This is a genomic window from Pantoea sp. B566, from assembly GCF_024793925.1.
GTDB lineage: Bacteria > Pseudomonadota > Gammaproteobacteria > Enterobacterales > Enterobacteriaceae > Pantoea > Pantoea ananatis.
In genome coordinates, this window is the sequence record NZ_JANUQL010000003.1 from 2,298,269 (window position 1) to 2,355,939 (window position 57,671).

Consider the following 57,671-nt stretch of genomic DNA (forward strand, 5'->3'; position numbering starts at 1 on the left):
CGGGCATCAGGGTACGAAACCCCGCCTGGGCCAGGGCCACCGCAAAGTAGGCATAAACCTCTTTCGACGAGGTAAAGCCATGATAAAACACGACCGTTGGCAGCCGCTGCTGGCGCTGGCCTGCGGGTGCTGCATGCAAACATTCAATACCTGCCAGCCTTTCCGTGGTGAGTTCAATCATATTTTCTCCTGAAGCAGGGGCGGCCTTTAGCGCCTCGCCAACGACGATAACCTGGGTAATGGTTTACAACATTACAATAGTAATAATTTCTAAACTAAATATTTCCGCTGCGCTGCCGTTGTTAATGCATATTTGACAAGAAAACAAAGGTAATCTATGAAACGTTTCTCTCTTAGCAGAACGAGCCTTGGAGTGAAGCTATGCGTCATCACTTCCTTCAGCGTAGGCGTTTTGTTATTGGCGTTAACCCTTATCCAAAGCCAGAATGCTTCACGCCAGTTGGAAAGTCTTGCCGTCGATGACATGGTTAATCAGGTGCAGGGCATCACCGAGATGGCATCCATGTTTAATGCGACGCTGACGCAGGAAGTCGGCAACTATACTCAGCTCTTCGTCAGCTTTTTACCTAAACGCTTCAGCCGCGATGAAACCGCACGTGTTCAGGTCGGCGAATTTTCCACACCGACCCTGCGTGCCGGCCTTAAAACCCTTAACCTCGATCAGATCGCCGTCGATGATTTTACGGATCGCACCTCGGCTGTCGCGACGATTTTTGTCCGCGATGGTGATAATTTTATCCGTATTTCCACGTCCCTGAAGAAACAGGATGGCAGCCGGGCGATCGGTACCCAACTTGATCCTGCCAGCGCCGCCTGGAAAAGCGTCATGAAGGGGGAAACCTTCCGGGGCCTGGCCACCTTATTCGATCACCGTTACATCACGCAGTATCAACCGATTAAAGACGACAGCGGTGCCGTCATCGCGATTCTGTTTGTCGGCGTCCAGATCGATAAGCAGTACGGCCTGATGCGCGAAAAAGTGCTGGCTCGCCGCCTGGGCGACAGCGGGCATTTCTATGTGCTCAATGGCTCGCCGGGCGCGGCGCAGGGACAATATCTGTTTGATAAACAAAATGAAGGCAAGCGTCCAGACTGGCAGGATAGCGTCATGAAGCAGATGCTGGCGCAGCCCGAGGGTGTTCAGCAAGTCGAAATCGACGGTGAAACGAAGATGCTCGCCTGGCAACAGCTGCCCGGCTGGAACTGGATTGTGGTCGGTGAAGTTAATCGTGACAGCCTGCTGGCTCCGGTTATTCACAGCCGAAATCTGTTTCTTATCACCGGCCTGATTCTGGTGTTGCTGTTTGCCCCCTGCTTTGTCTGGTACAGCCGCCGCGCCATCACGCGACCGTTACAACAGGTTATTCACTTAGCTGAGCAGTATGCCGCCGGCAATTTGCTGGAGCATCTGGACACCACGCGTCATGACGAAGTGGGTCAGTTGATTAACGCCATTAACGGCATCGGCGAGGGGCTGGAGAAGATTGTTGCCCAGGTTCGCCGCGCCGCGCAGGAGATCAGTGACGGCACAGATACCATTGCAGCCAGCAGCCACAACATCAGTGAGCAGATTGGCCGCCAGGCCAGCAGCGTTGAAGAAACCTCTGCCAGCATGGAGCAGTTTGGTGCGACCGTTGAGCACACCGCCGATAGCCTGCGTCAGGCCATGTCGCTGGTCGCGGAGGCTAGCGGTATCGTGAGTAATGGCAACCAGACGGTGACGCGCTCGGTCAGCACGATGTCGGCCATTAACGTGTCTTCGCAGAGCATTGCCGAAATTACCCACGTTATCGAGTCCATCGCGTTCCAGACCAATATTTTGGCCCTGAATGCCGCTGTCGAAGCCGCGCGTGCAGGTGAGCACGGTCGTGGATTTGCCGTAGTGGCAGCCGAAGTGCGTGCGCTGGCACAGCGTTCGGCACAGGCGGCAAAAGAGATCGATACGCTGATCGCGACCTCGATACGTCACGTTGCGGAGGGACATACACTGTCGGAGCAAACCCGTGACGCGATGAGCGATATCGTGACGCACATTGAGCAGGTTCAGGCATTAATGGGTGAGATTAACGTTGCCGCACAACAGCAGACGGCGGGCATTGGTCAGGTCAATCTGGCGATGAACCAGATAAGCCAGGCTACCCATCAAAACAGTGAACTGGTTGCACAGGCAGAAAACACGGCCCAGAGTCTGAGCGACAAGGGGCATCATTTGACGCAGCTGGTCAGTGTTTTCTCGATCAAATCGTGAAGATAACGGGCGGGTAGCTTACACTTATCCACTTAACCTGACGGCGAGAAATCTGCTATGCGTTACGCTCTGTTACTGACGTTAAGTTTGTTGTTAAGTGGCTGCTCGCTGTTCCAGGTGACGCCAAAGGCCCCGCCCGCGCCAACAGGTCACGCGCAGTCTATTACCCGTGCCCAGAGTGGCGGTTTACCGAAGCTGGGCACCATCAGCGCCAGCGTAAGAGGCTCGCCTGACGACGCGCAGCGTGCCATTGCTGCGCGCGCGAATCAGGCCGGTGCCGTTTATTATCAGATTTTGATGGTCGACGAAACGGTTACCCCCGGGATCTGGTACACGACCGCCATCCTGTATGGCGCCTCACCTGCCGCTGGCGCGCGCCAGTAAGCGGTTGGTCAGTGGCCCCTCGATTTTGCGCGTGCCGCGCGGGTCGAGCCACTGACTGCACCATGCATCCGCCACTGACGGCTCGGCGTGCTTCAACAATTGTGCCGCCGTCGCCAGTTGCAGCAGCCTGTCGGTAAGTTCACGGGCCTGCGACTCATCCATTTTGCTCAGGTGCAGAGCCAGCTGTCGCCAGCTGCGATCGAAATGGCGATTACAGCCTTTAACGGCGTCAAACTCCTGCCTGAGCATGTCCAGCGTGCCGCTCTGGCGGCCCACCACTCTTAATACGTCAAGGCACATCACGTTGCCCGATCCTTCCCAGATACTGTTAACCGGAATATCACGATAGAGGCGAGGCAGTTCGCTGTCTTCGCAATAGCCCACGCCGCCCAGTATCTCCATGGCCTCAGCGATAAAGGGGGCGCCTGCTTTACAGATCACATATTTCGCCGCCGGGGTGAATAACCGGGCGAAGGCGGCTTCATGGACGTTGGCGGGAGAAGACCAGGCACGAGCCAGACGTAGCAGCAGTGCCGTTTGCCCTTCTAACTGCAAGGCCTGACGCGCCAGCACCTGACGCATGATCGGTTGATCCACCAGAGTTTTGCCCATGACCTGACGATGATGTGCGTGGTACAGCGCAACGGAAAACGCCCGGCGCATTTGGCCGTGGCTGCCCAGCGCGCAGTCAAGACGCGTCATGCCCGCCATTTTCAGGATCAGACGAACGCCTTCGCCCTCTTCGCCCAGCAGCCAGCCGGTCGCCTCCCTGAACTCCACCTCACTGCTGGCGTTGGATCGGTTACCGAGCTTGTCTTTTAACCGCTCAATGACGATGGCATTTCGTGAACCGTCCGGCAGCAGCCGTGGCAGAAAGAAGCAGCTGAGCCCCTGCTGCGTTTGCGCAAGAATCACATGCGCATCGCTTTGCGGCACAGAGAAAAACCATTTATGCCCGACGATACGATAGGCTTCACCGCTTCCGCGCCTGTCCAGGGGCTCTGCGCGCGTCGTGTTGGTCAGCACATCGCTGCCGCCCTGCTTTTCAGTCATGCCCATGCCAATCAGCAGACCGCGCTTCTGATCGCCCGGAACCGCATGCGTGTCGTAACGATCGCTGAGTAAGGGTTCGAGCCAGGACTCAAACCGGGCAGGCAAATAACGCTGTAGTAAAGGGATTGCCGCGTGGGTCATGGTCACCGGACAGAGCGTTCCGGCCTCAACCTGAGCATGCACGATAAAGCGTGCCGCACGGGCCACGCTGGCATTTGGCTGTACGTCAGGCTGCCAGCTGAGGTTATGCAGACGGCTGGCGCAAAGGCCCTGCATCAGTAGATGCCAGGCTGGATGAAAGCGGACGTCATCCAGCCTGACGCCGCGTGCGTCATAACGGTGGAGTTCAGGCGGACTGGCATTGGCGAGCCTGCCCAGCTCCAGCGATTCTGCACTGCCCAACTGCCTGCCGACTGACGCCAGCCACTCGCTGTCCCAGCCGCCGCCTTCGCGCTGCAGTGCGTCACACAGCGGAACATCAGACAGAAACAGATTGCTGTGACTGAGGGGAAAAGGTTGATTGAAAACGGTGTGAGTTGTCCAGGTCATAACGGCTCCTCGCGGATATCACTCACTCAGTATGTAAGGTGAGCCACCATTATGACCGGACAGAAAGACTAAATTGCGGCAGCGATCACGCGTTACGCTGACGAACCGCTTCAAACAGGCAGACGCCAGTGGCCACTGACACATTGAGGGACGAAACGCTGCCTGCCATAGGGATACTGATTAGCTCATCGCAGTGCTCACGCGTCAGGCGACGCATCCCTTCACCTTCAGCCCCCATGACAAGCGCCATCGGCCCGGTCATCTTGCTTTGGTATACAGTATGGTCGGCTTCGCCAGCGGTGCCGACGACCCAGATGTTATATTCCTGCAGCAGGCGCAAGGTGCGTGCCAGATTGGTTACCCTGATGAGGGGAACGTTTTCTGCCGCACCACTGGCAACCTTTTTCGCCGTCGCGTTCAGCGGTGCGGAGCGATCTTTGGGGACGATCACGGCATGGGCGCCTGCGGCATCGGCGCTACGTAAGCAGGCACCGAGGTTGTGGGGATCGGTAACGCCGTCGAGCACCAGCAGGAACGGCTTTTCCAGGCTCTGCAGCAGATCCGGCAGATCGCCTTCCTGATACTGGCGGCCCGGCTTCACACGCGCCACGATCCCCTGATGTACGCCGCCTTCCACCTGGCTGTCCAGCCATTTACGATCGGCCAGTTGAATCACGATCCCTTGAGCTTCTAACGCGGTCACCAGCGGTTGCAGGCGACGATCGTCGCGGCCTTTGAGAATAAAGACTTCCTGGAAACGCTGAGGATCGCGTTCCAGCAGCGCCTGCACGGCATGGATACCAAAAATAATTTCGCTCATCAATCTGCTCAGTGGTTGGAAATGAATGGATAACAGCCCCTGCATGCACGCAGGGGCTGGTGTGCGCATCAGGCCGGCTTCGCCTTCTTCGCGGCACGCTTAGCCTTGGTGGCGGCGGCGATTTTACGGGTTTTCTCGGAAACTTTTTTACTTTTTTTCTCAGTCTTTGCTGCAGCAGGCTGACTGCTGCTGTTGCGGAAGGCTGAATCCGGCTCGAAATTCGTTTTGCGACCGGCCTGACGGCGATGCTTCGTCGGTGCCTTAGCGTTCCGCTTCGCCTTATCCCGTTCCGTTTTGCCTTCGCCACGTACCTGGCGCTTGCTGGAAACCAGCGCAAAGTCGATTTTACGCTCGTCCATATGGACCGCTTCGACCCGGACTTCAACGGTATCGCCCAGGCGATAGGTACGACCGCCAGATTCGCCAATCAGTCGCTGCCCTACCGGATCGAAACGATAGTAGTCGTTGTCCAGCGTAGAGACATGAACCAGCCCGTCGATAAAGAGATCGCTCAGGCGCACAAAGAAACCGAATCCGGTCACGCTGGAGATCACGCCGTTAAAGACGTTGCCTACCTGATCCTGCATAAAGTCACACTTCAGCCAGTCTGCCACATCGCGAGTGGCCTCATCGGCACGGCGCTCTGTCATGGAGCAGTGCTGGCCCAGCTGCAGCATCTGTTGCATATCGTAATGGTAGCCGCCGGTAGCCGTGGTCAGGCCTTTTACTTCGCCCTGCTCTTTTGCCAGCAGATACTTGATGGCGCGATGCAGTAACAAATCCGGATAGCGGCGGATTGGCGAAGTGAAGTGCGCATAAGAGGCCAGCGCCAGGCCAAAGTGGCCCCGGTTTTCCGGATCGTACACCGCCTGTTTCATGGAACGCAGCAGCATGGTTTGCAGCATTTCCGCGTCGGGGCGATCGGCAACCTGATCCAGTAGCGCGGCGTAATCGATCGGCTGCGGTTTGTTACCGCCCGGTAAGCTCAGACCCAACTCATTCAATACCGTGCGGAAGCTTTTGATACTGTCATCGCTGGGACGATCGTGATCGCGGAACAGTGCCGGTTCCTGATGCTTCTCGACGAAACGCGCGGAGGCAATGTTTGCCAGAATCATGCACTCTTCAATCAGCTTGTGGGCATCATTACGTGAGGTGCGCTCGACACGTTCAATTCGACGTTCCGCGTTGAAGATAAATTTCGCTTCTTCGGTTTCAAATGAGATGCCGCCGCGCTCTTCACGGGCCGTTTCCAGCACCTGATACATGTTGTGCAGTTCCTGCAGGTCTTTCACCAGCGGCGCATATTGCTCACGCAGTTCCGGATTGCCCTGCAGAATATTCCAGACTTTGTTATAGGTCAGACGTGCATGGGAGTTCATCACGGCTTCATAATGCTTAAAGCCGGTGAGCTTACCTTTTGACGACACGGTCATTTCGCACACCATACACAGGCGATCGACCTGTGGATTCAGCGAACACAAGCCGTTCGACAGCACTTCCGGCAGCATCGGCACCACCTGCGAAGGGAAATAGACCGAGGTACCGCGCTGCTGCGCTTCGTTGTCCAGCGGTGTGCCGGGACGAACATAATAACTGACGTCCGCAATCGCGACCCACAGCCGCCAGCCGCCGCCGCGTTTTTTCTCGCAGTAAACCGCATCATCGAAGTCGCGCGCATCTTCACCATCAATAGTGACCAATGGCAGATCGCGAAGGTCAACACGGCCTTTTTTTGCCGACTCCGGGACCTCTTCATTCAGTTTGCCCACCTGAGCCTCAACCTCTGGCGGCCAGCTGTGCGGAATTTCATGCGTGCGCAGCGCCATATCGACCGCCAGGCTGGTGCCCATGTCATCGCCCAGAATCTCTGCGATTTTGCCGATCGCCTTCGAACGACGCGTCGGGCGCTGCAACAGTTCAACCACCACCACGGAGCCCATTCGGGCATTCATGGTTTCGTCAGGGCCAATCAGGATGTCGAAGCTCAGACGGCTGTCATCAGGCACCACAAATCCCACGCCCGCGTCCGTAAAGTAGCGGCCGACGATTTGATTGTTACGCGGTTCCTGTACCCGCACCACACGGGCTTCACGGCGGCCTTTGCGATCCGCACCCAGTGGCTGGGCCAGAATCACGTCGCCGTGCATGCAGAATTTCATCTGTTCCGCAGACAGGTAGAGATCGTCTTTTTGTCCTTCTGCGCGCAGAAAGCCATAGCCATCACGGTGGCCAATGACTTTTCCACGGAGCAGATCGAGACGTTCTGGCAAGGCATAACACTGGCGGCGGGTAAAAACTAACTGACCGTCACGCTCCATCGCACGTAAACGACGGCGCAAGGCTTCGAGGTGTTCTTCTTCCTGCAGGTTCATCTCTTGTGCCAGCTCTTCACGGCTGGCCGGTTTTTCTCGTTTTTCTAATAACGCCAGAATAAATTCACGGCTTGGAATAGGGTTTTCGTACTTTTCAGCTTCTCTGTCCAGAAAAGGATCTTTTGACATTACGGTTCCTCCGATGTCATTTAATATTCATTGCCACCGGCGGTTCGGACAATATAATTTCATATAAAGGTGTATTACCTTCTACTAAGTCTGCCAGCGTGTAGCCATCCAGCTCCTGTAAAAACAGCTGCACGGCGTCATGTAAGGCCTTTTTAAGGCGGCAGGCGGGCGCGATAGAGCAGTTCGAGCAATCCACTAACTGTAGTGGCTCCATTTTGCGTACCACTTCACCTATCACGATGTCCCTGGCGCTCATGCCCAGGCGGATACCACCATTTTTACCACGAATGGCGGAGACGAATCCTGCACGACTAAGCTGATTGATAATTTTGACCATATGATTACGCGATACGCCATAGGTATCGGTGACTTCAGTGATATTGGTCAGCCTGCCTTCCGGCAAGGTGGCCATGTAAATCAGCGCCCGCAGGCCGTAATCGGTAAAACTTGTTAGCTGCACAGTGACCTCAGTCAATCATCCGGTGGCACGTCTATGCTCGCCCGTCCTGCTCTTTATTTCAATGTTGAACTGGCTCTTTCGTATTGAGTTACGATGATAAACCAGACTGTTGACGACCGTGTATTTTTTTCAGCCAGTGAAGGGTTTGACAAGCGAAGGGGCGTTTAGTGGCATCAAATTACATAAAAACAAAGGCCGGACAATGTCCGGCCACAGGATGATTATGCGTTGAAGGGATCACGCAGAATCATCGTCTCGCTACGGTCTGGACCCGTTGAAATAATATCAATTGGCACACCGGTCACTTCTTCTACACGTTTAATGTAGTTACGCGCGGCCTGGGGCAGGCCTTCCAGCGTTTTCACGCCAAAGGTTGTCTCGCTCCAGCCCGGCAGGGTTTCGTAGATCGGCTCAATGCCTTCCCAGTTTTCCGCTGCCAGCGGCGTGGTGGTGACTTCGCTGCCATCAGGCATGCGGTAAGCCACACAAATTTTCACTTCTTTCAGACCATCCAGCACGTCCAGCTTGGTCATGCAGAAACCGGAGAGCGAGTTAATCTGCACGGCACGACGTACAGCGACCGCATCCAGCCAGCCAGTACGGCGGCGACGGCCTGTTGTGGCGCCAAACTCATTGCCCTGCTTGCACAGGAACTCACCGGTTTCGTCGAATAACTCGGTCGGGAACGGGCCTGCACCGACACGCGTTGAGTAAGCTTTAACGATACCCAGGACGTAATCCACAAAGCGTGGACCAATACCTGACCCCGTCGCCACGCCACCGGCCGTGGTATTTGAGGAGGTCACATAGGGGTAAGTACCGTGGTCAATATCCAGCAGCGTGCCCTGGGCACCTTCGAACATGATCAGATCGCCACGCTTACGCGCAACGTCTAACAGTTCAGAAACGTCAACAACCATGCTGGTGAGGATGTCGGCAACCGCCATCACATCGCTCAGCACTTTGTCGTAGTCAACGGCTTCTTCTTTGTAGTAATGCACCAGCTGGAAGTTATACAGGTCGATCACTTCTTTCAGCTTGGCTGCAAAGGTTTCTTTGTTAAACAGGTCGCTGACGCGCAGTGCACGGCGGGCTACTTTGTCTTCATAAGCAGGACCGATACCGCGACCTGTGGTACCAATGGCTTTTGCACCACGCGCTTTCTCGCGCGCCATATCCATTGCCACATGGTATTGCAGGATCAACGGGCAGGCTTCAGAAATCAGCAGACGTTCGCGTACCGGAATTCCACGCTCTTCCAGGCCTTTCATCTCTTTCATCAGAGCTTCAGGAGAAAGCACCACGCCATTACCAATGATGCTGGTAACGTTGTCACGCAGAATGCCAGAAGGGATTAAGTGGAGGACGGTTTTTTCACCGTTGATGACAAGTGTATGGCCCGCATTGTGGCCGCCTTGATAACGCACAACGTAATTAGCGCGCTCAGTCAGAAGGTCTACAATCTTACCTTTACCTTCGTCACCCCATTGGGTGCCCAGTACGACGACGTTCTTACCCATTTCTCAAAATCACCGATTGCTTAAAAAAGGATTCTACCATCTGATTTTTCGGTTTTCAGCACTTTTAGCATACGATTGCGCGCTTTTTTGCCTGAGTTTTGATCACTACAACATCCAGGGGTAAAATCGAGGCTGAGATACCATTCAGACGGCGAGGCTGAACGCATTAGAGTTCGCCATGCAGCCGCAACATACAGTAAATCACCATTCCTGCCACCACCAATCCCCCGCCAAATCGATGTAACAGGCGATCGGGCAATTGTGTCATGCTCAAAATCACACGTCGCCACAGACGTGGCATAAACATTGGCCCCAGGCCTTCCAGCACCAGAACCAACGCCAGTGCCATCCAGATATTCACGTTCATACTGCATCCAAAAAAAAGGCCGACAACATTGTCGGCCTGTTAGTTATATCAGTTCTTAACGCGTGGCGTTAGAAGGCGCCTTCATATAGCGGAAGAAGTCGCTATCCGGGCTCAGCACCATGACGTCCTGATTTTCATTGAAGCTGTTTTCATACGCGCGCAGGCTGCGGATAAAGGCATAGAAATCCGGATCCTGGCTGAATGCGTTGGCAAACAGTTTCGCCGCTTCTGCATCACCATCACCGCGGGTAATCAATGCCTCACGCTGTGCTTCTGCCAGCGTACGGGTGACCTGGTAATCGGCCTGGGCGCGCAGTTTTTCGGCCTCTTCCTGACCCTGCGAACGCTGACTACGTGCAACGGCTTCACGTTCTGCGCGCATACGGTTGAAGATCGCATCCGACACTTCCGTCGGCAGGTTGATCTGTTTGATGCGCACATCTACAACCTGAATCCCTAACGCCGCCATACTGTTTGGATTAGGCGCAGGTTCGCTGCTGTTGGTTTCACGCTCAACTCGCGCGGCTGCACTGGCGATAGCATCATCCGCAGCAGGCGTGGCAACTTCGTCGTCACCGCCCGCTGTACCGGTGTTCAATGCATCGCGCACGTCGGTGGTTAAACGGCCTCGTGAATCGGTCACGATGTCTTTAACGTCAAGACGTCCCATCTCTGAACGTAAACGGTCACTGAATTTACGTTTCAGCAGGACTTCAGCCTGAGAAACATCCCCGCCACCGGTCGCCAGGTAGTAACGACTGAAATCGCTGATGCGCCACTTGATGTAAGAGTCCACGATCAGGTCTTTCTTCTCTTTGGTTACAAAGCGATCGGCCTGGTTGTCCATGGTCTGGATACGTGCATCCAGCATCTTAACCGTTTCGATAAACGGAATTTTAAAATGAAGACCCGGCGCAAACACCTGCGGTTTGTTTTCGCTATCGCGTAACACTTTACCAAAGCGCAGAACGATACCGCGCTCGCCTTCCTGAACCACGAACAGCGACGCATAAAAGGCCACCAACGCGATAATGATTAGTACAATTACTGGCTTACGCATTGATTACTCTCTCCCTTCGCGCTGGGTATCGTTGCGCAGAGCATTGGCTCGACGCTGATCCATGATGCTGTCTGGACTGTATGACGACGTGTCATTGCGGCTGGCACTGCGATCGGAAAGCGAGGGCAATGTTGAGCTGCTTTTTTGTCCACTCTTCGCGGATGAAGACTCGCCGCCACGCATCAGTTGATCGAGAGGCAGGACCATCAGATTGTTACCGCGATCGTTCACCAGCACTTTACGTGTATGGCTCAGCACGCGTTCCATGGTCTCGATATACAGACGCTCTTTGGTGATTTCCGGCGCGGCTTTGTACTCAGGCAACAGCTTGGCAAAACGCGCGACTTCACCCTGTGCTTCCAGAACCGTACGCTCTTTATAGGCACGCGCTTCTTCCAGCACACGCTGTGCACGACCGTTAGCACGCGGCTGCACTTCGTTGGCATAGGCTTCGGCTTCACGTACGTACTGCTCACGGTTTTCACGTGCGGCAATCGCATCGTCAAACGCCGACTTCACTTCTTCTGGGGGACGTGCCGCCTGGAAGTTCACGTCGAGAACCGTAATGCCCATATTGTAAGGACGAATGGTTTCGTCGATTTCACGCTGGGTTTCGCTGCGCACGACCGTACGACCTTCGGTCAGAATACGATCCATGGTAGAGCGACCAATGACGCCACGCAGGGCGCTGTCGGTTGCCTGACGCAGGCTGTCGTCGGCGCTGGTCACCGCGAATAAATAGCGCTCAGGATCGGTAACGCGATACTGTACGTTCATTTCAACGCGCACGACGTTTTCATCAGAGGTCAGCATCACACCTGATGCCGCCAGTTCGCGAACGGCTTCGACGTTGACCGCACGCACCTGATCGATAAAGGTCGGTTTCCAGTTCAGGCCCGGCTCCACCAGGTGGCTGAACTTACCAAAGCGAGTGACTACGCCCCGCTCGGCTTCTTTTATCGTGTAAAATCCGCTCGCGGCCCAGATGACGACGGCGGCTACGGCGACGATACCAAAGATTTTGCCACTACCACCGGAACTGCGCTGACCGTTATCACCTTTTTTGCCACCACCGAATCCGCCGAGCTTTTTGCTCAGTTTACGGAAGATATCATCCAGATCAGGAGGCCCAGATTCCTTACCTCCCTTATTTCCCCCAGAGTTGCCGCCTTGATTATTGCTGCTTCCCCACGGGTCGCGGTCCTGTCCGTTATTTCCGGGCTGATTCCACGCCATGTCATTACTCCATTTATAGTTTTAGCGGCTTACCCGTTGTATTCCGTATTGTCGCAACGCTGGCTACGCTCATTGCCCTGACCCTTTGCAAAGTCACTGTCAGAGAGCAAACCCCCAACGCCGCACGACAACATAAAATCCTCAGAGTAAGTTCGATTTGGCAATATCAAACAATATAACTGGTCAGCGACGGCTCCTGCTTGCACAAGCGGCGCCAGTCAATCACGGGCATACGCACATGCAACCCTACACAGCCGTCTTCTTCGTTCCACTCTTTTTCAATCGCCTGCAACTGATAGAAGCGGCTGCGTAAGCGACCCGCCTCCGGCGGCAGACGTAAATCATACTGCGCAATTTCACCGGACAACCGCTCGGAAAGCGCCTGCCACAATAAAGGAATGCCGACGCCGGACTGTGCAGAGAGCCACACGCGGACCGGCATATTTTCTTCATCACGGTCGATGCGCGGCTCAAAACCGTCCAGCATGTCGATCTTATTCATGATCAGTAACGCGGGGATTTCATCAGCGTCGATTTCCTCCAACACCTCATTAACCGCGCCGATATTTTCATTAACCCGGACATCGGCGGCATCGATCACGTGCATCAGCAGCGTGGCCTGACGCGTCTCTTGCAGGGTAGCTTTGAAGGCGGCAACCAGATCGTGCGGCAGGTGGCGAATGAAGCCAACGGTATCGGCCAACACCACTTCGCCCACATCAGCGACGTTTAGCCGACGCAGCGTGGGGTCCAGCGTCGCAAACAGCTGGTCCGCGGCATAGACATTGGCAGACGTAATGGCGTTAAAGAGAGTAGATTTACCGGCGTTGGTGTAGCCCACCAGTGAAACAGTCGGGACGTCCGCTTTGGCACGCGCCTGGCGGCCCTGCTCGCGCTGTTTTTCAACACGTTCAAGACGCGACAAAATCTGGCTAATGCGCCCGCGAAGTAAACGGCGGTCAGTTTCTAACTGGGTTTCACCCGGACCACGCAGGCCAATCCCGCCCTTCTGGCGTTCAAGGTGCGTCCAGCCACGTACCAGACGTGTTGCAAGGTGACGCAACTGCGCCAGCTCAACCTGCAATTTACCTTCGTGGGTACGTGCGCGTTGGGCAAAAATATCAAGAATCAAGCCAGTGCGGTCGATAACACGGCACTCGCACAGGCGCTCAAGATTACGTTCCTGAGCGGGCGTTAAAGCATGATCGAAAAGAACGACCGATGCTCCACTTGTTTTTACCGCATCGGCAATTTCAACGGCCTTTCCTTCACCGACAAAATACTTTGGGTGTGGCGCTTTACGACTGCCGGTTACAACCTGCAGTGCTTCAACGCCAGCAGAAGACACCAGGGTTTCGAATTCCTGTAAATCTTCCAGCTCTTTGTCTTGGGAGAACCAGATGTGTACCAGTACGGCCTGCTCACCGGCATCATAACGGTCAAACAAGCTATAACCTCGCTTATATAAAAAGACCAGGATGGAAAACCTGACGCTTTCCGATCCTGGTTAAACGGTGCCGCCTTACTCTGCGTTATCACCGTCTTGTTGTGGCTGCGACTGCGCAGAAGTGCTGCTGCCGCCATGATGGTAATTGTTGCTGCTGCCACCGCCGGTATTGTTGCTATGGTGAGAAACCGGGCGTGAAGGCACGACGGTAGAAATGGCGTGCTTATAAACCATCTGACTTACCGTGTTTTTCAACAAGATCACGAACTGATCAAAGGATTCGATCTGACCTTGCAGCTTAATACCGTTAACCAAATAAATCGAAACCGGAACACGTTCACGACGCAGTGCGTTCAGAAACGGGTCTTGTAATGATTGCCCCTTAGCCATTCTATCTTTTCCTTATATGCTTGTTGTTTGTTGCTTGTAGAACACAGTGGTTCTGAAAAAAACTGCGTAAAAATTTGCGCACGTAACTTGCCAATTGTACACAATCACCCATGCTTCGCACTAACAACCTTCAGTACTGTATCACGCGCTGAGTGAGGTTCATCACTGTCTAGCCAGTGAATATTTTCCCAACCACGTAACCAGGTCATCTGGCGTTTAGCGAGTTGCCGGGTTGCGCAAACTCCCCGATAAACCATTTCGTCGTAATCGATCTCGCCAGCCAAATACGACCACATCTGGCGATAGCCAACACAACGAATGGAAGGCATATCCGTATGCAAATCACCTCGTGCAAACAGGGCCCGAGACTCCGCTTCAAATCCTGACGCCAACATCTGATCAAAACGCAGTGCGATGCGTTGATGCAACAGTTCGCGGTTCGCGGGGGCGATAGCAAACTGATGCACATCGTAGGGTAACGCTTCACCAGAAATTTTTGTCAGTTCCGTTAAAGTTTTACCCGAAATAAAAAAAACTTCCAGTGCTCGCGAAAGTCTCTGCGGATCATTCGGATGAATACGACTGCCTGCGACCGGATCAATTTCGCAAAGTTGACGATGTAAAGCTTCCCAGCCTCTTTCATTCGCCATTTGCTCTATTTTTTGACGAACCTCCGGATCGGCCGAGGGCAGCGGCGACAATCCTTCAAGTAACGCCTTGAAGTAGAGCATAGTTCCACCAACAAGCAACGGAATTCGTCCATGCTGAACGATATCCGCCATTTCTGCTAACGCATCCCGCCGGAACTCTGCCGCCGAATAGGCTTCGGCAGGATCGCGAATGTCCAGCAAACGATGGGGCGCCTGCGCCTGCTCTTCTGCAGAGGGTTTTGCCGTACCGACATCCATCTGACGATAAATCAGAGCCGAATCTACGCTGATAAGCTCTACAGGTAAGTGCTTGCGCAATTCGATCGCTAATGCGGTTTTGCCTGACGCTGTAGGCCCCATCAAAAATATTGCCTTTGGCCGGCCAGCCTGGTTCAGTTCACTCATGCTTCAACGCGTTGACCGCGCTCTCAATCTCAATGGCTTGTACTAAGCCAGAAGGTGGCGATTTCAGTAACTGCGGACAAAGCCTTTCGAGCTCAGCCAGCAAGGTAATCGCCTGGGAGTGATTCCAGTGTTGAGGCTCTGCATCTTCACGTCGCGCCAGCCACTGGGCCAGTTGCGTAGCAGAGTTCTCTTGCTGCCGGGCGAGATAGCCTAACAGTTCAGGAATCAAGATTTGTAAATTTTGTGTTCGTAACGGTAAAGGCACCGCACGCAGGATAATGTGGTCACCCTCAGGGTGTAAATCAATGCCCATCAGGTTGAGCAGGCTGAGATTTTCCTGGGCCGCCTTGCGCTCCGCCGAGGCGATTTTTAACCGCACCGGGATCAAAAGCGGCTGTGATTTCAGCCCACCTTCGGTAGGTTCTAACTGTGCCTGCTTTAACCAGCGGGTTGCCACAGGCAGAGCCATTAGCAGTAACCGCTGGCCCTGCTCAAGCAGAGCATACTGGCCTTCAAGCACGGTTAACACGCGGCCAAAACTGTGGGCGTGAGCCGCCAGAGGTGGCACGGCACTGACCGGCTCTCGTGCCGCAGGCTCGGCACTTTTGGTTGCCGGCGAACTCGCCGGCGTTTTAAGAAGCTGCTGGTAAACCCGGCCTTCGCGTTGGCTGTATCCGGCGTCTTTATTTTGCCAGGCGGGTGCAACCGATGGCCTGGCCGCGTCACCTGTGACAGCCGGCTGGCTGAAATGATTGCCGCCTGCCGCCTGGCGGTTCTCCTGCTGCCAACGCGGAGTGGGTTCTTCAGCCTGTAACGTTGGCAGAACCGGGGAGGCGCTTTCCTGCAGCACGCTCATGACGCCCTGATAGATGAAGTCATGCACCAGACGTGACTGATGAAAACGCACTTCGTGTTTTGCCGGATGCACATTTACATCGACCTGATGCGGATCTATCTCTAAATACAAGACGTAAGCGGGGTGCTGATCATCCTGTAGCTGGCTCTGAAACGCCTGACGTATAGCATGATTGATCAGCTTGTCACGCATCATGCGGCCATTAACATAGCAATACTGAATATCACTCACCTGACGGGAGCCGGACGGATCGGCAACCCAGCCGCGCAATACAAGGTCATCATGTTGCCAGTCTATGCGTAGCGCATGCTGCATGAAGGTCGTCCCGCATATGGCACCCAGCCGACGCTCACGTTGCCCGTCATCATTGACGGCCCGGTACTGACGCATCAGTTTGCCGTTATGGCTTAATGAGATAGCCACGTCAAAGCGCGCCAGCGCGATGCGCCGGATCACTTCATCAATATGCCCGAATTCAGTTTTTTCAGTGCGCATGAATTTGCGCCGGGCTGGCGTGTTGTAAAACAGGTCAAGCACTTCCAGCGTCGATCCACAAGGATGGGCGGCGGGCTTAACAGTAACGTCCATATCGCGCCCTTCAGCATACGCCTGCCAGGCTTCGTTTTGCTCGGCCGTGCGCGATGTCAGGGTCAGACGAGACACTGAGCTGATACTGGCCAGGGCTTCACCGCGAAAGCCCAGGCTCATAATGGCCTCAAGATCGTCCAGCGAAGCAATTTTACTCGTGGCATGCCGAGCCAGCGCCATTGCCAGCTCATTTTTCGCTATACCGCAGCCGTTATCGCGGATGCGAATCAGTTTTGCGCCACCCTTTTCAATTTCCACATCAATGCGCGTCGCCCCGGCATCAAGGCTGTTTTCCACCAGCTCTTTGACGACCGATGCAGGACGCTCAACCACTTCTCCCGCCGCAATTTGGTTTGCGAGTTGCGGCGGCAAAATTTGTATTGGCATGCTGGATATCCTTGTGGCTGACAACCCGGCACGGCGGCCGGGCTAACAATCAGGATGCAGGGATTTTCAGGTTCTGACCCAACATCACGTTGGTGGATTTCAGGTTATTCGCCTGGAGAATCGATTTAGGGCTGACGCCATAATGCGCGGCGATACTGCTCAGCGAGTCTCCCCGCACCACTTTATGCCGCACCGGGCGATGCGCCCCTGAGGAAGCCGGTGCGGTACGGCTGGCCACCGCACTGGCCGGAACTTTCAGCCGCTGCCCCACCCAGACAACATCGCGCTTCAGGGTGTTCATCTGCCGCAGTGTTGCCATGCTCACGCCATATTTTGCCGCGATTCCTGAGAGCGTTTCGCCGCGCGTTACAGTATGCCGCTGAATGGCGCCCGTATACTGCGTCTCTCCGGTCGCCGGATTACTGACTACGCTGACCGCTGGCGACGTAGCCAGCGGCCGGTTTTCCTCCTTTGGGACCGATTGTAGCGGGTGCGCCAGGAAATAAGCGCGCAGTCCTTTATATATCGACTGAGCAATCTTATCCTGGTGTGCGCTACTGCCGAGCAGTCGCTCCTCCGAGGCATTACTAATAAAACCGGTTTCCACCAACAGGGAAGGAATATCCGGCGAACGTAACACGCCAAGACTGGCATGCTCAGGTAAACGCTTGTGTAAAGACGTGACGCCACGCAGCTGCTGAATCACCTTCGTCGCGATGTCATACCCGACGCGCTGCGAGTGACCAAACTGCAAATCCAGCACGGCCTGACTCAGATAGGGATCGGCCTGACTGTTCGCCAGCAGATCGCCTGCTCCGCCTAAGAGCTCAGATTGTTTCTCTTTCTGCTCCAGCCAGTTTGCCATCTCACTGTTCGCGCGGCGGTTAGACAATACCCAAACAGAGGCTCCGGTTGCCGCATGGCTGGGTGCCGCATCGGCGTGAATTGACACCAGCACGTTAGCATTCGCTTTGCGCGCAACGTCTGAACGGCCCATTACAGAGATAAAATAGTCGCCGTCACGCGTCAGAACCCCTTTGAACATGGGATCGTCGTTTAACAACACTTTCAGTTTACGCGCAATGGCGATGGTGACGTTTTTCTCTTTAAGTCCGTGCTGGCCTATCGCCCCGGGATCCTGGCCTCCGTGTCCGGCATCAATGGCTACAATAACCGTGTCGTTTCGGCTGGCAACCCCACCGGGACGGACCGTGCTGTTGGTGTTGGTGACCGTGGTCACCGGGTTAGCATTGAACGGATTACTGGCTGCGGTTTCCCGTGCTCGTGTCGGCGCAGGCTCGGCTGCAACCACGGGCGCGCTGCGCGTAACGGCCGGATGTTTACCCTGTATGGTAAAGACCACGCTGTACTGACTGCCGTTGCGTTGCGTAACGGCGCGGGTTTTTCCAGACTGCGTCAGCTCAAAGACCAGACGTATGCTTTGTTTATCTTTTGGGGTACTGGTACGAATGCGTTTAACGATGTTATCGCCGCTAAACGTCAGGGGTAAGCCTTTGATGACGCCGCTTTGACGAATATCCAGCACCACACGGTCGGGATTGTGTAGCGGAAAGTAGGCATAAACCGGCTGGCCGGAAAAACTCAGCGTAACCGTGGCCTGATTTCCGCCATTCGATACCTGAATATCAGACAGGTTAGCGGCAAACAGGGGGCCGGTAATCAGTAGCAATCCTGCCACAACGAGCATTTTCATCCATGTCATCATGCCCGGGCCCTGCCTTGTTCGATCTGATCAACCCAGCGCTGCCCCTGAGCGGAGTGCGCAACCAGCTCGGCTTGCCGCGCTTCATCGACATAACGGAGCGTCAACGCCACGTCCGGCGGGGGCAAAATACCGGCGCCCTGCTGGGGCCACTCAACCAGACAAACCGCGTCGTTCGTGAAGTAGTCACGAATGCCCATAAACTCCAGCTCTTCCGGATCGGCAAGGCGGTAGAGATCGAAATGATAAACGGAACGCCCTTCAAGAACATAAGGCTCGACGAGGGTGTAGGTAGGGCTTTTCACATTGCCCGGATGACCGGATGCCTGCAAGAAACCGCGGCTGAAGGTGGTCTTTCCTGCGCCGAGGTCGCCATAAAGATAGATCACCGCCGCATTGCCACAGGCCTGCGCCAGTTGAGCACCCAGTTCGAGTGTTGCCGCCTCATTGGGCAAAGATATAACACAGCTCTTCATGCTTCTTGATTCATCTCTGGATTAACAAACTGCCACAGCAGATCAAATAAGTCTGATGCCAGCATGCCGCGCGTGCCCCGCTGCTCAGCCAACGTATCAGCGGCAGCACCGTGAGCAACACAACCTGCACAGGCAGCATCAAACAGCGCCAATTTTTGTCCCATTAACGAGGCAATAATACCGGTGAGCACATCACCCATACCGCCCGATGCCATCCCGGCATTACCCACATCGGCAAACGCCATTTGCCCGTTTTCACTGGCGATAATCGTGCCCGCACCTTTTAATACGGCAACGCCACCATAACGTTTCGCCAGCTCTCGTGCGGCTTGTAAGCGGTCACTCTCAATTTCGCTGGTCTTAACACCCAGTAAACGAGCAGCTTCACCCGGATGCGGCGTTATAATGCGATTCTGACGTTTCTCAGCGCTTATTGCCAGCAAGTTAAGCGCATCTGCATCCCAAAGCATGGGCTTTTCAGTACTTTTAACCTTTTCGAGCGCCTTTTTGCCCCATTCCCGCTGTCCCAGCCCCGGACCGATGGCGATGACATCCGCCCATTCCAGCGCATCAGCCAGTCCCGCGTCCGTGAGCACATCCACCATAATTTCCGGGCGCGCGGTGAGGATAGGAATAATATTGTCTTTGTGAGTAAGCACTCGCACCAAACCACTTCCCGTTCGTAGCGCGGCTTCTGCCGACATCCGCACGGCACCGGCGGTGCCGCTGTCACCGCCTATCACCAACAAACGCCCCTGTTCGCCTTTGTGGGACGTTGCTTTACGCGGTTTCAGCCAGTGGGATAAAAAACGGGCATCGTAGCGCACCATAGGCGGCGACTGCGCTGACAGAAAGCTTTGCAGTCCCAGGTCGGCAAAGTAAAGCGACCCAATACAGTCCCGCGCCTTGCCGGTAAGCTGTCCGGGCTTCAGCGCAATAACGCTCAACGTATGCGTGGCATTGATAACCTCTCCCGGTGTGTTGCCTGTCGCTGCAGACAGACCAGTGGGGAGGTCAATCGCCATGACCGGCGCGTCATGTGCGTTTACCTGAGTTATCAGGGTGGAAACAGGTTCGGCGGGCGCCCGGCTGATGCCTGTTCCCAGTAACGCATCGACGATAATATCGACCTTTTCAGGCCAGGCCACGTCGGGCGCATGGATCACCCCACCCGCTTCAAGCCAGCTGTTTCTGGCGGCCTCTGCTTCGTCGGGCAGCGGCTTATCGCTATCACAGGCCAGAAGCGTCACCTGTTTGCCTGCAGCCTGCGCCAGACGGGCAACCACATAACCATCGCCTCCGTTATTGCCATGACCGCACAGCACCAGCCAGTGCTCTGCATCCGGCCAGTGGACAGTTATATGCTCATAGGCGGCCTGTCCTGCCCTTAACATCAGCTCGTAGAGCGAGATACCCAGTGCATCGGCACCCTCACGCTCAAGTTGTGCCAGTGCCTGCGCAGGCCAGACAGAGTGTGGTAAACTGCTGCCGTTTCTCTTCGAATTCTGGTTAGTCATGTCATACCCTCTCGATCTTGATCAACTCGCTCAACACATTAAACAGTGGGGACGCGATCTCGGCTTTCAGCAGGTCGGTATTACCGACACCGATCTCAGCGCTGAAGAACCGCGTCTGCAGGCATGGCTGGACAAACAGTACCATGGCGAGATGGAATGGATGGCCCGCCATGGAATGATGCGTGCGCGTCCCCGTGAGCTGTTACCCGGTACGCTGCGGGTGATCAGCGTGCGCATGAATTATCTTCCTGCCAAAGCCGCTTTCGCCAGTACGCTGAAAAACCCACAGTTAGGTTATGTCAGCCGCTATGCGCTGGGCCGTGATTATCACAAAGTATTGCGCAATCGCCTGAAAAAGCTCGGAGAAATGATTCAGGCCCACTGTGGCGAAAGCCAGTTTCGTCCGTTTGTCGATTCTGCCCCACTGCTTGAACGCCCTCTGGCAGAGAAAGCCGGATTGGGCTGGACCGGCAAACACTCGTTGATCCTGAACCGGGAGGCGGGCTCATGGTTTTTCCTGGGGGAATTGCTGATCGACCTGCCTCTGCCGATAGATTCTCCACAGGAAGAGCAGTGTGGACGCTGCGTGGCCTGCATGACGATTTGCCCGACAGGCGCTATCGTGGCGCCCTACACGGTGGATGCCCGCCGCTGCATTTCCTACCTGACGATTGAGCTCGAAGGCGCCATTCCCGAAGCGCTGCGGCCCCTGATGGGGAACCGCATTTATGGCTGTGACGACTGCCAGCTCATCTGCCCCTGGAACCGCTATGGGCAACTGACTGACGAAGCAGATTTTTCACCCCGCGCAGCGCTGCATGCGCCAGCGTTAACCGCACTGTTTCAGTGGGATGAAGCGAAATTCCTGCGTATTACCGAAGGCTCTCCCATCCGCCGAATTGGTTATCAGCGCTGGTCACGCAATATTGCGGTGGCGCTGGGGAATGCCCCGTGGAGCGCAGAGATCCTCCCCATACTCGAACAGCGGCTGGGTGAAAGTGATTTACTGGACGAACATATTCAGTGGGCCATTGCGCAGCAACAGGATAAGCGAAAGCACGTAGAGATTGACGTACAGCCAGCACAGCAAAAAAGGCTCGTCAGGGTAATAGAGAAGGGATTGCCGCGTGATGCCTGATTGCGCAACGATGCACAGGAAACAGATTTCCACATCCTGTGAATAAAAATAAAAACACCTTGTCATTCAATCGTAATAACACAAGTGACAGAATCAAATAACATAATGAAATATTATTATTTCATTAACTATCAATAGGTTAAATAAAATTTGTGTTATTTTGCAAATGAGTCTAGCGTTTGGCTTAATCCCTATATCTGTGGATAACTCTGTTTAAAAGAGTTTTACAGAACGGCAAAAAAGCATGAACAGTCATCTGTCCTGCTGTGGATAACTCTGACTGTAGTACTAAAGATCATCATCCAGCCTGGCAGGCTGCGACAAAGAAAGTGACAAAACTGGAGCGGGAAACGAGACTCGAACTCGCGACCCCGACCTTGGCAAGGTCGTGCTCTACCAACTGAGCTATTCCCGCATAGAAGGGCACTGCTAAACATATTTTGGAGCGGGAAACGAGACTCGAACTCGCGACCCCGACCTTGGCAAGGTCGTGCTCTACCAACTGAGCTATTCCCGCATAGAGGGTGCTGCTAAACTTAATCTGGAGCGGGAAACGAGACTCGAACTCGCGACCCCGACCTTGGCAAGGTCGTGCTCTACCAACTGAGCTATTCCCGCGCCTTGTACCGTCATAAATTCTTCACCGGTACGGGGTGCGCATTATACGAGAAATCGCTGCTGCTGCAAGATGCTTACAGCAAAAATTTGCGCTTTTGATGCGTTTGCTGCTTATTGCATCAACCTGGCGATTTCCTGCGCACCCTTTGCGGTTTAAAGCTGCAAAAAGTGTTGGCGGTAGTACGCCAGTTCGGCAACGGACTCACGAATATCGTCTAACGCCTGATGCGAGCCGCTCTTTTTGAAGCCTGGAAGAATGTCTGGCTTCCAACGACGAGCCAGTTCCTTGAGCGTGCTGACATCTAAATAGCGGTAGTGGAAATAGGCTTCCAGCTCTGGCATGTACTTGAACAGGAAACGGCGATCCTGCCCAATGCTGTTGCCGCAGATGGGCGAGGTATTTGCGGGCACCCACTGCTGTAGGAACTCGATAGTCGCTTTTTCCGCAGCGCGATCGTCAATCTTACTGGCCTTTACCCGTTCCACCAAACCGCTATTGGTATGTGTACGAACGTTCCATTCGTCCATTAAGGCGAGCTGTGCATCTGACTGATGAACCGCCATCACCGGCCCTTCAGCCAGGATATTGAGGTCGGCATCGGTCACGATAGTGGCGATCTCAATAATGCGATCGCGTTCCGGATCGAGTCCGGTCATTTCAAGGTCGATCCAAATTAGATTATTTTCTTTTCCAGTGGCCATGCTGTTACCTGTGGTTGCTGAGTCGTCATTCATCATGAATAAGGTGTATCATAGACGTTTTGCCCCTCAGGGCGAAATCCAGCTAAACGGTGAGGGTGAGTGAGTAAAAATAAACTGTCTAAAGGTCAACAACGTCGCGTAAGCGCTAACCACGATCGTCGTTTGAACCAGCGCAAAACGCGCCCGGAAGCGGACGATAATTTGTTTGGTCAGGACGCAGAGGGCGTGGTGGTCAGCCGATTTGGCATGCATGCCGATGTCGAGGACAGTGCTGGCCTTACCCACCGTTGCAATATACGTCGCACGATTCGTTCGCTGGTCACCGGCGATCGGGTGGTATGGCGTCCCGCGCTAAACGGCGGTAAAGGTATTGTTGAAGCGGTGCACGAACGCACCAGCGTGCTGACGCGCCCCGATTTCTACGATGGCGTCAAACCCATCGCCGCAAACATCGATCAAATTATTATCGTGTCCGCGATTCTGCCAGAGCTGTCACTGAATATTATCGACCGTTATCTGGTCGCCAGCGAAACACTGGATATTGAGCCCCTACTGGTGCTGAACAAAATCGATCTGCTGGATGACAACGCACGTGCGTTTGTTGACGAGCAGATGGAGATTTACCGCAAGATCGGTTATCGGGTATTGATGGTTTCCAGCCATGTGAAAGAGGGTTTGAATGCACTGCAGGCAGCCTTAACTGACCGGATAAGTATCTTTGCCGGGCAGTCCGGCGTAGGTAAGTCCAGCCTGCTGAACGCCCTGCTTGGCTTCGATCAACAGCAGGACACCGCCATTCTGACCAATGATGTTTCCGATGTTTCCGGACTGGGCCAACATACCACGACCGCATCCCGGCTTTATCATTTCCCCGAGGGCGGGGATGTGATTGATTCTCCGGGTGTCCGTGAGTTTGGTTTGTGGCATCTTGAGCCGGAACAAATCACGCGTGGATTTGTCGAATTCCGTGCGTTCTTAGGCGATTGTAAGTTTCGTGACTGTAAGCATGACACCGATCCGGGCTGTGCGATTCGTGAAGCCGTTGAAAACGGCAAAATCGATCAATCACGCTTCTATAACTACCACCGTATTCTTGAAAGCATGGCGCAAATGAAAACCCGGAAAAACTTCGCCGAGAGTGAAGATTAAGGCCCGTAACGGCGTATTCGCCATCTGACTGGGGCGCTGTTACAATCCGCTCCCTTTTTGTCAATGTTATGAAAGATAGCCAGGAGGCTAGGGTGTTTGATCGTTTTAAACTCGGCTTGAATCACATTCTTCCAAAAAAATGGCTGACTGAACTTGCGGGTTGGGGAGCCAGCCGTCGCGGCGGCTGGCTGACGAAGCTGGTCATTGATATTTTTGTCTGGTTTTACAAAGTCGATATGGCTGAAGCACGGAAACCGGATACCGCCAGCTACCGCACCTTTAACGATTTCTTTGTTCGTCCGTTAAAGGACGATGCACGCCCAATCGATCCCGATGCCAGCCTGATCGTTCTGCCTGCTGACGGCGCGATCAGCCAGCTTGGCCATATTGAAGGCGATCAGATTTTCCAGGCGAAAGGCCATTACTACACGATCGACGCCCTGCTCGCCGGTAATGAGCATATGGCGGCACAGTTTCGTGAGGGGGAATTTGCGACCACTTACCTGGCACCGCGTGATTATCACCGCGTCCACATGCCTTGTAACGGCATCCTGCGTGAGATGATCTATGTACCGGGCGATCTTTACTCCGTTAATCCGCTGACCGCACGTAACATCCCTAACCTCTTTGCCCGTAACGAGCGCGTAATTTGTTACTTTGAAACCGATATGGGTCCGATGGTGCAGATCCTGGTGGGCGCAACGATTGTCGGCAGCATTGAAACCGTTTGGGCAGGCACCGTCACACCGCCGCGCGAAGGCATTATTAAACGCTGGCATTACCCGGCCGCCGATCATGACGGTGCCGTGGTATTACTCAAAGGTCAGGAAATGGGCCGCTTTAAACTGGGTTCTACGGTAATCAACCTGTTCGCGCCTGGCCGAATCAAGCTGGCGGAAAGCCTTGAGGCGGAAAGTAAGGTTCGACTGGGCCAACCTTTAGCGCTCGCCCTTCCACTGACGACTACCGCGCCTGACGCTGTCGAGTAGAACCTATGTTCGTGCGTTCGATCTTTTGTCTGCTGCTGAGCCTCTGGCTCAGCTCTTCTACGCTAGCCGCCAGCCTGCCTGATGCCAGCCAGCTCAAACAGCAGCTGGAAGAGGTCAAAGCCACTAAAAATGCCCCCTCGCAAACTGAACAAATTCAGTCACTGGAAGCCGCACTGGCCTCGCTCTCTGAACGCGATGATGCCCTCGAACGCGCACAACAGTATCAACAGGTTATTGACGATTTTCCGCGCCTTGCCCGCGAGTTAAGGCAGCAAATCGCCACGCTTAACGACAACGCTAAAACCGTGCGCAGCACGATGACCAGCGCAGAGCTGGAACAAGAGATTCTGCAAATCAGCAGTCAGCTGATTGAAGAAGGACGCCAGGCCCAGCAGGAGCAGGACCGTGCCAGAGAGATCAGTGATTCCCTGTCGCAGTTGCCACAGCAGCAAACGGAAGCGCGCCGGGCACTGACCGAGAGCGAACGGCGCTTACAGAGTGCCGGCAGCGCTGCCACTCCAGTCGGTCAGGCCCAACTGGTGGCTCGCCAGGCAGAAAATGCCGCCAATAAAGCCAAAGTCGATGAGTATGAGCTGGCGCAGTTGTCGGCCAACAATCGCCAGGAGCTGGCTCGCATGCGCGCCGAGGTGCATCAGCGCAAAGTGACCCAGCTTGATAATTATCTGCAGGCTTTACGTAATCAACTGAATGAACAACGTCAGCGCGAGGCCGAAACGGCGCTGGCGCGTACGGAACAGCTGGCGGAAAACAGTGGTGATTTACCGCCCGAGATCAGTGAGCAGTTTCGGGTTAACCGCGATTTGTCCGGTGCGCTGAATCAGCAGGCACAGCGCATGGATCTGGTGGCATCGCAACAGCGCCTCGCCACCAATCAAATTATTCAGGTCCGTCAGGCGCTGGCAACGTTGCGGGAACAATCCCAGTGGCTGGGTGCCTCTAACCTGCTCGGCGATGCGCTTCGGGCACAGGTGGCGCGTTTACCCGATATGCCGAAATCTCAGCAAATCGATAATGAAATGGCACAGCTGCGCGTTCAGCGCCTGCATTATGAAGATCTTCTGGAACGACAGAATGCGCTTCGCAAAGCACATCAGGCGGACGGGCAGCCTTTTACCAGCGACCAAAAGCGCATTCTGGATGCACAGTTAAAAACGCAGCGAGAATTGCTGAACTCCCTGATATCCGGCTGCGATACGCTGATTCTGGAAATCACTAAACTCAAGGTCGCCAATACGCAGCTTCAGGATGCGTTAACCGAAGTCAAAGACGCCACGCACCGCTATCTGTTCTGGACAGCAGATGTCAGCCCCATTTCATTGAGCTATCCTCTGGACGTGGCTAAAGGCCTGTCGCACCTGCTTACGCTGGATACGCTTGGGCAGCTTGGCAAAGCTCTGGCAATGATGTTTACCAGCCGCAGCACCGTCCTGCCCATTTTGGGTGCCGTGTTGCTGGTCGGTTTTAGCCTGAGTACACGTCGTCACTTCAACGCTTTTTTGGAACGCTCAGCCAGTAAGGTTGGTAAGGTCACCCAGGATCGCTTCCGCCTGACCATCCGCACTGTTTTCTGGTCAATTCTGGTCGCGCTTCCGCTTCCTGTGCTTTGGGCAACCCTGGGATACGGGCTGCAAAACGCCTGGCCGTATCCGGTAGCCGTTGCTATCGGCGATGGCATTACGGCGACGCTGCCTCTGCTGTGGATATTCATGGTCAGCGCCCAGTTTGCCCGCGCCAACGGTTTGTTCATTGTGCATTTCCGCTGGCCGCAGGTACGCGTTGCGCGTGCCATGCGTTACTACTCGTTGAGTATTGGCCTGATCGTGCCGCTGATTATGCTGCTGATCACCTTTGATAACCTTGACGATCGTCTGTTCTCTGCCACCCTGGGCCGACTGTGTTTTATTTTGATCTGTGGCGCCCTGAGTCTTGTTACGGTAAGTCTAAAACGTGCAGGGATCCCTCTTTATCTTGATAAAGAGGGCAACGGCGAAAACATGATTAACCGCCTGCTGTGGAATATTATGATCGCCATTCCATTGCTGGCCGCGCTGGCCTCCATGATTGGTTACCTTGAAACAGCGCAGGCGCTGCTGGCACGTCTGGAAACCTCGGTGGCAATCTGGTTTTTCCTGCTGGTTATTTACCATATCATTCGCCGCTGGATGCTGATTCAACGACGCAGGCTGGGGTTCGATCGCGCACGCCAGCGCCGGGCCGATATGCTGGCCAATCGCGCGCGCAACGAAGAAGAAAAAGATCAGGCGCAAAATACTGACGTTATTGAAATAGAAGAGCCCGTGATTGATTTGGACGCCATCAGTGCTCAGTCACTGCGCCTGGTCAGGTCAATCCTGACGCTGATTGCGCTGGTGTCAGTCATTGTCCTGTGGTCGGAAATCCACTCTGCGTTTGGTTTCCTTGAGAATATTCGTTTATGGGATGTCAACACCTCCGTTCAGGGCGTGGAGAGTATTCAACCCATTACGCTGGGCGCCGTTCTGATCGCCATTCTGGTGTTCGTGATTACGACGCAGCTGGTGCGCAATATGCCGGCCCTGCTTGAGCTGGCCCTGCTGCAGCATCTTGATTTGTCGCCAGGCACTGGCTATGCCATTACCACGCTGACCAAGTATTTGCTGCTGCTAATTGGTGGCTTGCTCGGCTTCTCATTGATTGGAATTGAATGGTCCAAGCTGCAATGGCTGGTGACCGGCCTGGGCGTTGGGTTGGGATTTGGTCTGCAGGAGATTTTTGCGAACTTTATCTCCGGCCTGATCATTTTGTTTGAAAAACCCATTCGTATTGGCGATACCGTTACTATTCGCGATCTGACCGGCAGCATTACGCGCATCAATACCCGCGCCACGACAATTACAGACTGGGATCGCAAAGAGATCATCGTGCCTAATAAGGCCTTTATTACAGAACAGTTTGTTAACTGGTCGCTGTCGGACTCCGTCACGCGCGTCGTGCTGACCATACCCGCTCCCGCACAGGTAAGCAGCGAGGAGGTCACCACGTTGCTGAAGCTGGCTGCAGAACGTTGTAGCTACGTTCTGGATACACCGCCGCCGGAAGTGTTTCTGGTTGACCTGCAGCAGGGAATACAGTTGTTTGAGCTACGCGTACACGCCGCTGAAATGGGCCATCGCATGCCGCTTCGCCATGAACTGCATCAGCTTATTCTGCACGGCTTTGCAGAACATGGTATCGAAATGCCTTTCCCACCCTTCCAGATGCGGGTAGAAACCTTAAGCAGAAAAACGCCTGCCGGAAATGGTGCGTCGACGACGCGGACTTTTAAATCAGGCGGGTTATAAAAAAACGCCCGGTTTGACCGGGCGTTTTCCTGTTCGGGCTGCGGGGGTTATTGCTTCACAAAAGCTTCGCCCTGCGCGATATCTTTTTTCAGTGTTTCCAGCATGCCATCCAGCGCCTGCTGTTCAAACGGGCTAAGGGCACCAACAGGCTTACGCTCCGCCACGCCGTTTTTACCTAACAGCAGGGGCTGAGAGAAGAAGCGGGCATGCTCGCCATCGCCTTCCACGTAGGCACACTCCACAACGTTCGCTTCGCCGTTTAAGGCACGTACCAGCGATAAACCGAAACGGGCGGCGGCCTGCCCCATGGATAACGTTGCTGACCCCCCACCAGCCTTCGCTTCCACCACTTCTGTACCGGCGTTTTGAATACGTTTGGTGAGGTCAGCCACTTCCTGATCGCTAAAGCTGACGCCCGCAACCTGGGACAGTAATGGCAGAATAGTGACGCCTGAGTGTCCCCCCACCACGGGCACGTTCACCTCGCCAGGCTGTTTGCCTTTCAGCTCAGCGACAAAGGTATTGGCGCGAATAATGTCCAGCGTTGTCACGCCAAACAGTCGATTCTTGTCATAAACACCGTGTTTCTTCAGGACCTCGGCCGCAATCGCCACCGTCGTGTTAACCGGATTGGTGATCACCCCAATTAACGCTTTCGGCGCTGTCGTAGCAACCTGCTCAATCAAATTACGCACGATGCCGGCATTGACGTTAAACAAATCGGCCCGATCCATACCAGGCTTACGCGCTACCCCAGCAGAGATGAGCACGACATCCGCACCTTTTAAAGCCGGGGTGGCATCTTCCCCACTAAAACCCTTAATGTTAACTGCGGTAGGAATGTGGCTGAGATCGACCGCGACGCCAGGCGTGACGGGCGCGATGTCGTAGAGAGAAAGTTCTGAACCTGCGGGAAGCTGGGTTTTGAGTAGAAGTGCTAGCGCCTGGCCTATGCCACCAGCGGCACCGAGTACGGCAACTTTCATTCATAACTCCTTATTAAGGTGGGGCAGAGAAGAGCCGAAATTCCATCTGTGTCAGACCTTAATCAACTGCTCAGGTGATGACGGGTATCCGAGACTATTTTACGCGCTAATGCCCGCAGTCTCGGGATTTTAAAACTTACTTATCATCGCTATATCGTCCTCATCCTGCGTTGCAGACAACGAGCTAACCTGTTTGCCGTGTCAGGGCTACCTCAGGTAAGCGCCGACGACGGTGACGGGATTTCTCTCCAACTGTTGCGCGGGAGTTGGCCGGTATCACCTGAAATCGACAACCTTGACGTCGGCAGACAGAGAACGGCAGTGTAAATTTTTATTTTCTTACCTCATCAATAATATAACAGCTTTGCAACCTTTGCCTTTCCAGGCTGTGAGCTGGGTTTTGGTCTGAGTAAATTCTTTGCTATTATCGCCGCCCGCCATGGATACCGCCCCGTTCAATTAACAACCAATTGCATAAAAATTCATTTATATGCATAATAATGACTTTGCTGCGGTCTGTTCCGCGGTTTTTCTTACATTTACTGGTAAATTATGCGAAACCCATCGAAACAAGACGATCTGATCAAAGCCTTCAAGGCTTTATTAAAAGAAGAAAAATTCAGTTCTCAGGGCGAAATTGTTCAGGCGCTTCAGGAAGACGGCTTTGAGAACATCAACCAGTCCAAAGTTTCCCGGATGCTGACAAAGTTTGGCGCGGTGCGGACCCGCAATGCCAAAATGGAGATGGTGTACTGTTTGCCTGCCGAGCTGGGCGTGCCGACAACAACCAGTCCATTGAAGAATCTGGTTCTGGATATTGACTACAATGATGCGCTGGTCGTGATCCATACCAGCCCTGGCGCAGCGCAGCTGATCGCTCGCCTGCTGGATTCTCTGGGTAAATCTGAGGGGATTCTGGGGACGATTGCGGGTGATGACACCATTTTTATCACGCCGGCACGCGCCTTTACCGTCAAACAACTTCACGATGCTATCCTCGTCCTGTTTGAACAAGAGCTATAGTCGTTCCCGCTAACCGGCAGCACATCGCCGGTTTATTCTGCCCGTTATCCCCCTCTTCCTTCTGTCAGCTCTCTTTCAGCCGATACGTTACTTTTCAAGGCATTACTCTTTAGCCGCGTCGTTTTCAGCGCATAAAATATTGGTCATACCCTTTGCCACCTTTAACATTACGCGCTATTTTACACTGCTTTACATTCAAATACTGGCGTCATCACCCAGACCAAAACAGATAAGCAGCCAGATCAACCATGATTTTTCGCACTAAAAGTTAAAGTAACGTATCTTACTGTTTTTATGCGTAATTACCCATCTGTAGTGGCATTTTAGCCATTTTTAATAACTTTTAGTTATTAAAAAATCCCAAATGGTTAAATTGCATCAACAAAACATTATTAGGCAGGTATTAATTTCTGCCGTTATTAGTCCTATACTTAGTTTCGTGATGTGAATCACACTAATAAAAAAGAAGAACAACCAGGACGAGGACATCTTTTATGAAAACTAAATCTACCATCGCTGCCTTGAGCATTTTATCTGCCCTGTCATTCGGCGCTTCTGCAGCAGATTATATTTCTGCTTCACAAGCACAAAATCTGCAGCCTGTTGGCACGGTAAGCGTGAGCGGTGTGGCCGGCGCGCCATCCGATATCAGACAGCAACTGAGCGATAAAGCCGATCAACAAGGCGCGAAAGCTTTCCGTGTTATTGAGGCCTATAACGACGGCAACTACCACGCGACGGCTGAGCTGTACAAATAAACTCGCAGGACCTGACAGGTAACCAGCGGTCCCAATGCGACCGCTGGTTAAACATCCTTACCGGAGAATGAATGATGAAAATCCAATTAACGATTGCCGCGCTGGGCGTGGCCTCACTGCTCTCTTTTGGTGCCAATGCCGCTAGCATGGTCACAAATCAGCAGGCGCAAGACATGAATCTGCAGCCGCTAAACCAAACAATTAGCGTAAGCGGTATCAATGGCGACCAGACCAACATCCGCCAGGTACTGTCTGAGAAAGCGGATGCACAAGGTGCAGGCCATTACCGCGTGATTGAGAACAACCGTGACGATACCTTCCACGTCACCGCCGAACTGTATAAATAATTCATCTGCGGCAATGTTGCCGCCCTGACAAAATCGATGACCCGCTCTATGTATGCCATTCCGCAGGTTGTTGATTGCTATGAGGAATAAATCATGAACATCAAATCAACCATCGCAACGATGAGTCTGCTCTCCGTGATCGCTTTTGGCGCTTCAGCAGCGCAGCTCGTCACGGCCGATCAAACGCAGAATCTGCAACCTGCAGGAACCGTAAGCATCAGTGGCGTTGCGGGTTCACCTATCGACTATCGCGCCCAGCTGTCCCAGAAAGCGGATGAACAAGGCGCAAGTGCCTATAAAATTATTGAGGCTAATACCGGTGACAGCTACCACATCACCGCGCAGCTGTATAAATAGTTCCTCGTCTGACGTATGACGAACCCTTTAGCCCCGCTCGCCGGGGCTTTTTTTTGCCTGAAACGCGCGGTGAGTGAACTGTGACAGGGGGTAAGCAAAGGCAGCCTTCATCCGCCAATGTTAATCGACGGGATTCAGCGACATAAAACGACATGAGCAGAAGAAGTCTGGCTTACGCGGGGGATTAATACGCTGTCAACAGTACCGTAAATCACAGACCTAAGGCGCAATATATCAATGGGCAATCTGCGCCAAATCATCGTCTGACAGTCCGGTCATCTCTGCGACAAGGCTGGGAGGCAAACCGTTTTGCAGCATTGTTCGCGCGATTTTTAGTGCAGCCGACCGTTCTCCCTCACTGCGGCCTTTCACCAGGCCACGTTGTTCACCAAGCTGAAGGCCCTCTTCCAGGCCCTTTTCCATCCCCTTTTCAATGCCTTTCTGCTCAAGCTGTTGTGCGATGGTCATCAATGCATCCTCATGTTGCGGCACCCGCTGCGCCAGCGTTCTGACGAAAAGGTCAGCGTCCGCGGTTTCGCCCGCCTGTAAAAGATAGTTTACCAACGATATAACCTGTGATGAAGAGAGATAACCCGCCAGTGTGACAGGGGCCAGCTTATCGATGAGTTCTGCTAAATCTCTTTGATGAATATGCTTTTGCAGCAGTGTTAATGCAGCCATGCTGCGGTGGCCGACAATCTCCTCATCAGGAATCACCGTCACGTCCACTAGCGGAAAAGCGTTGCTGTAGAGCCGACTGGCGAAGGCGGGAATCGAAAATTCGTCCAGCCAGCGGGTACTATAGGGATAGGGACTGCGTTTGCCACTGTAGAATAAAATCGGAATGACTAACGGGAGTTTTTTGTGCCCGGCATCCAGGTGCCGCTGCATTGCCGCAATGGCATAACGCATCAGTCTGAATGCCATATGCCTGTCAGGTGATGACTGATGTTCAATCAACACATGGATATAGCCATCATCGCGGCTTGTGGTTTTTAGACTGTACAGTATATCGCTAAAATATTGCCGTAAGTCCTCTTCCACAAAAGCGCCAGATTCCAGTTTTAACGTATCCAGATCGCACAGCGCAAGAAACTCTGCCGGAAGATGCAATGCCATAAAATCACGGGCAATGGTGGGCTGGGACAAAAATTGACGGAATGTCGCATCATGGGGCGTGGGCGTGCCATTTTTACTTTTCATGTAACCTGTCCTGATGATGAGGTGGCAGGTTAGCACGACCTGAAAATGCTCAGCGTCAGCAAACGGTGACGTTGCGAGAGCTCTCGAGGAATTTCTCGCACGTGGGCGACCCGATAATACACGTTAGTCGGTCTTCAACGCTGTTAACGCTCTATTACGTTAAATTGCAGTTGTCCTTCCAGCTCCTCTTCCGCCTCGTCGAACAGCAGAATTAAGGCTCCATATCGCCGCTTCTGCCCTTGTCCTAAATTCACAAACTCTATTTTCAGGGGGAGAGGTAAACCTTTGCAGACAATGATGTCCCACAATCCATCCAAATCACAGATGGCGTACGCCTTTAAAGCAAAGCGTTCGCAAAATTGCCGTAAAAAATGGGCCTGATCGACAATCTCATTAAAATCAAAACGCTCGACTCTCATACTGGCGACTCCCGTTATCCGGTTCTGGGCGGCCCTGCGCCGCCCGGATGTTCATCTAACTTAACCCGCCGAGGTGCAGCGCTTTGACCTCCAGGTACTCATCCATCCCCAGTACCGATCCTTCACGTCCCAGACCAGACTCTTTCACGCCGCCAAAGGGGGCCAACTCTGTCGAGACCGCACACTCATTGATGCCAATCATTCCACTTTCGAGCGCGGCAGAGACCCGGAATACCCGCTGCAGGTTTTGCGTATAAAAATACGCCGCCAGCCCGTATTCCGTCTGGTTGGCACGACGGATAACCTCTTCTTCGTCATCAAAGCGGAAACAGGCTGCCACCGGCCCAAACGTTTCTTCCTGAGCCAGTTTCATGCCTTCATGTGCCTCAACAATGACCGTTGGCTGCCAAAAATTTCCGCCCAGCGCGTGCCGCTGACCACCCGTCAGCACTTTTCCGCCCTGAGCAATGGCATCTTTGACATGCTCTTCGACTTTTTCTAATGCGGATGATTCGATTAACGGGCCGACGACCACGCCATTATCCATGCCGTTTCCGACGCTAAGCTTATCCACTTCAGCGGCCAGTTGGGTCGTAAAACGTTCGTAAACTGCACTGTGAATGAAAAAGCGGTTAACGCTGACACAAACCTGACCGGCATTGCGGAATTTATTGGCGATGGCTCCCTGCACGGCTGCATCGATATCCGCATCTTCAAAGACGATATAGGGCGCATTACCGCCCAGTTCCATCGAAACCTTTTTCATGGTTTCAGCAGCGTTACGCATTAGCGTTTTCCCCACTGCCGTGGAACCGGTAAAGGAAATTTTACGTACGGCTTTGCTGGCCATAATGGCATCGCTAATGGCATGCGTGTCGCCTGCTACACCGTTAAGCACGCCATCAGGGATGCCGGCTTTTTTTGCCAGCGCCAGTAAGGCAAATGCGGAAAGCGGTGTGTTATTCGCGGGTTTAATAATGCCTGTACATCCCGCTGCCAGCGCCGGGCCTAACTTACGTGTCAGCATCGCCATAGGGAAATTCCAGGGCGTGATAGCGGCGACGACGCCGACCGGCTCACGGGTTGCCAGAATGCGCGATCCCGCTTTAGCAGGAGGGATGATTTCACCGTTAGCCCGTTTAGCCTGCTCGGCGAACCATTGAATAAAGCTGGCGGCATATTCCACTTCGCCTTCTGCTTCCTTGAGCGGCTTACCTTGCTCCGTTGTCATTAGCTCAGCCAGCCAGCGTTTGTGTTCAATGATTAACCTATACCAGCGGTACAGCAGTTCTGAACGCCCCTTGGCGGTCTGTGCTCGCCACGCTGGGAAAGCATCCTGGGCAGCCTTTATTGCAGCTTCCGTTTCCGTTTTTCCTGCTTTTGCCACCTGAGCGACGACCTCGCCCGTGGCAGGATTCGTCACGTCAAAGGTAGACGTGGTACGCAGCCATTGCCCGTTTACCAGATAGCCTGTCTGGAACAGTTCGCTGTCGTGCAGTAAAGAATGCATTAGGTGCTCCTGTCGGTTTGTCATCTGTCAGGAAAGTATAGATGGCAAAAATGACAGGTCAGGTAACACGGGGGATCATCATGGCCGCCAGCGCTTGCCGCGGCCATAATTCAGATTTGGACGAGCGTATTTTGATATTTTTTCAGCATCTCAGCCAGTCGCGTTACCGGCTCGGTCACGCTGGTTGGGGCGTCATAGTGCGCCAGCTTGTGCTGATAGACATCCAGCTCTTTGAGTAACCGTTCGAAATAGTAACGGCGCTTTTCGTCACTGCGTACCGAGATGATCCGATCCGCCGTGTGGCGCAGCTGGCGATGATACGCAGACAGATCGGCATTAACCGGCACATCGGCAGCACGTAATCGCTGATGACCAATAATTAAGGTCAGGGCAATGCGATATTTGTCGATGTCACCCGGGAACAGGTTAAGCAGTAAAAAGAGCTGCTGATAGAGTGCCGGAAGATGGTTTTCACGACGGCGAGCCTGGTTAGTGGTCATCGCCGAGACCGCCGCATACATGAAGCGGTTGAGCAATTTACGGCCCGTGCGCGCTTTGGACTTATCCCGAATCAACAGGATGACCATCAACGCAACGAAGCTGCCGATCCACTGTCCCAGCGCATTGTCGATAAACTGCGTAAAGTTGAACTGCATCGGATTATCCAGCACCAGCACGTTGATTGTGCCGACCATGGCTCCCAGCGTACCAATCTGCCTGCGCTGAATTAAAATGCCGGAAATAAACCCTAACAGGCCAATGGCAATGCACAGCAGCACGGCACTTTGTTGGGTGTTGGGCAAAATATACATGAAATAGAGTGCGCCCAGCGGGACCGCCACCGTCATACCGTAAACAAAGTCTTTAGCCATCATGAGTGGATTGGGCATGCGCATCGCCAGTGCCGTAATCACGCCCAACATGACCATACAGCCGCTACCTGATGTCCAGCCGGTATAGAGCCAGAACAGCGAACCGAGCGCAGTCGCTACAAAGGTGCGAACACCGTTAATCATCGCATGGTGGTTTTCAGCAGAACGCGCCTGAATCACGACCTCGCGCTGAAGAATCCCCTCCTCCAGCGCTGTGATACGGCCGTTACTTTTGATGCCATGCGTCAGCAACTGATATTCCGTTGCTGCCTCAACCCAGCTTTCCAGCGTCTCGGGGACCGTTTTACTGCTGACGGCAATTAACCGTCGCAGCGCTTTCATACGCTTGTGTACGTCTTCTGCCGTCGCTGCCTCTTTCTCCATTAACACACGATACTGCGTTGCAATGTAGTCAGGCCGTGAGTTTTGAATTAAAAAGGTTTCAGCCGCCTGGGTAATCATCGTCAGTGACAGAGTGTTCAGCATTTGCAGCCGTCGACTGGTATTCTGCCAGCGCGAAGACTCCATCATCAACTGGCTACGCATACCGCTGAGCGCCGTGGTACGCCGTACCAAAGCCCCCCAGGCTTTATCGACTTCTTCTTTGTCCTCATGCGCCACGCACAGCTGCAGCAACCTGTAATGCGCCACCAGTAGCGAGTCAACTTCAGCATCAATCACTTTTTTAATCGAACGTGGCGAGAAAATCATATCGGCCAGAATGGCGCACAGTATCCCTAAAATGATCTCGCTACAGCGTTCCACGGCATATTGCGGGACCAGCGTCAGCCCACCACTGGCATTCGCCGTCACGACAATAATTAACGCGGTGTAACCAGCCAGTCCGAGCGCATAGGAGTTTTCAACCTTGATCAGCGAAGACAGCCATACGCAGAAACCCGCCCAAATACAACACAACAGCAGCATGACTACCGGTGCGCGTACGGTCGCAATCATGATGACCAGCGCGGCGACACAGCCAATAAAGGTTCCGATGATACGAAGAATACCGCGATAGCGTAATGCGCCCGAATAGGGATCGCCGCCTGCCGCAAACGCCGTCCCGCCTGCCACAATGCCCGCCGTCATGACGGCCCAGCGGGGGGTTTCAAGGTTAAGATGAAAGCCGATCATCAGCGCCGCAACCAGCGCAAAAGTCAGCTTTATCGGGAACCGCAGGAACTCAGTCATAGCGTCCTCTTAACCAAACTCACGTAGACGGTTAAAGAAGGACATGATGGGCGATGTATCAGTATGCTGACGATCCTCTGTGCCAGTGATGACCACGGTCGCTGTCGTTCCGGCCGGATAGTGATTGCCGGGGTCCTGGTCAAGACGGATGCGAACCGGTACGCGCTGCGCCAGGCGTACCCACTCCAGGTTAGACTGGACCGTTGCCATTCCTTTACTGTCAACGCTGCTGCTGCTGTTGGTCACGCCTGCCGCGATGCTGTCAACCGTACCGCGCAGCGTCACATCGCTGCCCAATGGCGTGATCTCGGCCCGAAAGCCGGGGCGCACACCATGCAGCTTGGTCTCTTCGAGATAAGCCAGCACGTAAAATGAGCGCTGCTGTACCAGCGCCACGGCAACCGCTCCCCGCGTAATGAATTCGCCCTGGTAGACGTTCAGGTTCGTCACCCATCCATCTGACGGCGCGGTGATCGTGGTTCGTTCCAGGTCGATCTTAGCCAGATCGCGGGTAGCGACAGATTTTGCCAGTTGATGTTCACTGGTTTGCAGATCGTTGTTGGACTGCTCAATGGCTTCGCGTGACATCGCAGAGGTCCCGAGTCGGTTTCGACGTCCGGCCTCACGGCGTTTTTCATTAACCAGTGCCTGGTAATATTCCACATCAGCCTGCGCTTCATCTAACGCTTTTTGGTACCGTGGACGATCGACCACAAACAGCGTGTCACCTTTTTTAACCCGTTGGTTGTCGTGAACGGGAACCTCGGTAATTAACCCGGTGACATCAGGTGAAATCGCGACCACATCGGCCGCAAACCTTGCATCGCGTGTCCAGGGGGATTCGGTATAGAACACCCAGGCACGGAATATGATAATGACGGCGATGATGACCAGCAGGATGGTGATCGCGTAACGCGCGATTTTTCTTATAAGCGTGTTCACGTAAACCTCAAACAAATAAACGGGATACCAGATAAAATACACAGCAGTAAAGGGCTGTATTGAAGAGTGCCGGATGCCAGACAAGATCGTAGATACCGCTGGGCGTCAGCACACGTTTCACTATCCAGAACAGCATGAGCGAAACGATGAGTTCGATGAAAATGGGCGGAAAAGAGAGCCCAAACATGACAAATACCGGAAGTACACTCATTAAAAATCCTTAGTTCGATACGGCCGGGATAATTCACCGCCTGAAGGACGCAAACGCCTGCGCGCCATAAGCCACATCTGAACTACGGCTGACTTAATAATAGCGTATCATCGGGTGTTTTCAGGTAATGAAGCGTCGCCAGGTCATACCCCGGTCGACATATAGTAACGCGCTTAACTATACGTTTTCTACTGAATGTGATCTAAATCACTTTTTAGCCAGAGTAAACAATGGAACGACTCAAAGGTATGTCGATTTTTGCCAAAGTAGTTGAACTGGGTTCTTTTACTGCGGCCGCACGACAGCTTCACCTTAGCGTGTCATCAATTAGCCAGATTGTCGCCAAACTGGAAGATGCGCTGCAGGTAAAGTTACTCAACCGCAGTACGCGCAGCATTGGGCTCACTGAAGCCGGTAAAATCTACTATCAGGGCTGTCGCCGTATGCTGGCAGAGGCTAACCAGGTTCACGAACAGCTTTATGCCTTTAATAACACGCCGATCGGCGTACTACGCATTGGCAGCTCTTCCACGATGGCACAGAACGTGCTGGCCGGTATGACGAGCGATATGCTGCGTGATTACCCGGGGCTGAGCGTCAACCTGGTCACCGGTATTCCTGCGCCAGATTTAATCGCGGATGGGCTGGACGTGGTGATCCGGGTGGGCGCTTTAAAGGATTCGAGCCTGTTCTCGCGCCGACTCGGGGCGATGCCAATGGTGGTCTGTGCCGCTAAACACTATCTGACGCAGCATGGGACGCCGGAGAAACCTGGCGATATCACTAAATTTGCCTGGCTGGAATACAGCGTAAGGCCAGATAACAATTTTGAGCTGATTGCCCCCGAAGGCATCGTTACGCGTTTATCACCGCAGGGGCGTTTTGTCACCAATGACTCTCAGACGCTCATCCGCTGGCTTAAGGCCGGTAATGGCATCGCCTATGTCCCGATGATGTGGGTGGCGGATGAAATCAAGAAAGGTGAGATTGATATTTTGTTCCCGCAGTACCAATCTGACCCACGACCGGTTTATGCGCTTTATACTGAAAGAGACAAGCTGCCGCTGAAAGTGCAGGTTTGCATCGACTATCTGACGCAGTATTTCGAGCAGGTTGCCGAGCAGTACAAACAGCACCGCAAAAGCTAAAAACCCGCCAGTTGGCGGGTTTTGCGTCTCGGTCAGGCGGTGCCGCCGATTGTCAGCTTATCCAGCTTGAGTGTGGGTTGCCCCACGCCTACCGGCAGGCTCTGTCCTTCTTTACCACAGACGCCAACGCCTTTATCCAGCGCCAGGTCGTTGCCGACCATCGAAATTTGCTGCATTGCCTCGATACCGGAGCCGATCAATGTCGCCCCTTTTACGGGTTTGGTCACTTTGCCCTTCTCAATCAGATAGGCTTCCGAGGTGGAGAACACAAATTTTCCGGAAGTGATATCGACCTGACCGCCGCCGAAGTTAGGGGCATATAATCCGTACTCCACGCTTTCAATGATGTCCTGCGGCGTGGATTTACCGGCCAGCATATAAGTATTTGTCATACGCGGCATCGGCAGGTGCGCATAGGATTCGCGACGACCATTACCGGTGGGATTCACCCCCATCAGACGGGCATTCAGCTTATCCTGCATATAGCCTTTCAATACGCCATTTTCGATCAGCACATTGTATTGCCCCGGCACGCCTTCATCGTCGATAGCTAACGAACCCCGCAATCCATCAATCGTGCCGTCATCGACAACGGTGCACAGATCAGAAGCGACCAGTTGGCCCATCTTGCCGCTAAAGACCGATGTACCACGGCGATTGAAATCACCTTCCAGGCCGTGACCTACGGCTTCGTGCAGCAGTACGCCCGGCCAGCCAGCGCCCAACACCACGGGTAAGGTTCCTGCAGGCGCAGCCACCGCTGACAGATTTACCAGCGCCATGCGCACGGCCTCACGAGCCCAGGCATCGGCCCGCACCTCGCCGTTCTCATCGGCCAGGAAAAAGGCATAGCCGGTACGCGCACCGCCGCCGCTTGAACCGCGCTCACGCTTGCCCTGATCTTCAACCTGGACGCTGATGGACAGACGAACCAGTGGGCGGACATCGGCGGCTAAGGTGCCGTCAGTGGCGGCAACCAGGACCTGCTCATAGACGCCAGTCAGGCTGGCATTGACTTCCTGAACGCGGGGATCGGCAGCACGTGCGACCTGGTCTACACGATGCAGAAGGGCTATTTTATCTTCACGGCTCAGGCTACCGAGCGGATCGACCGGCGCGTACAGCGAGCGGTTAACTACGGCCGACAGCGTCTGTGCCTTGCCGTTGCCTTGTTCACGCACAATGCTGCGTGCCGCTTCAGAAGATAAACGCAACGCATTCAGGGTAATTTGGTCAGCATAGGCAAAGCCGGTTTTTTCACCGCTTACGGCGCGTACGCCCACGCCCTGATCGATATGGTAGGACCCGTCTTTAATGATTTTATCTTCCAGAACCCAGGATTCATGGAAGCTGGACTGGAAATAGAGATCGGCATAGTCCAGACGACGTTCTGAAAGCTGCCCTAACAGGGAAAAAAGGTCCTGCTGATTAATGTTGTTAGCAGTTAGCAACTGCTCACTTACCAGATTCAGAGTCATCGTTTCTCACTTAATATGTGCTCGGATAATCATAGCCTGCGGCAATTATGTTACGCCGTCAAATATCACTTGTTATAGGTTTCGCGTGGTTTACGCATTACTTCATCAATTTCAGGCTTATCCAGCGGCCCGCTGATGTGATAACGCAGCACGGAAATCTTACTCCAGAGCGGCCCCAGCACCTTGCTGGCAGCAAATACCGCAGCGCCCACCACCGGATTGATGGCAAACGCAGCCGCTACGCCGACTGAGGCTGAGATTTCTGGCGTGACTATCGCTTCCATATCAATGCGGCGCTTCACCAGGTCCATATTCCCCTGCATGGCGATATCCGCTTCCAGCCCATCGACAAGCAGGTTATCCGTGCGTACGACGCCATTTTCAATCCAGGCGGTGCCGTTGATGGCGTCGAAGTAGAATCCTTTGTTAAAGGTATCGCTGAAGTCAAAACGCAGTTTGCGTAACAGCGCATCAAAGCTCAGCAGACGCAGGATCTGTCCCGCAGCGCCGGTATCCACATCACTGATTTGCCCTTTGCCAAAATGCGTTTTTAATGTGCCGCTCAGCGTTTCCGCTGCAGGCTGCCACGGTGCAGAGCGCCAGTGCAGATCATAATCAATCTTGAAAGGCGCATCCCGCAGCGGTGTATTTACGCCAAACCAGTTGGTGGCGTTATTGATGTTGCTACCTTGTAATGTGCCTTTCAATGAGGTTCGCTGGTCGTCTGGACGATTAACCCATTCGCCCTGAATATTCAGGCGCGAGGTGCCGGTGTCAACCAGTCCGTTAGTGAGTGCTAACGTACTTCCATTGGGCTGCAGTCTGGCGTTCACCCGACCATACTTCTGCCCCAACAGCCAGCATTCTGTACACTGCAGCTGTAAGGCAGGCCACTGACTAAAATCGATCCGCTCGCTCTTTTGTCCCAGCGGTGAAGTCGACGCGCCTTTTTGATCGGCCGTCGCCTTCCATTCTGGATTGTAATACAGGTAATCCAGTGCAATCTGCCACGGGGCCGAAGGTGAGGTCGTTAACTGGCCTCTCAGCTCATCGGCGTTGACCTTCACCCGGGTCTTACCACTCATTTCCTGAGTGAGAGAGGTATCAACGTTATGCCACTGTTGCCCGGCCAGAGTCACAGAAGGACTGCGCAGGATAATATTGCCCGGCAGCGTTGCGCCGCCCACCTGATGCTCACCCGTCGTCGAACGGGTTGATCCGCCGTCGCCGGTCGCGATCAATGCCGCCCAGGCTTCGCCATCCAGCGCCGGCAGGTTCAGCACCATTCCCGATCGGTCTGGCAACGTCGGTAGGGTTTTTGTATCGTTAAGCCAGATGCCCCGATCGACGCGCAGTGTGGGTTCCAGCAGCCAGCGGCTGTTGAACTTATGTCGTTCATCCACGCTACCGCTGAGATCAAAATGCGTTAAATCGCCTTTAGCATTGACGGCGATCGGCAGGCTTTCGCCCGCTTTTTTATCAAGCGGCGAAGGTAAGCGACTACTTACTTCTTTTCCGTCACCTTTCAAGGCTACGTCATAACGCGCGCCGCCCTTGTGCGGTAAGGAAACGTTCACCTCACCCTGCCAGGGAAGATGCCCGGCCAGTTGGGTGCCAATCTGAGGCGGCATTCCGGTGATTTTTGCCAGCTGCCAGTCAGCAAGCAACTTTACGTTAACGCCAAAATCATCGGGGTTTTCTTTCGTACTAAAGCTGACATTGAGTGGCTGACCAAACCAGTTAGCCTGCATCTGATCGCTTTCGAGATTGCCGTTGTCATAACGAAACTGTCCTGTCAGATGCGTCATGGTGGTGTTCAGCGGCTTGATATGCAGGCTGTTATTGTTCATCACCACATCACCGCTGGCGTGAACATCCTTACCATCCAGCGGAATATCAAGTTTGAGGTGGCCCTTGGTCAGACCTTTAATCTGTAGCTGCTCCAGCGCCGCGCCCAGCGAGGACTTAAGTGGCGTGTGCTGAAAGTATTCGCCAATTTCCTGCCCATCACCGCTGATATCGCCATTGATAATCAGCTTTTCCTTCATGTAATCAGGAATGACGGCGCTGACGTTGCGGGCATTAACCTCCCCCAGTTTTGCCAGATGAGCCTGCATCCACAAACCGTCATTGAGAAAGTTAAGATCGATATCGAGATTGCTGATATCCGGCCAACCCGGCTGGAAGCCATAGGTAGCCTTGCGTAACGGTACCCAGACCTGAAACATGCCGTCGTTGTGCTGGAAGGGGAAAAGCGCCGGATTGCCGTTGAACAGCAGCGTGGCATTGTCGACCCTGCCCCCTTTTACGGCACCGCTCAGATAGCGCGTAAGTGAATGCCCCATTAACGGCGTTGGGAAATAGCGCCAGGCATCGCCCGCGTCAGTAACGTTGATCCCGGCCAGGATATCCAGCTGAGGATGCGTATCGGTATTTTGCTGATAACGGAAATCGCCATGCGCCCAGAGTGAACGCGCCTGTACATCAAGATCCTGACCTGCCAGAGTCAGTCCGTGTTGGTCACGCAGCCAGTTCATGCTGCCAGTCACCTTCTTGATCTCTAACGGGGCCTGGAACATATCACCATAGGGCACCGTAGCCTGACCCATCGCAATCCTGGCCTGTCCGTTATTCAGGCTGCCTGCTGCCTCGCCACTTAAATGACTGATTCCCGGAACCAGTTTCCAGTACTGCCAGCTGAAATCTCGCCATTTAACCTGAAAGCGTGTCTGCTCAGGCTGCTCAACAGGAATATCCAGGGCCAGCCCGTCAATGGTGCCGCGAGGTCGCAGTGCTCGCCAGTTATCAAACAGCGCCGGTGACAAGGGCGCAAACAGCGGCACCAGGGGGGCAATATGGTCCAGCGCCAGTTGCGTCGCGCGAACCCGTACCTCAGCCTCGCTGTTGCTGCCCAGCATCTGCGCGTCCTGAGGTTGCCAGAGTAGCGAAAAATGACCAGCGGGCCAGGCGTTACCGTCTGTGCTGAGTTTGGTTTGCGGCACATTAACCACCCAGCCATTTTTGTAACGCGACAGATGGGCAGTAAGGTTATCAACGCTCAGCGTATGTGGGCCGCTTTCGCCCTGCCAGCTTGCGCCGCCCCGACTTAACAGCAGATCGCCGGCATAGACGTCGCCATCGCGCAAATTAACCCAGGCCGCCAGACTGAATCGGGCACTGTCAAGACGCGTATTATCCCGCACCCAGCGGCCCAGCCAGGGGCGCATATCAACGTCATCAGCCTGCATCCAGATACGACCATCGTTGAGTAAGCCACCGCTGTCTTTCAGGTCGAGACGGACCTGCACCACGCCGTGCTGGCCGGTAAAGCTCGACAAGCTGACTTCACCTTCAGCCCGATGCCGGGTGTTTTCATTCAGCCATGTCAGTTTCGGTATCGCCAGTTCAGCATGTTGGCCGGATGGCGTGATAAAACGAATGGTGCTGTCACGCAGGTCAAAGTGATCGAACTGGCGCAAAAACAGATCGTTAACCTGGGTGAGTTTGAAACTGTGCTTGTCATTGTCACTGGTTAACAGAGGCTGTGTGCTGTCGAGATGTAACTGCCAGAAGGTAAGATCGCGGAACTGCCAGCGCCAGTGAAGCAGTGACTGCCAGACGTCCAGTGCCACGGTGATACGCGCGATAGAGAGCGACCCCGTCTCTTTCATATCGACGTCTAAATTGCGGATTTGTAGCGTGGGCCCAAAATTCTCCCACTTGCCACGTAGCTCACTGGCTTTCACGTTGACGCCGCTGGCGTCAGAAACCCACTGAAGGACCTGACTGCGATAGGCATCGAGATGCGGCATCGCCAGACGTAGCGCGCTGACGAGCAGCGCCACAATCACAACGACTGTCGCGAGCAGCAGTAACAGAATTCTTGGCAACTGCCTCACTCACACCTCTCCTTGTCTACCGTTAACGACGGATGGTTGCTGCTCATACCCGGCGTCCTATGACATAGCGGTATGGGTTCACATTTTACCCTAAAATGTGCAGTCAGGCATCGTCAGCCCGACCAGCCAGTATTACATCATCACCACGTCAAATTGTTCCTGGGTGTAAAGCGCTTCGACATGCACCTTTACCTGCTTGCCCACGAAAAGCTCCACTTCGGCCAGCGCATGGGACTCATCCGTTTTCAACGCTTCACCTACGGTTGGCGAAACATACACCAGGAAACGATCCGAATCATAAGCATGGTGCACGCGGACGATTTCGCGCATGATTTCATAGCACACGGTTTCAACCGTTTTCAGCGTGCCGCGCCCTTTGCACACAGGACAGTCTTCGCACAGCACGTGCTCAATGCTTTCGCGCGTGCGCTTGCGGGTCATTTCCACCAGCCCCAATGCGGAAAAACCGCTGATACCGGTCTTGACCCGATCTTTATTCAGCGCCGTTTCCAGTGAATGCAGTACGCGACGACGATGATCTTCATTACTCATATCAATGAAGTCGATGATAATAATGCCGCCAAGGTTGCGAAGCCTTAGCTGACGTGCAATGGCCTGAGTGGCTTCCACGTTGGTATTAAAGATCGTCTCATCAAGGTTTCGGTGTCCGACAAAGGCACCCGTGTTGATGTCTATCGTCGTCATCGCTTCAGTTTGATCGATGATGAGGTATCCGCCAGATTTGAGTTCAACTTTACGCTCCAGCGAGCGTTGAATCTCATTTTCAACGTCGAACAGATCGAAGATGGGCTGCTTGCCGTTGTAAAGTTCGAGCTTGCTGGCCATCTCGGGAATGTATTCGCTGGTAAAATCGTTAAGTAAATCACAGGTCAGCCGCGAGTCTACGCGAATGCGGTCAAGGGCTGCGCCGGCAAAGTCTCGCAGAATACGCTGCGCCAGCGCCAGTTCGCCATAAAGCAGGCAACGTGTCTGGTTACGTTTTTTCCGCTCGCTGACTTTGGTCCACAGACGTTTCAGAAAGGCGGCATCCTGTGCCAGCTCTTCTTCGCCAATGCCTTCGGCTGCCGTGCGAATAATAAAGCCGCCCAGATCGTCGCAGTAGTCAGCCACCACCGCTTTGAGACGCTCGCGTTCTTTTTCACTGGCAATACGTTGAGAAACCCCGACGTGCGCAGCACCAGGCATGAACACCAAATAACGGGAAGGCAATGTGATATCCGTAGTCAGGCGCGCGCCTTTTGTGCCAAGCGGGTCTTTCACTACCTGCACGACCAAATCCTGCCCCTGACGAACCAGTTCTGCGATATCGCGTACGACAAAATTTTTCTTTTCATCGCCTGCGACACATTCCGTATGCGGCATGATGTCAGAAGCATGCAGGAAAGCGGCCTTGTCCAGTCCGATATCCACAAAGGCCGCCTGCATGCCAGGCAGCACGCGACTGACGCGTCCCTTGTAGATATTGCCAACGATGCCGCGTCGGGCTTCACGCTCAATATGGATTTCCTGCAGGATACCGCCGTCGATATAGGCGACACGCGTTTCAGCAGGCGTAACATTAACCAATAGTTCAGCCGTCATGTTAACCCCTTACGGCACGCAGTGACTGAAAATGGTCGATCAGCTCCGCTGTCTCAACCAAGGGCAATCCGACCACCGCGTGATAACTTCCATTGATTTTACGAACAAAGTTTCCGCCCTTCCCCTGAATGCCGTATGCGCCGGCTTTATCCATGGGTTCACCTGTTGCGATGTAATCGGTAATGTCGCGCGCGGTTAAGTTACGAAATGTCACCTCGGTTACCACCAGGCAGTCCAGCACCTGCTGACGATCGGCGAGGGCAATTGCGGTCATGACCTGATGGGTTTTCCCGGAGAGTTTACTGAGCATGGCGCTGGCATGGTCGGCATCGTGCGGTTTTTCCAGCACTTCTCCATTGAGCACGACAATGGTATCCGCGCCCAGCACCGGCAAATCGTGTTGGGCAATCAGCGTACCGGCTTTCGCTTTGTCATGCGCCAGGCGGCGGACATAAACGTCTGCCGCTTCATGGGGCTGACGCTGTTCTTCAACGTCAGTGATGATGCGCTCAAAGGTCAGACCCAGTTGGGTCAGCAGCTCACGTCGACGGGGAGACGCGGAGGCCAGATAAAGGGTTACCATAAATTTCCTTATTGAACAGCGAACTGACGGCGGATCTTTCTCATTAATAAGAATAGCCACGGCCAGAGAATCCCGTCGACAACACTGCTCCAGAAAATTTCAGGGCGGAATGAGACGTTGATCACCAGAAACTCCGCCCAGAAGACGATCACATCCATTGCTAATGACAGCACCATAACCATTAACGCCTGCTGCCACAACGCTAAGTTACGGAATAGCTGGAATTTAAATGCGACCAGATAGGCGATGATGCTCAGCGCCAACGCCCGAACGCCGAGCGTCGAACCCGCGATTAAATCCATAATCGCTCCCAGCAGAAAACCACTTCCGACGTTGACACGGTGCGGTAGCGCCAGAACCCAATACACGAGAATCAGCAATAGCCATGATGGCCGGAACATATAGATCTGTTCCGGCCACGGCATGATTTGCAGAATAAAGGCCATAAGGAAGGACAGCCAGATAACCCATCGACCCTGGCTGCGATATCGACTCAATTCTGGCCTCCGCGTGAGCGCGAAGCGGAACCCTGTGCGGCGCTTTCGCCACTGCCCGAAGCCGGAGTGGTGTTCTGCGCTGAAGGCGCAGGAGGGCCCATTTCACCGGCGGGAGGCAGAACCTGCGGCATCATTTGCATCAGCCGTTCATTAGCTACCCGATGAACATCGTCAGGTGCCATCGGCATCTCGCCTTTGCGATCCGCGCCCCACAGCAGCAGCAGGTAACGCAGACGTTGCAGACCCGCGGTGGGATGCGCCTGAATGACCGTGTAGGCGCGCTGTGTGTCAACCTTGACCGATGACACAACACCCACCGGATAGCCTTCAGGGAAACGGCCACCTAAACCAGAGGTGACCAGCACGTCACCAACGCGAATGTCAGTATTGCCCGGCAGATGCTCCAGCTGCAGATCTTCCGTACAGCCATTGCCCGCTGCGATGACACGAATGTCATTGCGCAGCACCTGAATAGGCAGCGCATGTGATGCATCACAAATCAACAGAACACGGCTGGTGAACTGGCCTACGGCAATCACCTGACCGACCACACCTTTATCACTGATAACCGGCTGGCCTTCGTATACGCCATTCGCACTGCCCTTATCGATCACGACCTGATCGGTGTAAGGATCGGTGCCGGTAGATATCACCTGGGTCACCATCTTGTGCTCGTCCTGACGCAGTGGGGAACCCAGCAGCTCGCGCAGGCGCGCGTTCTCCTGCTTATATTGCCCCAGCATGAGCAGGTCGCTGTTCTTCAGAAAAAGCTCTCGACGTAACGCTTTATTTTCCAGTTCGAGCTGCTGGCGAGAAGCCAGCGTGTCTGACACGCCATCAAGTAGCTGGCGCGGCCCGTTGGCCAGGAAGTAAAACGGACTGACCGACGTGTCCAGATAGTTGCGTATTTGAGTAAATGAACTCACGCGACTATCAGCGATGATAATGGCAATCGCCACAATCACCGCCAGAAATAGACGCAATTGCAGAGAAGGCCCTCTGCTAAAAATCGGCTTCATATAATCTGCGTGTTCCTCGACTACAAGGTAAGAAAGTACGGGCGGGCCGCACTTTCCTGGGCTGGTCACATCATACCGATGCACGCAGCGCCGGTTTACACGCTACTCCCTGCGCACTGTTACAACGATTCCAGCCGGTTGAGGCAATTATTCTTCGCTGAATAAATCGCCGCCATGCATGTCGATCATTTCCAACGCTTTACCGCCACCGCGAGCCACGCAGGTCAGGGGATCTTCCGCGACGACCACAGGAATACCGGTTTCTTCCATCAGCAGGCGATCCAGGTTACGCAGCAGCGCACCACCACCGGTCAGTACCATACCGCGCTCGGAGATATCAGATGCCAGCTCCGGCGGGCACTGTTCCAGCGCAACCATGACTGCACTGACGATACCGGTCAGAGGCTCTTGCAGGGCTTCAAGAATCTCGTTGGAATTAAGTGTAAAGCCGCGTGGCACACCTTCCGCCAGGTTACGTCCACGCACTTCAATTTCGCGCACTTCATCGCCCGGATAAGCCGAGCCGATCTCATGCTTGATGCGTTCTGCCGTGGCTTCACCAATCAGTGAACCATAGTTACGGCGCACATAATTAATAATGGCTTCGTCGAAACGATCACCGCCGATACGGACGGATGACGAGTACACGACGCCGTTCAGGGAAATAACGGCGACTTCAGTGGTACCACCACCGATATCGACGACCATAGAACCCGTTGCTTCGGAAACCGGTAGGCCAGCACCAATCGCGGCCGCCATCGGCTCTTCAATCAGGAAAACTTCGCGGGCGCCAGCGCCCTGGGCCGATTCGCGAATCGCACGACGTTCAACCTGGGTAGCGCCAACTGGCACACAGACCAGCACGCGCGGGCTTGGACGCATAAAGCTGTTGCTGTGAACCTGCTTAATGAAGTGCTGCAGCATTTTTTCCGTCACAAAGAAATCGGCGATAACGCCATCTTTCATTGGACGAATAGCTGCGATATTGCCTGGCGTACGGCCAAGCATCTGTTTGGCGTCATGACCTACTGCCGCCACGCTTTTTGGTGAACCGGCACGATCCTGGCGAATAGCAACCACGGAAGGCTCGTTCAGCACGATGCCTTGTCCTTTTACATAAATCAGGGTGTTCGCGGTACCCAGGTCAATGGACAAGTCATTTGAAAACATGCCACGAAATTTTTTAAACATACTAAAGGATAATCCTGCAAGCTGGAGGCGGAAAATAAAATCCGCTTACTTTACCAACCACACGAAGCTGCCACAAGGCGCAAAAACGTTCTGCTTCGGTGAAAAATTAGACTGCATTCGCTTTACATCATTTATGCCTGTTACGCACACGAGCGGAACAGCGATACCACGGCATCAGAGCGGCATGTTAAAGAATTTTCTTAACTTTACTCCGACATAAAATCTAACATTTCAGGCGCATTATTCTGCCTGTTTATTGTCACATATTCACCAAAAGCGCAGGCGATAACCCTGAAACCGGTCAAACGATTAAAAACGGTAACGTTGGGAGTACTTTTTTACGTTACTGTTAACCGGTTGTGAAGGTGAAAAAAAGTCACCCTGACCACCTTCTACACCTAACCCGACCAAAGTCTGCCACTCTGCGTGCGTTCGCACACCAGTCGCATACAGCTGCGTCCCGGTGGGTTTGCAAACATCCAGTAAGCTTCGCACGAACAGCTGGTTTTCTGTACGTCGCTCAATATTACGTACTAAACCCGCATCCAGCTTGATCAACTCAACCGGTAATTGCCGGATATAGGCACTGCTGACCACCGTCAAACCCGCCTGATTAACGGCGATGCGACAACCGAACGCCTGCAATGCGTGAAATACGGGAATCAAATCGCTGATGTGTTGACAGACGTCCCCTTCTGCAAGTTCAAATAAAAATCGCTTTCTTTGACTTTTTGGGCACTGCAGCAACATCGTGTACAACCAGGCAATAAAGGGACGTTTCAGCAACGACTCAATGTTAACGGGGATCGCCAGCGTCTCTTCCGGCCACAATTCAGAGAGTGCGGCAACGCGTAATACCATCTGCCGGTCCCAGTTCTCAGCCATACCGAGCTGCTGAACCAGGGGCATATATTCTGCCGACAGGACCTCTTTATCCCCGTCAAAAATGCGCGTGAGCAGAACGCGATGCCGCACCTTACCCTCTCTGTCCACGGCGGGCTTTTGATATAACCGGGGGCCGCCGCGACTTAAGGTATTTTCCAGCAGAGTACGCCAGCGAACGCTGCCGCGCCCGGCATCCAGGGGATTTCCTGCGCCATTGGACCAGTTGTTTCCGCCCGACAGGGTTGCCCGACGCGTGGCCATTTCAACGTTTTCCATGACCTGGGGCACCGTCTGTCCGCTGTGCCAGGCGCTGATACCTATGTGGATAAAATCGTCCCGGTTGACCATGCGCATAGGCGGCAGGGCATCGACCGCATTGATGAGGTGATCGGCGATGCTGTTAGCCTCTTTCAGGCTGCGGTGCGGCAGTAAGACCGCAAAATCGCTGCGAAAATAGCGGGCCAGAAGTGCGCCGGGGTAACGCATGACAAAGGTCGACAACATATTCACGACATTGAAGAGATACTCTTCGACCAGCACGGGCCCCAGTGAATCATCATGTGTATCAAGTTCAGGAAAACGGATCATCATGACCACGCCATGCGTGCCAACATCTTCCTGATCTTCAAGCAGCGTTGCCAGCTGACTGTCGAAGAAAAGGCGATTATTCAGCCCCGTCCGCCCGTCCTGTGCAGCGAAGGTACGAATTAAGGTATCAATGCGCACACGCTGCTCACCGGCTTCCTGTAAATCGGAGAGCAAGACGTCAATTGCCCGGCTGGCTTTGGGCGGCCACTCATCAGCATGCTTCTGGCGATAAAGCTGGCGCGCGCCGCTGAGAATTGATGCCGACCGGCTCTCCAACTGTTCCATTCCGCGCCATTGTCTTACCAGCCAGCGATGGGTGATGAACAGCGTCACCGCCATAATCAGCACCACCAGCATCAGGGCGGCAAGCGTATAGGTGGTGGGAATAGATCGTAGCCAGGTTTGTGCCGGGTCAAGTATCGTCAATTGCAAACGCATACCCGGCTGATGCATCAGCGCAATGTCAAAGTGGATGTAGCGGTTTTTTTGATGTTGCAGCATCTGGTTTTCGTGGCGGGAAAGCGTAAAAACATTCTGCCGGCCATTGTATAAAGATAATTGCTCAGCGTTGATGACGGGTAAGACCGGCGCAAGCCAGGCTTCTAACGCATCGGGCGGCTGTTTTAGCAAGACTTTATCCACTTCCGTTGCCAAAACCTGTACGCGATTTTCAACGCGTTGATGCGTGAGCCAGAAAACGCTAAAAGCACAGCCCACCAGCATTAAAACCATTGCCAGTACGCTAATAAATGTAATAAATGCAGAAAGTTTGGTAGTTAATCGCATCCCTGTGCCTGTTTCACTACGGTTGTAGCCGAATCACGCCGCCCCTCTGCCCGTCCGCCGGGAGAAATTTTGAGAAAAATAACAGAAATTGTTCCCGCCGGCAGCGAGGTCGTGCATGAAGCCGAAGTATACCGTTGAGAAAGGCCCAGAGCGCTTAATTATCCTTTTTTCAGCGCATTCTCATTGGAAGGGTTTACCAGGAAATTTCACATTTTTGCGGCAAAATTCGCCAACTTAAGTAATAGTCATCATGCTGATGATGAAAATCGAGCCGGAGAAGAGACGATGACGCTGAAAAAACGCCTGACTGAAGCTGATGTAACGCCAGAAAACATCTTTAATATGAATCGTCGTCGCGTGCTTCAGACCCTGGGTCTGGGCGCTGCCGCTATCAGCATTCCCGGCATGGCCAACGCCGATATTCTGAGTTGGTTTAAAGGCAATGACCGCCCACCCGCGCCCGCAGGTCGCCCTCTGGACTTTACCAAACCTGCACAATACCAGGCTAACCTGCCGTTGACGCCTGCAGACAAGGTTTCGGGCTATAACAATTTCTATGAGTTTGGCCTTGATAAAGCCGATCCGGCCGCCAATGCGGGGACGCTAAAGACCGATCCCTGGAAGCTGACGATTGAAGGCGAAGTGGCAAAGCCCATCACATTAGATATGGATGATATCTTCAAACGCTTTGCCATGGAGCAGCGTATCTATCGGATGCGATGCGTTGAAGCCTGGTCGATGGTGGTGCCCTGGATAGGTTTCGAACTCAATAAACTCCTGAAGCTGGCTGAACCCACCAGCAAAGCGCGTTTTGTCGCTTTCCAGACGCTTTATGCTCCCGATCAGATGCCAGGTCAAAAAGATCGCTTTATCGGCGGCGGGCTAAATTACCCTTATGTAGAAGGTTTGCGTCTGGATGAAGCCATGCATCCCCTCACGATTCTGACGACAGGCGTTTACGGTAAAGCGCTGCCCCCGCAGAATGGCGCCCCGATTCGCCTGACGGTCCCATGGAAATATGGCTTTAAGGGCATCAAGTCCATTGTGAAAATCACGCTGACGCATGATCAGCCACCGACGACCTGGAACCAGATTGCCGATAACGAGTACGGCTTCTATGCCAACGTTAATCCGCATGTTAATCATCCACGCTGGTCGCAGGCGACCGAGCGTTTTATTGGTCCGGGCAGCAGCTTTAATGTGGATCGTCAGCCGACATTACTCTTCAACGGTTATGCCGATCAGGTCGCGTCGCTGTATCGCGGTATGGATTTACGGGAGAATTATTGAGTGCGCCTGACAATAAAGCAGATCGGCTGGCTTAAAGTCCTGCTACATCTGGCGGCTTTCTTACCGCTGGTTTACTTGATTATGGCCGCTATGCAGGGCGGTCTTAGCGCCGATCCCGCCAAAGATATCCAGCATTTTACCGGCCGTATGGCGCTGAAACTGCTACTGGCGACGCTGCTTGTCTCGCCGTTAACGCGCATCGCCAAACAGCCTTTACTCATTCGCACCCGACGGCTGCTGGGGATCTGGACTTTTTTCTGGGCCAGCCTGCATTTAACCAGCTACTACCTGCTGGAACTGGGCATTAACAACCTTGGTCTGCTCGGTAGCGAACTGATTTCACGCCCCTATCTCACGCTGGGAATTATTTGCTGGTTTATTCTGCTGGCGCTGGCGGTGACCTCTTTTCAACGCATGCAGCGAAAACTGGGCAGACGCTGGCAAACCTTGCACAACGCGATTTATCTGGTCGCGATTTTGGCCCCAATTCACTACATATGGTCGGTAAAAATCCTTTCTCCCCAGCCTGTCATCTACGCGCTTTTCGCCCTGATCCTGTTAGCCTGGCGCTATAAAAAGTTCATTAAATGGTGGCCGCGTTAGCCCCTGCGCTTCTCCGAACGTCTGCGAAAAATGGGGTCCACAGGCCGCACACGATCAACTTCGCAGATAAGACCAGTATTTTGCTGCGAAATGCCACGAAACGGATATAATGCCCGGCTTTATTGCGATATGACGCTTCTTTTTTACTGTGACGGGTGACAAATGGAAAGCGGCAAGGTATTTTACGCGATGCCTCAATGATTGCGGGAGATGGCAGCAAGATGGCCGACAAATTACATATTCTGCTTTTGAACGGTCCCAACCTTAATCTGTTAGGGACGCGCGAGCCTGAAAAATACGGGGATGTCACCCTGGATCAGATCGTTTCCGATTTGAGCCATCAGGCAGACCAGCTGAATGTAAGATTAAGCCATATGCAATCCAATGCTGAGTTTCAGCTTATTGATCGCATTCATGAGGCAAAAGGCAATGTGGATTATATCCTTATCAATCCTGCTGCGTTTACGCATACCAGCGTAGCATTACGTGATGCGCTGCTAGCGGTGAATATTCCCTTTATCGAAGTTCACCTGTCAAATGTGCACGGTCGCGAGCCTTTTCGCCATCACTCCTATTTTTCTGATGTCTCTGCTGGCGTCATTTGTGGGCTTGGCGCTGACGGTTACTCGTGGGCATTGCAAACGGCAGTAAAGCGCCTGTCTCATACTAATTAATCAAACTGAGTACGGAACCCCATTCATGGATATTCGTAAAATTAAAAAACTGATCGAACTGGTTGAAGAATCTGGCATTTCTGAGCTAGAAATCTCCGAAGGCGAAGAGTCTGTTCGCATCAGTCGCGCACCTGCAAATACCGGTTACCCAATGATGCAACAGGCTTATGCCGCGCCGGTTGCTCAACAGCCTGCTCTGGCGACAGCCGTTGCACCTGTTGCCGCCGTTGCAGAAGCCGCGCCTGCTGAGATCAGCGGCCACATCGTACGTTCACCAATGGTAGGGACCTTCTATCGCACACCAAGCCCGGATGCAAAAGCATTCGTGGAAGTGGGTCAGAAAGTTAATGCAGGTGACACGCTGTGCATCGTTGAAGCCATGAAAATGATGAACCAGATTGAAGCGGATAAGTCTGGCGTTGTTAAAGCCATTCTGGTGGAAAGTGGTCAGCCGGTAGAATTTGACGAGCCACTTGTTGTCATCGAATAACGGGGCGAACCATGCTGGATAAAATTGTTATTGCTAACCGCGGTGAGATTGCGCTGCGCATTCTGCGTGCCTGTAAAGAACTGGGCATCAAGACTGTCGCGGTCCATTCAAGCGCGGATCGTGACCTGAAGCACGTGCTGCTGGCAGACGAAACGGTTTGCATCGGCCCTGCGCAGTCGGTCAAAAGTTACCTCAACATCCCGGCGCTGATTTCTGCCGCTGAGATCACCGGCGCGGTGGCGATTCACCCCGGCTACGGCTTCCTTTCTGAGAACGCCGATTTTGCTGAGCAGGTTGAGCGTTCTGGCTTTATCTTCGTCGGTCCGAAAGCCGATACCATTCGCCTGATGGGCGATAAAGTGTCCGCGATTACCGCGATGAAGAAAGCGGGCGTTCCTACCGTCCCCGGCTCCGATGGCTCGCTCACCGATGACATGGAAAAAAACCGTGCCTTCGCCAAGCGCATCGGCTATCCGGTTATTATCAAAGCCTCTGGCGGCGGCGGCGGTCGCGGCATGCGCGTTGTGCGTAGCGATAAAGATCTGGAACAATCCATCAACATGACGAAAGCGGAAGCCAAAGCGGCTTTCAACAACGACATGGTTTACATGGAAAAGTATCTGGAGAATCCACGCCATATCGAGATTCAGGTACTGGCCGACGGCCAGGGCAATGCCATTTATCTGGGCGAACGCGACTGTTCAATGCAGCGTCGTCACCAGAAGGTCGTGGAAGAAGCGCCAGCACCGGGGATCACGCCAGAATTGCGTTCCTTCATCGGTGAGCGTTGCACCCGAGCCTGTATTGATATTGGCTATCGCGGGGCAGGTACGTTTGAATTCCTGTATGAAAACGGCGAGTTCTATTTCATTGAAATGAACACCCGTATCCAGGTTGAGCATCCGGTTACCGAGATGATCACCGGCGTTGACCTGATTAAAGAGCAGCTGCGTATTGCTGCGGGTCAGCCGCTGTCAATCAAGCAGGAAGACGTGATTATTCGCGGTCATGCGGTCGAGTGCCGTATCAACGCGGAAGATCCGGTTAGCTTCCTGCCAAGCCCGGGCAAAATCACCCGCTTCCATGCGCCGGGTGGTTTTGGCGTGCGTTGGGAATCTCATATTTATGCCGGTTACAGCGTACCGCCTTATTATGACTCCATGATTGGCAAGTTAATCACCTACGGTGAAACCCGCGATATCGCCATTGCACGTATGAAAAATGCCCTGGCGGAGCTGATTATCGACGGTATCAAAACCAACATCGAACTGCAGATGAAAATCATGTCCGATGAGAACTTCCAGCAGGGTGGAACCAATATCCACTATCTGGAGAAAAAGCTTGGCCTGCACGAGAAGTAATCGCCACGCTGAGTCAGTCTGAGGCCGGATATTCCGGCCTTTTTCTTTTCCCGCTGGCGTTGAGGTCACACTATGGACGCGCGTTATTTACAGGCTCATAAAGAAGCTCGCTGGTCACTCTATCTGACGCTGGCCTGGTTAGCCGTCTGGGGCGGTTCTGCCTGGTTAGGGGGAAATGCCACTGGCCTGACCGGCTTACCTCGCTGGTTTGAGCTCTCCTGTCTTTTTGCCCCCCTGCTGTTCATTTTTTTATGCTGGATGATGGTGCGTAAGATCTTCCGGAATATGTCGCTGGAGGATGAAAATGAACACTGAAATCATTCTTCCACTGCTGGCTTATCTGGCTGTTATCGCGGGCCTTTCCGTCTTTGCGATGCGAAAACAACGCCAGGGAAATTTCCTGACTGAGTATTTCCTGGGCAGCCGCTCAATGGGCGGATTTGTCCTGGCAATGACCATCACGACCACCTATATCAGTGCGAGCTCGTTTATCGGCGGGCCGGGTGCAGCTTATAAGTACGGCCTGGGCTGGGTGCTGCTGGCTATGGTACAGGTGCCTGCTGTCTGGCTGTCGTTAGGCGTGCTGGGTAAAAAGTTTGCCATTCTGGCGCGCAAGCACAACGCCGTGACCCTTAACGATATGCTCTATGCACGCTATGGCAGTACGCTGCTGGTCTGGTTAGCCAGCCTGAGCCTGCTGGTTGCCTTCGTGGGCGCGATGGCCGTGCAGTTTATTGGTGGCGCGCGTCTGCTGGAAACCGCTGCCGGGATCCCTTACGACACCGGCCTGTTGATCTTTGGCGGTACAATAGCGCTTTATACGGCCTTCGGCGGCTTCCGCGCCAGTGTGCTGAATGATGCGATGCAGGGCGTGGTGATGCTGATAGGCACGTTTTTACTGCTGTTTGCCGTTATTCACCACGCTGGCGGTATTCACTCGGCCGTCGATAAACTGCACGCCATCGATCCCAAGCTGCTGTCGCCGGAGGGGCCGGGCGATATTATTACGCCCACGTTCCTGAGCTCGTTTATCGTGCTGGTCTGCTTTGGCGTCATCGGCCTGCCGCACACCGCCGTTCGCTGTATCTCTTACAAGGACAGTAAAGCGGTACACCGGGCTATTGTGCTTGGCACCATTGTTGTTGTGCTCCTGATGCTGG

The 57,671-nt window shown here is 53.8% G+C and carries 50 protein-coding genes and 3 tRNA genes (2 of these 53 running past the window's edge); 18 read left to right on the plus strand and 35 right to left on the minus strand.

The genetic code is table 11. The annotated features are described in order from the left end of the window. Positions 1-181, minus strand: partial view of an esterase gene (gene yjfP, locus NYE92_RS12405; protein ID WP_014594719.1) — the start only. Its footprint begins 569 nt before the window's first position; only the first 181 of its 750 coding nucleotides appear in the window; it begins with the start codon at positions 179-181; its stop codon lies off the left edge, out of view. Positions 182-337: 156 nt separating this feature from the next. On the opposite strand from yjfP, the gene NYE92_RS12410 reads away from it, so the two are divergent. Both NYE92_RS12410 and bsmA read left to right on the plus strand, forming a co-directional pair. Beyond that, complete coding sequence (locus NYE92_RS12410) at positions 338-2,269, plus strand: methyl-accepting chemotaxis protein (protein WP_013027393.1); 1,932 nt, start codon at positions 338-340, stop codon at positions 2,267-2,269. A 57-nt stretch (positions 2,270-2,326) separates the two neighbouring features. Further along, positions 2,327-2,653 (plus strand): biofilm peroxide resistance protein BsmA, encoded by a 327-nt coding sequence (gene bsmA / locus NYE92_RS12415; protein WP_014594721.1) that lies wholly within the window; start codon positions 2,327-2,329, stop codon positions 2,651-2,653. Here bsmA and NYE92_RS12420 read toward each other — a convergent pair. From NYE92_RS12420 to nnr, 15 genes are all read right to left on the minus strand, one after another. Then, positions 2,627-4,255 carry an isovaleryl-CoA dehydrogenase gene (locus NYE92_RS12420; protein WP_259019045.1) on the minus strand — a complete coding sequence of 543 codons (1,629 nt, stop codon included), beginning with the start codon at positions 4,253-4,255 and terminating at the stop codon, positions 2,627-2,629. The genes bsmA and NYE92_RS12420 overlap by 27 nt on opposite strands. A gap of 85 nt (positions 4,256-4,340) precedes the next feature. Continuing rightward, complete coding sequence (gene rlmB / locus NYE92_RS12425) at positions 4,341-5,075, minus strand: 23S rRNA (guanosine(2251)-2'-O)-methyltransferase RlmB (RefSeq protein ID WP_014604900.1); 735 nt, start codon at positions 5,073-5,075, stop codon at positions 4,341-4,343. 68 nt (positions 5,076-5,143) lie between these two features. Then, the gene (gene rnr / locus NYE92_RS12430) at positions 5,144-7,579 is read right to left on the minus strand and encodes a ribonuclease R (RefSeq protein ID WP_013027397.1); all 2,436 of its coding nucleotides are present in this window, start codon (positions 7,577-7,579) and stop codon (positions 5,144-5,146) included. A gap of 16 nt (positions 7,580-7,595) precedes the next feature. Further along, positions 7,596-8,039, minus strand: coding sequence for a nitric oxide-sensing transcriptional repressor NsrR (gene nsrR, locus NYE92_RS12435; RefSeq protein ID WP_014604899.1), 444 nt, complete (start codon positions 8,037-8,039; stop codon positions 7,596-7,598). A gap of 221 nt (positions 8,040-8,260) precedes the next feature. After that, positions 8,261-9,559 (minus strand): adenylosuccinate synthase, encoded by a 1,299-nt coding sequence (locus NYE92_RS12440; protein ID WP_014604898.1) that lies wholly within the window; start codon positions 9,557-9,559, stop codon positions 8,261-8,263. Positions 9,560-9,725: 166 nt separating this feature from the next. Then, positions 9,726-9,926: a DUF2065 domain-containing protein gene (locus NYE92_RS12445; RefSeq protein ID WP_013027400.1), complete on the minus strand. Its 201-nt coding sequence runs from the start codon at positions 9,924-9,926 to the stop codon at positions 9,726-9,728. 55 nt (positions 9,927-9,981) lie between these two features. After that, on the minus strand, positions 9,982-10,986 hold the full coding sequence (gene hflC / locus NYE92_RS12450) for a protease modulator HflC (RefSeq protein WP_013027401.1): 1,005 nt from the start codon (positions 10,984-10,986) through the stop codon (positions 9,982-9,984). Between the two features lie 3 nt (positions 10,987-10,989). Next, the gene (hflK, locus tag NYE92_RS12455) at positions 10,990-12,222 is read right to left on the minus strand and encodes an FtsH protease activity modulator HflK (protein WP_013027402.1); all 1,233 of its coding nucleotides are present in this window, start codon (positions 12,220-12,222) and stop codon (positions 10,990-10,992) included. Positions 12,223-12,388: 166 nt separating this feature from the next. Then, the gene (gene hflX / locus NYE92_RS12460) at positions 12,389-13,669 is read right to left on the minus strand and encodes a ribosome rescue GTPase HflX (RefSeq protein WP_015699419.1); all 1,281 of its coding nucleotides are present in this window, start codon (positions 13,667-13,669) and stop codon (positions 12,389-12,391) included. A 75-nt stretch (positions 13,670-13,744) separates the two neighbouring features. Beyond that, on the minus strand, positions 13,745-14,059 hold the full coding sequence (gene hfq, locus NYE92_RS12465) for an RNA chaperone Hfq (protein WP_013027404.1): 315 nt from the start codon (positions 14,057-14,059) through the stop codon (positions 13,745-13,747). A 104-nt stretch (positions 14,060-14,163) separates the two neighbouring features. After that, positions 14,164-15,114 carry a tRNA (adenosine(37)-N6)-dimethylallyltransferase MiaA gene (gene miaA / locus NYE92_RS12470; protein WP_047715072.1) on the minus strand — a complete coding sequence of 317 codons (951 nt, stop codon included), beginning with the start codon at positions 15,112-15,114 and terminating at the stop codon, positions 14,164-14,166. Then, positions 15,107-16,945: a DNA mismatch repair endonuclease MutL gene (mutL, locus tag NYE92_RS12475; protein WP_014594725.1), complete on the minus strand. Its 1,839-nt coding sequence runs from the start codon at positions 16,943-16,945 to the stop codon at positions 15,107-15,109. The genes miaA and mutL overlap by 8 nt, the downstream gene beginning before the upstream one ends. Positions 16,946-16,994: 49 nt before the next feature. After that, entirely contained in the window at positions 16,995-18,671 is a 1,677-nt protein-coding gene (gene amiB, locus NYE92_RS12480; protein ID WP_013027407.1) for an N-acetylmuramoyl-L-alanine amidase AmiB, read from the minus strand. Beyond that, entirely contained in the window at positions 18,668-19,144 is a 477-nt protein-coding gene (gene tsaE, locus NYE92_RS12485) for a tRNA (adenosine(37)-N6)-threonylcarbamoyltransferase complex ATPase subunit type 1 TsaE (protein WP_013027408.1), read from the minus strand. The genes amiB and tsaE overlap by 4 nt, the downstream gene beginning before the upstream one ends. Further along, entirely contained in the window at positions 19,141-20,661 is a 1,521-nt protein-coding gene (gene nnr / locus NYE92_RS12490; protein WP_259019046.1) for a bifunctional ADP-dependent NAD(P)H-hydrate dehydratase/NAD(P)H-hydrate epimerase, read from the minus strand. Before nnr ends, tsaE begins: the two co-directional genes overlap by 4 nt. Here nnr and queG point away from each other — a divergent pair. Further along, positions 20,660-21,799: a tRNA epoxyqueuosine(34) reductase QueG gene (queG, locus tag NYE92_RS12495; RefSeq protein ID WP_259019047.1), complete on the plus strand. Its 1,140-nt coding sequence runs from the start codon at positions 20,660-20,662 to the stop codon at positions 21,797-21,799. The genes nnr and queG overlap by 2 nt on opposite strands. A gap of 339 nt (positions 21,800-22,138) precedes the next feature. Here queG and NYE92_RS12500 read toward each other — a convergent pair. From NYE92_RS12500 to orn, 4 genes are all read right to left on the minus strand, one after another. Then, positions 22,139-22,214 (minus strand) — tRNA-Gly (locus tag NYE92_RS12500). 26 nt (positions 22,215-22,240) lie between these two features. Then, a tRNA-Gly gene (locus tag NYE92_RS12505) sits at positions 22,241-22,316 on the minus strand. Positions 22,317-22,341: 25 nt separating this feature from the next. After that, positions 22,342-22,417, minus strand: a tRNA-Gly gene (locus NYE92_RS12510). Between the two features lie 153 nt (positions 22,418-22,570). After that, complete coding sequence (gene orn, locus NYE92_RS12515) at positions 22,571-23,119, minus strand: oligoribonuclease (protein ID WP_072404454.1); 549 nt, start codon at positions 23,117-23,119, stop codon at positions 22,571-22,573. 99 nt (positions 23,120-23,218) lie between these two features. Between orn and rsgA the strand changes: the two genes are divergently transcribed. The 3 genes from rsgA to mscM all read left to right on the plus strand — a co-directional run bounded on the left by rsgA (position 23,219) and on the right by mscM (position 28,598). Further along, positions 23,219-24,268, plus strand: a complete 1,050-nt coding sequence (rsgA, locus tag NYE92_RS12520; protein ID WP_013027412.1) for a small ribosomal subunit biogenesis GTPase RsgA — start codon at positions 23,219-23,221, stop codon at positions 24,266-24,268. Positions 24,269-24,360: 92 nt separating this feature from the next. Continuing rightward, positions 24,361-25,257 (plus strand): archaetidylserine decarboxylase, encoded by an 897-nt coding sequence (gene asd, locus NYE92_RS12525; protein ID WP_014604894.1) that lies wholly within the window; start codon positions 24,361-24,363, stop codon positions 25,255-25,257. Between the two features lie 5 nt (positions 25,258-25,262). Next, a complete protein-coding gene (gene mscM, locus NYE92_RS12530; protein WP_014594727.1) occupies positions 25,263-28,598 on the plus strand; it encodes a miniconductance mechanosensitive channel MscM in 3,336 nt (1,111 codons plus the stop codon). Between the two features lie 47 nt (positions 28,599-28,645). Here the strand turns inward: mscM and mdh are convergent, their stop codons facing one another. Then, positions 28,646-29,584, minus strand: coding sequence for a malate dehydrogenase (gene mdh / locus NYE92_RS12535; protein ID WP_259019048.1), 939 nt, complete (start codon positions 29,582-29,584; stop codon positions 28,646-28,648). A gap of 552 nt (positions 29,585-30,136) precedes the next feature. Between mdh and argR the strand changes: the two genes are divergently transcribed. From argR to yhcN (NYE92_RS12555), 4 genes are all read left to right on the plus strand, one after another. After that, positions 30,137-30,607 carry a transcriptional regulator ArgR gene (gene argR, locus NYE92_RS12540; protein ID WP_013027416.1) on the plus strand — a complete coding sequence of 157 codons (471 nt, stop codon included), beginning with the start codon at positions 30,137-30,139 and terminating at the stop codon, positions 30,605-30,607. Between the two features lie 494 nt (positions 30,608-31,101). Then, positions 31,102-31,365, plus strand: a complete 264-nt coding sequence (gene yhcN, locus NYE92_RS12545; protein ID WP_013027417.1) for a peroxide/acid stress response protein YhcN — start codon at positions 31,102-31,104, stop codon at positions 31,363-31,365. Positions 31,366-31,439: 74 nt separating this feature from the next. Then, positions 31,440-31,712, plus strand: coding sequence for a YdgH/BhsA/McbA-like domain containing protein (locus NYE92_RS12550; protein ID WP_015699414.1), 273 nt, complete (start codon positions 31,440-31,442; stop codon positions 31,710-31,712). A gap of 93 nt (positions 31,713-31,805) precedes the next feature. Continuing rightward, positions 31,806-32,069, plus strand: a complete 264-nt coding sequence (gene yhcN, locus NYE92_RS12555) for a peroxide/acid stress response protein YhcN (protein ID WP_013027419.1) — start codon at positions 31,806-31,808, stop codon at positions 32,067-32,069. A 234-nt stretch (positions 32,070-32,303) separates the two neighbouring features. Here yhcN (NYE92_RS12555) and NYE92_RS12560 read toward each other — a convergent pair whose 3' ends face one another. From NYE92_RS12560 to aaeX, 6 genes are all read right to left on the minus strand, one after another. Then, entirely contained in the window at positions 32,304-33,272 is a 969-nt protein-coding gene (locus tag NYE92_RS12560; protein ID WP_014594729.1) for an Rpn family recombination-promoting nuclease/putative transposase, read from the minus strand. A 143-nt stretch (positions 33,273-33,415) separates the two neighbouring features. Continuing rightward, on the minus strand, positions 33,416-33,691 hold the full coding sequence (locus NYE92_RS12565; RefSeq protein WP_014604891.1) for a hypothetical protein: 276 nt from the start codon (positions 33,689-33,691) through the stop codon (positions 33,416-33,418). 55 nt (positions 33,692-33,746) lie between these two features. Then, positions 33,747-35,201 carry an NAD-dependent succinate-semialdehyde dehydrogenase gene (locus NYE92_RS12570; RefSeq protein WP_024472012.1) on the minus strand — a complete coding sequence of 485 codons (1,455 nt, stop codon included), beginning with the start codon at positions 35,199-35,201 and terminating at the stop codon, positions 33,747-33,749. A gap of 110 nt (positions 35,202-35,311) precedes the next feature. After that, the gene (gene aaeB, locus NYE92_RS12575; protein WP_029570727.1) at positions 35,312-37,264 is read right to left on the minus strand and encodes a p-hydroxybenzoic acid efflux pump subunit AaeB; all 1,953 of its coding nucleotides are present in this window, start codon (positions 37,262-37,264) and stop codon (positions 35,312-35,314) included. Positions 37,265-37,273: 9 nt separating this feature from the next. Continuing rightward, the gene (gene aaeA / locus NYE92_RS12580) at positions 37,274-38,206 is read right to left on the minus strand and encodes a p-hydroxybenzoic acid efflux pump subunit AaeA (protein ID WP_029569213.1); all 933 of its coding nucleotides are present in this window, start codon (positions 38,204-38,206) and stop codon (positions 37,274-37,276) included. Between the two features lie 7 nt (positions 38,207-38,213). Next, positions 38,214-38,417, minus strand: a complete 204-nt coding sequence (aaeX, locus tag NYE92_RS12585) for a p-hydroxybenzoic acid efflux pump operon protein AaeX (RefSeq protein WP_013027425.1) — start codon at positions 38,415-38,417, stop codon at positions 38,214-38,216. A gap of 230 nt (positions 38,418-38,647) precedes the next feature. Between aaeX and aaeR the strand changes: the two genes are divergently transcribed. Beyond that, positions 38,648-39,565 (plus strand): HTH-type transcriptional activator AaeR, encoded by a 918-nt coding sequence (gene aaeR / locus NYE92_RS12590; protein ID WP_013027426.1) that lies wholly within the window; start codon positions 38,648-38,650, stop codon positions 39,563-39,565. Between the two features lie 32 nt (positions 39,566-39,597). On the opposite strand, the gene tldD is transcribed toward aaeR, so the two are convergent. The 8 genes from tldD to csrD all read right to left on the minus strand — a co-directional run bounded on the left by tldD (position 39,598) and on the right by csrD (position 52,093). Then, positions 39,598-41,043, minus strand: coding sequence for a metalloprotease TldD (tldD, locus tag NYE92_RS12595; RefSeq protein WP_013027427.1), 1,446 nt, complete (start codon positions 41,041-41,043; stop codon positions 39,598-39,600). Between the two features lie 65 nt (positions 41,044-41,108). Further along, a complete protein-coding gene (gene yhdP, locus NYE92_RS12600; RefSeq protein WP_072139086.1) occupies positions 41,109-44,942 on the minus strand; it encodes an AsmA2 domain-containing protein YhdP in 3,834 nt (1,277 codons plus the stop codon). 132 nt (positions 44,943-45,074) lie between these two features. Continuing rightward, complete coding sequence (gene rng / locus NYE92_RS12605) at positions 45,075-46,544, minus strand: ribonuclease G (protein WP_014594734.1); 1,470 nt, start codon at positions 46,542-46,544, stop codon at positions 45,075-45,077. Between the two features lies 1 nt (position 46,545). After that, the gene (locus NYE92_RS12610; protein WP_014594735.1) at positions 46,546-47,127 is read right to left on the minus strand and encodes a nucleoside triphosphate pyrophosphatase; all 582 of its coding nucleotides are present in this window, start codon (positions 47,125-47,127) and stop codon (positions 46,546-46,548) included. A gap of 8 nt (positions 47,128-47,135) precedes the next feature. Continuing rightward, entirely contained in the window at positions 47,136-47,624 is a 489-nt protein-coding gene (mreD, locus tag NYE92_RS12615; RefSeq protein ID WP_006120976.1) for a rod shape-determining protein MreD, read from the minus strand. Then, complete coding sequence (mreC, locus tag NYE92_RS12620) at positions 47,621-48,643, minus strand: rod shape-determining protein MreC (protein WP_028715858.1); 1,023 nt, start codon at positions 48,641-48,643, stop codon at positions 47,621-47,623. The genes mreD and mreC overlap by 4 nt, the downstream gene beginning before the upstream one ends. A gap of 147 nt (positions 48,644-48,790) precedes the next feature. Further along, entirely contained in the window at positions 48,791-49,834 is a 1,044-nt protein-coding gene (gene mreB / locus NYE92_RS12625; protein WP_003855260.1) for a rod shape-determining protein MreB, read from the minus strand. A gap of 309 nt (positions 49,835-50,143) precedes the next feature. After that, entirely contained in the window at positions 50,144-52,093 is a 1,950-nt protein-coding gene (csrD, locus tag NYE92_RS12630; RefSeq protein ID WP_022622402.1) for an RNase E specificity factor CsrD, read from the minus strand. Between the two features lie 285 nt (positions 52,094-52,378). Here csrD and msrP point away from each other — a divergent pair, with 285 nt between their 5' ends. The 7 genes from msrP to panF all read left to right on the plus strand — a co-directional run. After that, positions 52,379-53,383, plus strand: coding sequence for a protein-methionine-sulfoxide reductase catalytic subunit MsrP (gene msrP / locus NYE92_RS12635; RefSeq protein ID WP_014604885.1), 1,005 nt, complete (start codon positions 52,379-52,381; stop codon positions 53,381-53,383). Further along, entirely contained in the window at positions 53,384-53,986 is a 603-nt protein-coding gene (gene msrQ / locus NYE92_RS12640; RefSeq protein WP_013027434.1) for a protein-methionine-sulfoxide reductase heme-binding subunit MsrQ, read from the plus strand. 221 nt (positions 53,987-54,207) lie between these two features. After that, the gene (gene aroQ / locus NYE92_RS12645; RefSeq protein WP_024472015.1) at positions 54,208-54,660 is read left to right on the plus strand and encodes a type II 3-dehydroquinate dehydratase; all 453 of its coding nucleotides are present in this window, start codon (positions 54,208-54,210) and stop codon (positions 54,658-54,660) included. Between the two features lie 25 nt (positions 54,661-54,685). Then, entirely contained in the window at positions 54,686-55,150 is a 465-nt protein-coding gene (gene accB, locus NYE92_RS12650) for an acetyl-CoA carboxylase biotin carboxyl carrier protein (protein WP_013027436.1), read from the plus strand. An 11-nt stretch (positions 55,151-55,161) separates the two neighbouring features. Next, complete coding sequence (gene accC, locus NYE92_RS12655; protein WP_013027437.1) at positions 55,162-56,511, plus strand: acetyl-CoA carboxylase biotin carboxylase subunit; 1,350 nt, start codon at positions 55,162-55,164, stop codon at positions 56,509-56,511. Positions 56,512-56,583: 72 nt separating this feature from the next. Continuing rightward, positions 56,584-56,826 carry a YhdT family protein gene (locus NYE92_RS12660; protein WP_013027438.1) on the plus strand — a complete coding sequence of 81 codons (243 nt, stop codon included), beginning with the start codon at positions 56,584-56,586 and terminating at the stop codon, positions 56,824-56,826. After that, positions 56,816-57,671, plus strand: the 5' portion of a protein-coding gene (panF, locus tag NYE92_RS12665) for a sodium/pantothenate symporter (RefSeq protein ID WP_019104914.1). The gene runs 590 nt beyond the window's last position; 856 of the gene's 1,446 nt are visible here — the first part of the coding sequence; its start codon is at positions 56,816-56,818; its stop codon lies off the right edge, out of view. Before NYE92_RS12660 ends, panF begins: the two co-directional genes overlap by 11 nt.

Coding starts and splice junctions, on each gene's coding strand:
- orn (WP_072404454.1), bottom strand. CDS start 23,119: ATGGCCACTGGAAAAGAAAATAATCTAATTTGGATCGACCTTGAAATG.
- yhcN (WP_013027419.1), top strand. CDS start 31,806: ATGAACATCAAATCAACCATCGCAACGATGAGTCTGCTCTCCGTGATC.
- tsaE (WP_013027408.1), bottom strand. CDS start 19,144: ATGAAGAGCTGTGTTATATCTTTGCCCAATGAGGCGGCAACACTCGAA.
- mutL (WP_014594725.1), bottom strand. CDS start 16,945: ATGCCAATACAAATTTTGCCGCCGCAACTCGCAAACCAAATTGCGGCG.
- NYE92_RS12570 (WP_024472012.1), bottom strand. CDS start 35,201: ATGCATTCTTTACTGCACGACAGCGAACTGTTCCAGACAGGCTATCTG.
- rng (WP_014594734.1), bottom strand. CDS start 46,544: ATGACGGCTGAACTATTGGTTAATGTTACGCCTGCTGAAACGCGTGTC.
- aaeR (WP_013027426.1), top strand. CDS start 38,648: ATGGAACGACTCAAAGGTATGTCGATTTTTGCCAAAGTAGTTGAACTG.
- NYE92_RS12560 (WP_014594729.1), bottom strand. CDS start 33,272: ATGAAAAGTAAAAATGGCACGCCCACGCCCCATGATGCGACATTCCGT.
- hflK (WP_013027402.1), bottom strand. CDS start 12,222: ATGGCGTGGAATCAGCCCGGAAATAACGGACAGGACCGCGACCCGTGG.
- aroQ (WP_024472015.1), top strand. CDS start 54,208: ATGGCCGACAAATTACATATTCTGCTTTTGAACGGTCCCAACCTTAAT.
- NYE92_RS12420 (WP_259019045.1), bottom strand. CDS start 4,255: ATGACCTGGACAACTCACACCGTTTTCAATCAACCTTTTCCCCTCAGT.
- bsmA (WP_014594721.1), top strand. CDS start 2,327: ATGCGTTACGCTCTGTTACTGACGTTAAGTTTGTTGTTAAGTGGCTGC.
- NYE92_RS12610 (WP_014594735.1), bottom strand. CDS start 47,127: ATGGTAACCCTTTATCTGGCCTCCGCGTCTCCCCGTCGACGTGAGCTG.
- csrD (WP_022622402.1), bottom strand. CDS start 52,093: ATGCGATTAACTACCAAACTTTCTGCATTTATTACATTTATTAGCGTA.
- hfq (WP_013027404.1), bottom strand. CDS start 14,059: ATGGCTAAGGGGCAATCATTACAAGACCCGTTTCTGAACGCACTGCGT.
- NYE92_RS12440 (WP_014604898.1), bottom strand. CDS start 9,559: ATGGGTAAGAACGTCGTCGTACTGGGCACCCAATGGGGTGACGAAGGT.
- queG (WP_259019047.1), top strand. CDS start 20,660: ATGTCATACCCTCTCGATCTTGATCAACTCGCTCAACACATTAAACAG.
- NYE92_RS12445 (WP_013027400.1), bottom strand. CDS start 9,926: ATGAACGTGAATATCTGGATGGCACTGGCGTTGGTTCTGGTGCTGGAA.
- NYE92_RS12565 (WP_014604891.1), bottom strand. CDS start 33,691: ATGAGAGTCGAGCGTTTTGATTTTAATGAGATTGTCGATCAGGCCCAT.
- mscM (WP_014594727.1), top strand. CDS start 25,263: ATGTTCGTGCGTTCGATCTTTTGTCTGCTGCTGAGCCTCTGGCTCAGC.
- yhcN (WP_013027417.1), top strand. CDS start 31,102: ATGAAAACTAAATCTACCATCGCTGCCTTGAGCATTTTATCTGCCCTG.
- accB (WP_013027436.1), top strand. CDS start 54,686: ATGGATATTCGTAAAATTAAAAAACTGATCGAACTGGTTGAAGAATCT.
- rnr (WP_013027397.1), bottom strand. CDS start 7,579: ATGTCAAAAGATCCTTTTCTGGACAGAGAAGCTGAAAAGTACGAAAAC.
- mdh (WP_259019048.1), bottom strand. CDS start 29,584: ATGAAAGTTGCCGTACTCGGTGCCGCTGGTGGCATAGGCCAGGCGCTA.
- argR (WP_013027416.1), top strand. CDS start 30,137: ATGCGAAACCCATCGAAACAAGACGATCTGATCAAAGCCTTCAAGGCT.
- amiB (WP_013027407.1), bottom strand. CDS start 18,671: ATGATGACATGGATGAAAATGCTCGTTGTGGCAGGATTGCTACTGATT.
- tldD (WP_013027427.1), bottom strand. CDS start 41,043: ATGACTCTGAATCTGGTAAGTGAGCAGTTGCTAACTGCTAACAACATT.
- NYE92_RS12410 (WP_013027393.1), top strand. CDS start 338: ATGAAACGTTTCTCTCTTAGCAGAACGAGCCTTGGAGTGAAGCTATGC.
- msrP (WP_014604885.1), top strand. CDS start 52,379: ATGACGCTGAAAAAACGCCTGACTGAAGCTGATGTAACGCCAGAAAAC.
- rlmB (WP_014604900.1), bottom strand. CDS start 5,075: ATGAGCGAAATTATTTTTGGTATCCATGCCGTGCAGGCGCTGCTGGAA.
- mreC (WP_028715858.1), bottom strand. CDS start 48,643: ATGAAGCCGATTTTTAGCAGAGGGCCTTCTCTGCAATTGCGTCTATTT.
- mreB (WP_003855260.1), bottom strand. CDS start 49,834: ATGTTTAAAAAATTTCGTGGCATGTTTTCAAATGACTTGTCCATTGAC.
- hflC (WP_013027401.1), bottom strand. CDS start 10,986: ATGCGTAAGCCAGTAATTGTACTAATCATTATCGCGTTGGTGGCCTTT.
- nnr (WP_259019046.1), bottom strand. CDS start 20,661: ATGACTAACCAGAATTCGAAGAGAAACGGCAGCAGTTTACCACACTCT.
- NYE92_RS12550 (WP_015699414.1), top strand. CDS start 31,440: ATGAAAATCCAATTAACGATTGCCGCGCTGGGCGTGGCCTCACTGCTC.
- miaA (WP_047715072.1), bottom strand. CDS start 15,114: ATGAGTGAACTGAACCAGGCTGGCCGGCCAAAGGCAATATTTTTGATG.
- aaeX (WP_013027425.1), bottom strand. CDS start 38,417: ATGAGTGTACTTCCGGTATTTGTCATGTTTGGGCTCTCTTTTCCGCCC.
- NYE92_RS12660 (WP_013027438.1), top strand. CDS start 56,584: ATGGACGCGCGTTATTTACAGGCTCATAAAGAAGCTCGCTGGTCACTC.
- accC (WP_013027437.1), top strand. CDS start 55,162: ATGCTGGATAAAATTGTTATTGCTAACCGCGGTGAGATTGCGCTGCGC.
- aaeB (WP_029570727.1), bottom strand. CDS start 37,264: ATGACTGAGTTCCTGCGGTTCCCGATAAAGCTGACTTTTGCGCTGGTT.